The following is a 45,192-nucleotide window of genomic DNA, read 5'->3' on the forward strand; positions in this document are numbered from 1 at the left end:
GCGTCGGCGACGACAACGCCCCGGCACCGGTCCTGCCCAGTGCGGCACAAGCCTTGGACGAAGGCGCGATCTCCCTCGACCACGTCCGGGTGATCCGGGCCGTGATGAACCGCCTGCCCGACAACGCCAGCGCCGCAGACCGCGACTACGCCGAAGCACAAATGGCCCACCACGCCCGCACCCTGGACCCGACCCACCTGCCCCGCATCGGGGAGATCGTCCTGAACACCTTGGATCCCGATGGCACCCTCACCGAACACGCCGACCGCCAACGCCAGCGCTCCGCCTCCGTCGGCCCGCAACGCTACGACCTGATGTCCACCCTCACCGTCGAGCTGACCCCCGACGCGCGGTCGGCGTTCGACGCGGTCATGGCGAAACTCGCCCGCCCGGGCATGTGCAACCCTGCTGACAAGGAAAGCCCGTGGGCCGACGACGGACAGCTGCCCCCGGACCTGCTCAAGGCCTGCGCCGCCCGCGACGAGCGCACCAAGGTACAACGCCAGCACGACGCGTTGCTGGCGGTGCTGCACCCGGACTTCAACCCCGCCAAACTCGGTTCGCATCGTGGGTTGCCGGTCGCGACGATCCTGACGATGAGCATCGAGGACGTCGAACGCGCCGCAGGAGTAGCCACTTTGGCGACCGGGGGCAGTGTCCCGGTCCAGGACGCAGTCAAGTTGGCGGCCCGCCGGTCCAAGACGTTCGTCCTGGTGAAGAACAAGAACGGCATGCCCCTGCACATCGGGGAAGCCCGGTTGGCGAACCCGGCACAACGATTGGCATTGACCGCCACCGAACGCGGGTGCACCCGCCCCGGCTGCACGGCCCCGGCGAGCATGTGCGCGGTGCATCACGTGACCGAGTTCAGCAAGGGCGGCCGCACCGACATCGAGAACCTCACCCTGGCGTGCGATCACTGCCATGCCCTGGTCAAGGACGGCCCACGCGGCTGGACAACGATCAAACTGGGTCCGGAGTCAGACTTCCCGGGCCGTACCGCGTGGATCGCTCCTGCCCATGTCGACCCGTCCGGGACTGCGCAGGTCAATCACCTGCATCACCCCGGTGAGATGCTGACCGCTGTCCCGCCGTCGGTGCGCGCCCGCACATTCTGTAATCCGGCTCGCCCGCAACCGGTTCGCCCGCAACCGGTTCGGGACCGGGCCGCCAACCGCACCACCACACCCCCGGCGCGACAATAGATTTCCCGCCTTCGTGTCACCGGGGACTGCCCCGAGATCGGTTGACTCGCTGAGTCAACCGAACCGAGGGCAGTCCCGGGTACCCGATTCATCCTCCACAGCTAGGAGTGAACCTGCGGTTCCAGCGGGGGCGACCGGCTGTGGTTCCGTTCTAGAGAACAGACAATGAATTCTGCTGCTGTGCGAGGGCGGGTACCGGGCGTCGAGGTGGGCGGCTACTGGAGCCCGGTGACCTTATGATTTGGGCGTTCTACGCGCCTGAACTGGCGTTTCGTGGTTGGTGCGGAGTCTGTCGGTGTTGCGTGTCAGTATTTGCCCTCAGACGCGGGACGGAGGGTTCCGAGCACTGAAAGAGGGGTGGGGACATGGCAATTCGCTGTTTGCTCAAGAATGCGCATCGTACGGCGCTCATCGGCGCGGTTCAGTTGGCGATCGTGGTCGGGGCGTCTGCGGTCACGGCGCATGCGGACACGAGCCCGCTGACCACGTGGTGCAACCTGAATTTGGGGCAGGGCAAGGCGGAGGTCCTGGCCGCGATGGGAACTCCCAACGGCAGCCAGGCGGATTCCGTCGCGCAGCTGTGGACGGAGATGTCTCCGAGCTCGACCAGCGCCGAGTGGGACACTTCCGGAGCTATCTTGCTGGCGGGATTCGACAACGGCAACACCGTGCACTTGATGGCCTACGACGCGAAGTACGGCGGAGCCAGCCCGATCGGCGCACCAGGTATCACCTGTGAACCGTTCCGCAATCAGAACTCCTAGGGTGTGACTCCCCATCGTTCAGCGATTCAGTCGTGATAGCAATTGGGGTCCAACGGAATTGGCTCAGACGGGCAGTCGGCGCACTACTCCCGACTGACCGCCTTCCGAATCTCCGCTGCTACCGAGGCGGCGTCGCCGAGCGCCGACTACGGCGGTCAATGTCCTTGGCGGTCAATGTTGTTGGGGCGGCCTTGGGCGTTTCGGCGGCGCCACTCGGCGGCTAGCCATACGGCTCCGGATAGGTAGAGGACGGCTGCGATTATGGCGGCTGCGATTGCACGGCCGTCGAAACCGTTGGCCGCGGCGATCAGGGACAGGGCAGTCGCTATGAGGCCGAGGCCCAGCAAGGCGAGTCCGGGGAGGTTGTAGTTGTCTTCGACGCCCTCGTCGGCGTGGGTTCGCGGCATACGGAATCGGCGAGAGAGGTGCCGACCCAGCGCCCGTCGGCGTTGATCTCGGGTTCTGTGCTGCTCGATGCTCATAACAAGGCCTCCGTTCGTGACGACTACTGCGGCATACCTTCGGAGAGCTACCTCGTCTGCAGGTGTCGAAGCAGCACGCCATCACGGAAGCGAGGAAATCAGGGCGAGGCATCGCAATTCGACAGCGCGGCCGCCGAGCGCAACACGCCGGGCGGCGGGCAGCGGTGATTCGCCGATAACCGTGTCGGCAACGACATGGGTTGTATAACTTTACTGGCGGTAGGTTCTCGCGGGTAGGCTTACCGGTCGGCAGAACAGTCGGCTCGCGCAGCGCCAAGGTGTCGGAGGTGGCGAAGTGACGATTCGCGTGGACGGATCGATCGGGCAGCGGGAGAACAGTCGGTGAGCAGCGAGAACCGCGAATTGAGCGTGCGGACCACCTCGATCGATTCGGCAGTGGTGCTATCGGTGTCGGGCGAGGTCGATATGGTCTCGGCGCCCAAGCTTTCCGCCGCGGTGGCCGAATCGCTGGCCACCGTTTCGCAATTGCTGATCCTGGACCTGTCCGAGGTGGGATTCTTCGGCTCGGCAGGACTGAGCGTGCTGGTCGAAGCCCTGGAATCGGTGGGAGGCCGGGAGCTACGCGTGGTCGGATCGGTGCCGGTGCGGCGTCCTATCGAACTCACGGGGCTCGACGAACTGCTCGAGGTGTACGACACCCTCGATGCGGCCCTGGCCGGCAAGTCGTAGCTCGGGTAAACACCCGCCCCGCAAGCACTCACAGCGCGAAATGCATCTGCAGCGTGTTGCCCAGCGGTGTCGTGTGCAGGCGAACCAGATCGCTCAACTGGTTGATCAGCAGTAGTCCGCGCCCGCCGATTCGGTTCGGCGGCACGGGGATACGGCCCGCGAGCGGGTCGGCAATGCACCCGTTGTCCTGCACTCGGCACACAACCTGGGTCTCCTCGACCCACAGCGTGAGAGCGCCGGAGCCGCCGCCGTGCACCACGGAGTTGGTAGTCGCCTCCGCCACAACAAGTTCGAGATCGATCGCGCGGTCGGCTGTGATACCGGCGCTCCGCGCGAACCCGGCGGCTGTATGCCGCGTATTCGCGAGCGAGGCTTCGTCGAACGCGATCACGGTGCTGTCCGGCGGCGCGGCAGGCAGGATTTCATTGTAGGAAGCCAGGATACGACCGGGGTCGTACGAAGCGCTGGCACCCTCACCATGGCTGTCGACAACGACGGGGTGGGTACGAAGCGCGTCGTCGAGCACAACCTTGTCGAGCGCCGCCGTGTTGTACGGGCACAGAATCGTCGCCTCCCGCCCGGTGAACGCGGCATTGATGAGCGCCTCGTGCTGCCCACATGCCGGATATTCCAGCTCCGATCGTCCCGCCCAGATCGGCTCACCGACGATCCGCACACTGCGCTGCGGATGCGCATCGGCGAAGGCCCGCTTCACCGAGGGGATGATCCGGCCCGGATTGCGGCCCGCCACAGCCATATCCAGCAGCAGTACCGCTCCGGCATCGGCGCCGAGCGCGTCGCGCACCAGTGCCAAATTCGCTCCGGGTACCGCGACCGCTACCGGCTCGCCGTTCGCGAGTCCGGTGCGAATGAATTCCATTGTGCCCGCGAGATATTCATCACTGCCGCGATAGAAGAACGCGAGATGCAGGAACGGGTCCGAAGGTAGTTCGCCGATGTCAGTTGTCATCAAATCCTTACCTCGATAATGCGCTGCCGCGCAAGCTCAGCCCTGGCCGCCCTCGCTCGCACGGTTCAGCCACCGGAACTCGACCACGGTGGGATACCCGACGACCAATGCGGAATACGAGCCCTGGGTGGCGCTGAGTCCATCGGTGAGTGTGCGCACGATATGCCAGCTCAGGCTGCCGTCCTCCAGAACTGCCTCCGAGGAGGCGACAGCGGCGAGACGGACGCCCAATCCGTTGTGATCGTAAGTCAGGTCACAGTCGAGCACGGAGCCCGGAATCGCATCCTGGATCAAGATGGTGGCCACTTCGTCGAGAGCGAGACGAATGTCATTGACCTCACCGATTCCGAAGTCGGCCATATGCAGGACGGTTTCAGCGAGCGCGCGCAGCATCATCAGCTGTTCCGGCAACGCGGGCACCTGCAGCCCGATCGTTGTCGGGCCCGAATATGGCTGTGCGGCGCCACCATCCATGTCACCCTCCGTTGTTGCATATTACGCGATCCTCCGGCGCGGGCAGATTACCCTGCCCCCGATTCACCCTGCCCTCGATCGTGCGTTGGGGCCGGTGAATCCGGCCATAGAGATCAGGTCACGTTTGAATAACGGATGATGGGGTATGAAGTACGAGTACGGATTCGATTGGGAGTGAGGAAACTTCATGAGCACGGCGACGTTTCAGCCCGGAGAACCCCGCCAGACCCGCAACAACGGAGACACCTACGACAATATCGAGCCCCGGTTCGAGAAGCTGGCCGCACTTCCCGCGGCCGACCCGAATCGGGACTCCGTGCGGGACCACATCATCGAGCTGTGCCTGCCGCTGGCCGCACATATCGCACGCCGCTACGACGGGCGCGGCGAAGCGTACGACGATCTCCACCAAATCGCCTGTGTGGGGTTGGTGCAGGCCGTGGACCGCTTCGACGCCTCGCGGGGCAGCACGTTCCTGTCGTTCGCGATCCCCACGATCATGGGTGAGGTCCGCAGGCACTTCCGCGACCGCACCTGGGCGCTGCGGGTACCACGCCGCGCCAAGGAGCTGCAGCAGCAGCTCGGGCCGGTGACAGAGGTGCTGGCACACCGGCTGGGCCGCTTCCCCACCGCCCGCGAGATCGCGGCCGAACTCGGCGTCGATGTGATGGACGTCACCCAGGCCATGGTGGCGCGCAATGCCTACCAGGCCGGCTCCCTCGATGCCGCACGCACCGGCGGCGACGATTCCGCACTGCGTCCCATTGCCGAAACCCTCGGGACCGACGAGCCGTGCTACCAGCTGCTCGAGGAGTCGATGTCGGTGCGGCCGCTACTCGCCGCGCTGCCCCCGGCCGACCGTCAGCTGCTGGTGTGGCGATTCTTCGAGAATCAGACCCAATCGCAGATCGCCGAGCGGCTGGGGGTCTCGCAAATGCAAGTGTCGCGCAAGCTCACGCGGGTGCTGTCGCTATTGCGTGAGCAAGCACTCGACCAGGGAACCTCTGCGGCGGAACGGATTCGGGTCGCCTGAGCCTGGCCTGCACCTCGCCGGAACTAGCTGGGCAGGCGGACGATCTGCACGAAGAAATCGTCGATATGCTTTATCGCAGAGACGAATTGGTCAAGATCGACCGGTTTGGTGACATACGCGTTGGCGTGCAGTTTGTAGCTCCGCAGAATGTCTTCCTCGGCCGCCGACGTGGTGAGTACGACCACCGGGATGAGCGACAGTTCCGGATCGGTCTTGATTCTGCTCAGCACCTCGTGGCCGTCGTACTTCGGCAAATTGAGGTCGAGCAGGATCAGATCCGGGCGCGGGGCCTGCACGTGATCGCCACGGCGGTACAGGAAGTCGAGCGCTTCCTCCCCGTCGCGGGCGACATGCACCGTATTGCCGATCTTATTGTGCTCGAACGCTTCCAGGGTCATGAGCTCGTCTCCCGGATCATCCTCGACCAGCAGGATATCGATGGGTCGTCCGAGTTGCGTCACGCGGGGAGCTCCTTGTCGAGTGCTTCGGACCGCTGCTCGGCATCGAAGAGAGTGAAGACGATGCGGGTGCCGCCGGTGTACTCCTGATCGATCCAGATCTGGCCGCCGTGGAACTCCACAATCTTCTTACACAGGGCCAATCCTATGCCGGTCCCGCTGTATTCGTCGCGACTGTGCAGCCGCTGGAAGATCACGAACACCTTGTCCGAGAACTCGGAGGCGATGCCGATACCGTTGTCGGCGATCGAGAACCGCCATCCGGGCACCTCGCCGGGCTCTGGTTCACATTCGATCTGCACGACCGGCGGGCGATCGGGATCCCGGAACTTGACCGCATTCGCGACGAGGTTCTGCCACAGCATGATCAATAGTGTGGGATCACCGACGATTTCGGGCAGCCGATCGGGCCGCCGGACCTCTACGTCCGTGTCCTCCAGCGCCGAAGCCAGGTTGGCGATCGCCTTGTCCACCGTCTGATCGATCTCGACCCGGGTGATGTGGTCGCTGACCCGGCCGACCCGCGAGAAGGTGAGCAGATCGTTGATCAGCACCTGCATCCGTTTCGCGCCGTCCACCGCGAACTCGATGTATTGCGTTGCGCGCTCGTCGAGTTGATCGCCGTAGCGCTTCTCGAGCAGCTGACAGAACGAGGCCACCTTGCGCAGCGGCTCCTGCAGATCGTGCGAGGCGACGTAGGCGAACTGCTCCAGCTCGGCATTGGATCGGCGCAACTCCATGGCCTGGGCATCCAGATCGGCGGCCTGCCCGGCCAGCAGGGTCTCCTTGATCCGCGAGGCGTCGAGCTCGGCGACAATCCGGCGGCGCATACCCTCCACCGCCTCCCCCACTGCCATCAGGTCGGCGGGTCCGCCGGCGGTGATGCGACGGCCGAAGTCACCGTTGGCGACGTCCAGGGATGCGTTCTCCAGCGCACTGAGCGGGCGAACGATCAAGCGCCGCACCAGAACTGTGAGCGCCACGGCCGTCAGCAGGAAGGCCGCGACCATGCCGGTCAGCGCGACATCGCGCGCGGTGCGCTTTCGATCGAGGTCGGCCTTGTCCCGTACCACGGCACCGGCCAGATTCGTGTTCTGGGTGGCGAAATGCGTACGGAGATCATCGAACAACGCTTTGCCACGGGCCGTGGCGACAGGGTCGACCGGGTGGATCGCGCCCGGAGTGACGGTGGCCAGCAGTGGATCGGCGAAGTCGTGACGCCAGGCCTGCGCGGACTGCTCCACCGCATCGACATCTGCCAGCAGCTCCGGGTGATCGCGCAGCAGCTCCCGTAGCCGAGCCGCGGCGCGCGCCTCATCCTGGTTGCCCTGCGTGTACGGGTCGAGAAACTGCGGATCGGCGGTGAGCGTGTAACCGCGAACGCCGGTCTCCTCGTTGGCAAGCGCACCCTGCAGCCGATACGCCTCGGTGGCCGCGGGCTGGATCTGCCGGGAGAGCCGGTCCGAGACGGTGGCGGCATGCGCGGTGGCGACTGTCAAAAAGCCGGTGCCGACGAGCTCGACCAGAACCATGAGCGCGAGAACGAGGTGGAACCAGGCCTGCACCGTCATACGCCCGGCCCGGCTGATCTTGCGGTCGGGAAGGCTCATGGTCCGTCCTGAGCTCGAGTTTCGTCGGTCCACTTCAGATAGAGCGCCGCGATATCGTCTGCCAGACCGCCCTGCCGCTCGGCCAATTCCTCCGCCCGTCCGATGAGCTGGTCCAGGAAATCGTCGGGCCGCTGGGCGGTGACCGCGCGTGCCAAGGCCAGCAGCCCCTCTTCGCCCAGACGCTCGTTCCCGGGACCGGTATGCCCCTCGAACAGACCGTCGGTGAACAGCACCAGACCGGCGCCCGGCGGCAGGGCTAGTTCGCTGATCGGCCAATCCGCTTGTCCTGGCATGAATCCCAGAGCCGGACCGCCCGGAACCTCGAGCCATTCGACGCCGCGATCGGTGTGCATCAGCATGCCTGGATGCCCGGCGCGCATCACCTGCACCACATGCCGGCGAGGGCGCAGGACCAGCGTGGTCACGGTGGCGAAGGTATGCCGTCCGGTGCGTTCGGCGAGCAGCATCTGCTCCAGCAACTGCAGCTGCCTGGCCCCGGTGATCTCGCTCAGAACCAAAGTGCGCCAAGCCAATCGCAGCGCAACGCCGGTTGCGGCCTCATCGGGTCCGTGGCCGGACACATCGCCGATCAGCACGTGGACCGTACCGTCGGCGTCCTGCACCACATCGTAGAAATCACCGCCCAGCAGCGAGTGTGCCCGGCCGGGACGATAGCGCGACACCACGTCGACGACCTGGTCACTCTGCAGCAGTGGGGTCGGCAGCAGACCGCGTTCGAGCCGGGCATTCTCCTGGGCGCGCATCTGCCCGGCGCGCAGCGCGACCGCGGCCCGCTCGGCCTCCTTGCGCTGAATCGCGTATCGCACTGCGCGACCGAACAATTCCGGCTCGACACGACCCTTGACGAGATAGTCCTGGGCACCCGCGGACATCGCGGCCAAACCCGTTCGCTCCTGGTCGAGTCCGGTCAGGACGACAACGGCCACCTCATCGGTCACCGCGCGGATCCGCTCCAGGGCCTCGAGGCCGCGCGCATCGGGAAGATGCAGGTCCAGCAGTATGCAGTCGGGTGGGTCGGCGGCGAGACTCGCGCAGGCCTCCGCCAGCGTCCGCGCCCACTTCAGATGCAGGCCGGGCGCGGCGTCCGCGACCAGTTCCTCCACCAGTAGCGCGTCGGCACGGTCGTCCTCGACCAGGAGCACGGTCGGACGCCGATCCGCTCGCTTCGCCTCCGGCGGGCGGCCGGCGGGTGCGGTCGAATTACCCACTGTGACAGCCGGGGTTGCGTGTTCGCCGATATTGCCGGGTCGGCCGTATTGCCAGCTGGACATCGATCGCGGCCTCCTTCCGGACGCCCACCTTCTCATATCCGCGGCCGGGCGGGAACCGGACCTGTCCCGAACAGAATGCGAGGCTGGGTCATACGTGCCGCAGGGTACCCCGGACCCCGTGACATGCGGCGTGCCGGGCAGTTCGCCCGGCACGCCGATCCACTGATTCCGCTGCAGCAGCGGGGAGTTACTGCCCCTGCTGGAATGCGCGCTGACGCTGCTCCTCGAGAGCGGCCACGGCACGCTCCTTCTCGGCGGCGGCTTCGTTCTGCGCCACCCCGCGCTGCGCCTCGGCCTTGTCCTGCTGGGCCTTCCCCTCGCCCCGCAGATCATCGCTTCCGAAAATAGCGCCGGCGGCTTCCTTCAGTTTGCCCTTGACGCTTTCGACGACGCCTTCGATGCCTTCGCTGGGACCGCTCTTGTGCTCGGACACGAGTTCTCCTCCAACCTGGTGTGTCGCTATGGACATAGACCGTGATACCCGGGCTGCACTGTCTCAATCGAAAATCCGTGAATATGTCGCGAATTCCCTTGTACCAGAGGTTATTTCGCAGGAATGCGACCAATATGCTGGAAGTCGGCGGGAACACTCATCGGATCACTCCCGGTGCTCTGCGGCCCGATCGCGAATCGCGGTGGCGAGCTGCGCACCTCGATCCTGTGTGGTCGAAACCAGTTGCGAGCCATGGTCACGGACGAGCTCGGCCAACTCGGCGGCCCGTTGCTTCGCGACCTCGCCCAGCTCTCCCCCGCGCTCCTTGACCACGTCGGCGACGTCCGCACCGCGCTCCTTGACGACCTCGCCGAGCTCCGCGCCACGCACCTTTACCACGCCACCGAGCTCCGCGCCGCGCTCCTTGACCACGTCGGCGACGTCCGCGCCGTGGTCCTTGGCGAATTCCGTCAGTTGCGCGCCATGCAGCCGGGAGGCTGCCACCAACCCGGTGCTCTGCGCCGCGATGCCTTCCGCCAGCGTGTGCAACGGCCGCCGCGAGTGACCGCCGGTGTCGCCCGCGGCGATCATCAGACCGCCGAGCAGGCTCACATCCTTGAGGAAGGCCGTGCGTTTGGCCGCACGCCGATCGGGGTCGTCCTCGACCCAGAAGTCCTGCTCGGTGACGGTGGCCGGGATGACCGTCGCCGCCAGCAGTGCCGCGGCGAGGCGGGGGAACCGCCCGGTGGCGAGCATCAGCGCGCTGCCGACCTGAACTGCGGCATTGACCTGCACCAGACGCTCGGGATTCGACAGTTTCGCCGCGTACTGGTCGGGCAGCACGCGCTGCACCTGCTGTACGCGGGCGGCGGCGGCCTTGCTCCGAACCTGCGGATGTGTGAGGGCATCGACCCCCTCGACAAGGAATGCGGTCGCCAGCAAGGGCCGGGCGAGTCTTCTCATCAACATTACGGATACTTCCTTCCGCTCTGGTGTATCGCGACGACCGGTGATCAGACCTTCCGAACGAGGCGCTGCAGTCAACGCAATAGCCGCAATTCCAGTGTTCAAACACGCTTGTTTCGCCGCCTCCTGGACACCTCGGCCCACAACACCGCGCGGAGGGGGTAATCTGCGAACTGGTTGAGACGACAGCCGAAACAGGCCCTTCGGAGGTTTTGCCATGTCTCCGGCCGTTCTGCTGCCCGGTCGTGCCGACCGCCGATTCCTCAGCATCCGCAATGCATTGATCCTGACCCGGGCGGTGTTTCCCCCCGACCGCACCGGGTACGTCCACCGGCAGGAGGAAGACGACATCGAGCGAGAACGACTGCCTACCAGTACCCAGGGGCGATTCATAGTGACCGAGCTACCACCAGCACAGCACACCGGGAACGGGAAGATTTCGGCCCGTTCGGCTACGGCCGGGCTGCGGCTCGTCCATTCGGACAACCAGCGCAGCAGTCCCGTACTGCCGGAATTCACGTCCCCGGCCACCTCGATCGGAATTCGGGTGCCGGCCGGACTGACACAGCTGACCATGCTGCGGGCGCTCGCCGAAACCGTCTGCCTCATCGCGGATTTCACCATCGATGCGGCTACCGATATCCGGGTCGCACTCGATGAAGTCGCCACCACGCTGATGCTGGCCGCGGTGCCGCGGGCTGAGATCGAGTGCGAGTTCACCTACGACGAACGTGCCATGACAGTGCGCGTCGCCTCGGTCTCACACACTGCCACCCCCTTCGACGAACGCGAATTCGGCTGGAACATGCTGCACGCGCTGACCGATTCGATCCGGACCATCCCCCAGCCCTTCGACACCGGCGCCTCCGGTTTCCCGATAGAGGTGACCTTTCACCGCAGCCAGGACGGCCTCCATGGATGACAATGGCTACGACAATATCGAGCCGGCTCTGGAAGAGCTGACGCGCGCGATCGAAGATCTCGACCCGCAGCGAGACATGCTGCGCAACAGGGTGATCGAGCGCTGCCTGCCGCTGGCTGATCATATCGCCCGCCGATTCTCCGGGCGCGGCGAATCGTTCGAGGACCTGCAGCAGACCGCGCGCATCGGGCTGCTGCACGCCATCGACCGCTTCGACGTCTCCTACGGTGCGCCGTTCCTGTCCTTCGCCATCCCGACGATCATGGGCGAGGTGCGCCGGCACTTCCGCGATTACACCTGGGCGGTGCGAGTTCCACGGCGCACCAAGGAAATCCAGCTGCGCATCGGCGGCACCATCGAAATCCTGGCCCAGCGTTTGGGCCGCCTGCCCAAGGCCCGGGAAATCGCGGACGAGCTGGGCGTCGACCTGCTGGAGATCACCCAGGCCCTCATCGCGGCCAATGCCTACCAGGCGTCCTCACTCGACGCGGTCATCGCCGACGACGGCGACAGCTCGCCGCTGCCCTTACGCGAGACACTCGGTACGCCCGAGCCGGACTACGAGTTGATCGAGCAAGCGATGACTCTCCGTCCGCAACTCGACCAACTGCCCGAACGCGAACGGCGCGTGCTCATCATGCGTTTCTTCGAATGCCGGACCCAGAAGCAGATCGCGGACCAGCTCGGCGTCTCCCAGATGCAGGTCTCCCGAATCCTGTCCAAGACTCTGGCACAACTACGCGAGGGCGCTCTAGAGGACTGATCCGGCAGAGCTCCGGTAGGCCACCACCCGGCCCGCCACCGAGAAGCGCAATTCTGTTGCCTCACCGAGGACTTCGCCGTCGGCCGCCACTGCAACCGGGTCACTCAGGTGGACGGTCAGCTCGGGAACCTGCCGCTCGCCGTACACCCTGCTGTGCGCGATGGCGGCCAGCGACAGCGCCACGACCGCACGGGTCCGGGAGAAGCGCAGATCGGCTCGAAGCCACCGCACGTCCAAAAGCCCCGTGTCCATATGGGATCGGAATGCGGGGACCGCACCGTGCGGGAGGTACGGGCCGTTGCCCACGAACAGGAACCACACCTCATGCCAGCGATCGCCCAGCCGCACCCGGATCGGCTGGGCACGGCGCAGCATCACTATGAGCGCGGCCGCGAAGGCCGGCCATTTGCCCCACCGGCCTTGCCACTTCTCCCGCAGCCGCACCAGATCCGGATAGCCACCGATGCTGGCGGTATTGATGAAACAGGTGGTGCGCGAACCGTTCTCGGTCTTCATCTCCAGGCCACCGACGGAAACCTCCACCGCCGCACCCGAATTCACTGCCTCGACGGCCCCACCCAGGTCATTGACACCGAGATCACGAGCGAAATGGTTCAGGGTGCCGCCGGGGACAACAACCAGCGGAAGCCCGTGCCGCAGCGCAACACCGGCGGCCGCGGTGACCGTCCCGTCCCCACCCACAGCTCCCACCGCCAGCACCTGTTCGGTACCCGTGACGAACAACCCTTCGGCTCCCGCGGCACGCCTCTGCACGGCGCCCGCCACGAGCGCTTCCTCCAATTGCTCGGCAGCATCGCGCCCACGCTCGGCACGCAGCACGGTGGCAGCGGGCAGCGCGGACACCACGTCGCCGGTGGGATCGTAGTTGGCAGCACCCGACCCCGAATTCACCAGAATCACCAGTCCCGCACCGTCCTTCAGTGCGGGTGCATCGAGTACCCCGCGCGCGGCGGCTTCGTCGATGGGCCGCACCGGCCACCATCGGCGAGTCGCCCATGCCACAGCGGAACCCACTGCGGCGCCGGCCACCACATCCGATGCCCAGTGCACCCCGGTGTGCACTCGCGAGTAGGCGACCGTCGCGGCCAGCGGGGCGACAACCAGCGCGGCGCGCGGACTCTCCATGGCGACAGCCGTTGCGAAGGCCACCGCGGTGGCGCTGTGGCCGGAGGGAAAAGAGGAGGACGACGGAGCATTGATCAAGCGCCGGAACGGCGGCAGCAGATCTGCCGCCGGACGCCGGCGAGCGAACAATGTCTTCAGCACCAGATTGGCTGTCAGACTCGCCCCGGCGACCGAAACCACACCACGGAGGGCAGCCCGCCGCGTAGCGCCCTGCTGGGCGGCCAGTACCACTGCGACCCCCGCCCACAGCAGACCGTGATCCGCACTGCTGGTCAGCCGGAGCATCCCATTATCGACGGGCGATGCCGGAATCCGGGCTACAGCGCCACTGATCGCCCTATCGACAGTGCCGACCCGATAGAACTTGCGGCTCAACCATCCAGTCACCCAATTGAAACTACCGCCCCGGCGCACAAACAAACGGTCCGGGCAATAAGGGAAACGCACTCAACTGCGAGAAGTTCTGAGCCATCGGAATTCGACGACGGTCGGATAACCGACGGCCGGGATCGCGGCAAGCTCCTTGACCGTGCGCACCGAATCGGCCAGTGTGCGCACGATATGCCAGCTCAGGCTGCTGTCGTCCAAGGCCGTCGCCGTGGACGCGACTGCGGCGACCCGCACGGTCACACCGTCGGAGTCGTAGGTCAGATCGCAGTCGAGCGCCGTGCCGGGGATGGCATCACGGACCAACAGCGTTGCCACCTCGTCGAGGACGAGCCGAATGTCGTTCACCTCACCGATATCGAAGTCGGCCAGCAGGGTCACCGTTTCGGCGAGTGCGCGCAGCAGGGTCAGCTGCTGCGGCGCCGCCGGCACCTGCAGACCCACTGTCGTCGGGATCGAATGGTCATGTGGGAAGCCATCATTCATGCCGTCCTCCGTTCTCGCATACTTGGCTCATTCCGGTGGGTCGCGCGGTGGCAGAATCGGTTCCTGATCGGGCGAACCGCCCTGTTCCAGGCGCCGGCCACGGGCCAGCTCCGCATCGAACTGCGCGCCGAGCAGTACCGCGACATTGGTGAGCCACAGCCAGATCAGGAACACCATCGCACCGGCGAGCGACCCGTAGACCTTGTTGTAATTGCCGAAATTCGTGACGTAGCCGGCGAATCCAGCCGAAGCGGCGATCCAGAGCAGCACCGCGAGCACGCTGCCGGGCGTCAGCCAGCGCCAGCCCAGCTGGCGGGCATTGGGCGCCAGCCAGTACAGCATCGCCAGCACCACACTGACCAGCACCGTCAGCACCGGCCATTTCGCGATATTCCAGACCGTCACGCCCGCCGAGCCGACCCCGAGCCAGTGCCCGATCCGGTCGGCGACGGTGCCGCTGGCCACAACACCTATGCCGCACAAGGACACCAGCAGCATCATCGCCGTGGTCAGTCCCAGCCGAAGCGGGAGAGTTTTCCATATCGGGCGACCCTCCGCGGTCCCGTAGATCGAATTGACCGCACGGATGAAGGCTCCGATGTAGGTGGAGGCCGTCCAGAAGGCCGTGACCAGACCTGCGATGGCCAAGGGACCGGCCAGCGATCGCGCACCGTCGAGTTCCTTGATCGCGCCCACCAGCAGCGCCGTTCCGCTGCCCGGGCCGATATCGCGAATGGTGTCGACCAACGATCCGGTGGCCCCGGGCCCGAGCAACCCGAGCACCGAGGTGATGACGAGCAGGCCGGGGAAGATCGACAAGACACTGTAATAGGTAAGCGCCGCAGCCCAATCCGTCAGTTCGTCGTCCCACAGCCGCCGCCCCGTGCGCAGCAGCACCCACCGCCACGACTGCCTGCCCATATCCGTCGGCGCTACCGGCGGATCCTCGGCAGCCGATAACGCTTCGGACATATACGACCTCCAGACGAGGTCCGACTACCCCGCCCGAGTGGCCGCAAACGCCGCGCACTCCGGGAAGGTCAGCGTTTGTCCAGGGAGGGCCGCAGCGTTTCGCGCACGATCAACAGTATGTGGTTGCGCGACAACATCACTGTGCCCGTGCTCCGCGGATCGGACTGCCGCCGCATCCTCGTGCGGCTCCGCTGCGCCGGATGGTCGCCTCGAATGTGCGGAAATGACTCAACCCACTCTCTCCGATTCGCTCGCCGCCCTGCCGAGCTCCGGCTGAGCGCGGATACCCCGGGACTCGCGCCGCAAACAACCTCCGGCACATCGCTGTGCGCTCGGAATTCGCCGATCCGTATCGCGCGTATCGGTCCGCCGATGTGGCGGCGCGTACCATATGCGGCAGCTTCCTATGCTGGTGTCCGGCAGAAAGAGTGACAGACGGTGATAACACAGCCTGGGCGAGTTCCCGGGAATTCCGTAGCACTATCCCCTGGCCAAGGCTCTTTGCGCGTATATTCGACCGGCCGCCCACCCGGCCTGCGCTGTGTCGGCGAAGTCGATTTCACCAACCATGGCGACTGGCAGGCGGCTCTGGGCACACTGCCCACCGCCGACGAAGTTCACCTGGATCCGTCCGAGCTGCGGTTCATCGATACCCACGGAACGCTGATCCTGGTAGAGGCCTCGCAGGGCACAGCATCGGATCGGCGGCTCGTCCTGCACCACCCGCCGGTAGCGATGCTGCGCGTGCTGCGGCAATTCTGGCCTGCCGAGGCGGCTATCGAAGTAGCTCGCTCATGAGCGCGGCCACCACCGATCTCTTCGTTCATCCCGCACTCTTCTACCGCGACAGCGACGAGTATCTTTCCGGCACACTCGGTTTCATCCGGGAGGGATTGGCGCAGGGCGAACCCGTCGCGGTGTCGGTGCCGACCGATAATCTGGCGCTGCTGCGTGCCGAGCTGGGATCGGATGCCGATTCGGTGCGGTTGATGGATATGACGGTCGAGGGCCGCAATCCCGGGCGGATCATTCCCGGCGTGCTGGCGGCCTTCGCGGATGCGCACCCCGCAGTCCGGGTTCGCATTATCGGAGAACCGATCTGGGCGAATCGCTCCGCGACGGAATACCCCGCCTGCGTTCAGCACGAAGCACTGATCAATGCGGCGTTCGCCGGACGCGAGGTCACCATTCTCTGCCCGTACAACACCACGGCGCTACCTCCCGAGGTCTTGGCCGACGCACGCGCAACACACCCCACACTGATCGACAGCAGCGGCGAAAGCGCCAGTAGCGCATACGATCCCGACTACATTGTGGCGTCGTACAACCAGCCGCTGACCGAACCGCCCGCCACCGCCGTGCTGCTCGCATTCGACGGCGCCGCACTCACCGGCATTCGACACCTGGCGGCGGACTACGCCCGGAACGCGGGAATGACCCCGGAGCGAATCGTCGACTTGGAATTGGTCATTGCTGAGACCACCACCAACTCGGTGGTACACGGCGGCGGGAGCGGCACGCTCGCGCTCTGGCTGTCGGAGGGACAGCTGTGCTGCCAGATTCGCGACTCGGGGCATATCACCAACCCGCTCGCCGGGCGGCTGCCCGCGCCCAGGCGAGTTCCCGGTGGCCGCGGCCTGCTGATCGTCAACCAGCTCGCCGACTTGGTGCGCATGTACACCGGCGCGCAGGGGACCACGCTGTACATCCGCCTGCCGCTCGTCTAGTCACGCACTGTGCCAGCCACACACCGTTCTAATCACACACTGTTCTAATCACACACCGTTCTAATCAAACGAAAAGGGTTGGGACAGCGGCACCGAAGTCTCACAAGTAGGGTGACTTGCCAAGCAAGAGCAGTTGGTTCGCGCGGGTGCCCGGTGTCCGGAGGTAGCAAGAAGTGAGCAATGAAGTGAGAGAGCTGGTCCTTCGGACGCGATCGGCCGAAGCCGCGGTGGTGCTGTCCGCGGTCGGCGAGGTCGACATGGTCTCGGCGCCGAAGCTGTCGTCGGCGGTGGCCGAAGCCTTGAGCACCGGCGCGCCAGTGCTCGTCATCGACCTGTCCGAGGTGGGATTCTTCGGTTCGGCCGGGTTGAGTGTGCTGGTGGAAGCGTTGGAGGCGAGCGCCGGACGCGAACTGCGGGTGGTCGCCACGGCACCGGTGCGTCGTCCCGTCGAATTGACCGGGCTCGATGAGTTGCTCGATATCTACGGCACGCTGGAAGAGGCGCTGGCCGTCGACGAGTAGTCGTCCGGCGCTGCGGCAGGGCTATTCTGATCGCAGTTTGAATAGCAGATGCACGGGTAGACCTCCGAGAGTCGGATTCGATCTGGAGTGAGGAACCGTCATGTCCGAGGCGATACTTCCGTCCGAAGCACCCCGGCAGTCGCGTGGAACCGGCGACAGCTACGAGAATATCGGGCCCTGGTTCGAGAAACTGGCTGGTCTGACGGCCTCTGATCCCCAGCATGCGCTGATGCGGGAGCGGATCATCGAGGCCTGTCTGCCACTGGCCGAGCACATCGCGCGGCGCTTCACCGGACGCGGCGAACAGTTCGACGACCTCCACCAGATCGCCCGGCTGGGATTGGTACAGGCCGTGGATCGCTTCGATGTTTCGCGCGGCAGCACCTTCCTGTCCTTCGCAATACCCACGATCATGGGTGAGGTGCGCCGGCATTTCCGGGATCACACCTGGGCGGTGCGGGTGCCGCGCCGCGCCAAGGAGCTGCAGCAGCAACTGGGCCCCGTGACCGAAACGCTGTCGCAGCGGCTGGGCCGCATGCCCACCGCCCGCGAGATCGCCGCCGAACTCGACGTCGAGCTGGGCGAGGTCACCCAGGCGATGGTCGCTCGTAATGCCTATCAGGCCAGCTCGCTGGACACGCCCCGGGCCGACGACGATTCGGGCCCGGCGGCGATCGCGGACACGCTCGGCGCCGAGGAGCCCAGCTATCGGCTGCTCGAGGATGCGATGGCGGTACGCCCGCTGCTGGCGGCGCTGCCCGCGCGGGAACGCCAGATTCTGGTCTGGCGCTTCTTCGAGAATCGAACCCAGGCGCAGATCGCCGAGCGACTGGGCGTCTCACAGATGCAGGTATCACGCATATTGACCAAGACCCTGTCCACGTTGCGCGAGCAAGTTCTCGGCCCCGTCGAAATCGCCCGGATCGCATGAGCATTCAGGAGTGAGCATATGACCACGGTTGCCGAAATGATCGTCACCGCCCTCGCGAACGAAGGCGTGACCCAGATCTGGGGAGTCGTGGGCGATGCCCTCAATCCCATTACCGACGCCATCCGGCGGGAGGATCGGATCGAGTGGATCGGCGTCCGGCACGAAGAGGTCGCCGCGTATGCCGCTGGGGCACAAGCACAATTGAATGGGACCCTCGGTGTTTGCATGGGCACCGTCGGCCCGGGTTCGATTCATCTGCTGGGTGGTCTCTACGACGCCAAGAAGTCACATGCTCCGGTGCTGGCGATCTGCGGTCAGGTACCGACCGCGGATATCGGCAGCGAGTACTTCCAGGAAGTGGACAATGACGCGGTCTTTCGCGACGTCGCCGAGTTCACCGCCACGGTGACCAGTGTGGCCCAGCTGCCGCGCATGTTCGAGCAGGCCGTGAATGCCGCGATGTCGCGGCCGGGCGTAGCGGTCTTGAACGTGCCCGGCGACATAGCGGCCGCGAAGGTCGAGAGTGGTTCGCCCGCACCACGATTCGTCTCGCGCAGCCGCACGATAGTGCCCGGCGGCGCTGAGCTCGCCGAGGCCGCCGACGTCTTGAACGGCGCCGAGAAGGTGACACTGCTGGTCGGCGTGGGCGCACGGGAGGCGCGGGCGGAGGTATTGCAGGTCGCCGAACGCCTGGGCGCACCGATGGTGCTCACGCTCAAGGCCAAAGAGGCTCTCGAACAAGACAATCCGTTCGCAGTCGGCCAGACCGGGCTGATCGGCAACCCGGCCGCCCATGCCGCGCTGGCCGATTGCGATGTCCTGTTCATGGTGGGCACCGACTTTCCCTATACCGACTGGTATCCGACCGGGAAGACGGTCATCCAGCTCGATATGCGGCTCGAGCACATCGGTCGCCGCACGGCGGTCGATGTGTCGCTGGTCGGGCATTGCCGGCCGGCGTTGAGCGAACTGCTGCCCTTACTCGATGACACCACCTCCGATGGGCATCTGAAGACAGCGCAGCACGGCTACCAGACCTGGGTGGAACGCCAGCACCGCTTGGCGGACGCCGGTCACGATCGAAAACTATTGGGCCGGTTGCGTCGTCACCTGGACAACCCGGACGAGTTGATCCGGCCGGAAGCCTTGGCCGCGGCATTGGATACGCACGCCGCCGACGATGCCATCTTCACCTCGGATACGGGTATGTCCACCGTCTGGCTGTCCAGATTCCTCACGCTGCGCGGGAACCGGCGACTGCTGGGTTCCTACAACTTCGGCTCCATGGCCAATGCTCTGCCGCAAGCCCTCGGCGCGCAGGCCCTGGACCGCAACCGGCAGGTGATCGCCTGCTGCGGCGACGGCGGGCTGATGATGCTGCTGGGCGATCTGCGCACCGCCGTCAGCTACAACCTGCCGGTCACGTTCATCGTGTTCGACAATGGCCGGCTCGGCATGGTGAAGCTCGAGCAGGAACAGGGCGGACTGCCGGAATTCGGCACGATCCTGGACAACCCGGATCTGGCGGCCGTGGCAGCCGCGATGGGACTCGAATCGCGGCGGGTGACCGATCCCGAGGCGCTGGACGGCGTTCTCGCCGAAGCACTTTCGCTACGGCGCCCGATACTGCTCGATGTGCTGACCAACCCCGACGAAATCGCCATACCCCCGAAGCCCACGGTGGACCAGGCCTGGGGCTTCGCGATCGCCAAGGTCAAGGAAACGCTCGACAGCCGCGAATAATCTCCTGCCCCTCGGCGGCGCGGTGATCCTGCTGTTCCTGGTCAATCTCGCGACCGGACGACGAGCGGTCCGCTGACGCTCGGCAGTTGCATCGACGGAGTGCGGTCACCCGGTGGTGGCCGCACTCCGCCGGGTCGAGGCCAATGGCAGTGCGACATCCTCGAGTGATTGCCCCTCTGCGTCAACGGCGAGCAGGCGGGCGATCACGCCACCGGAGATCATGATCACCGCGGCGAACAGGTATCCGATGAACAGCCGGACCGGGCGCGAACCGTCGCCGATCAGCGCGCCGTAGAGTACGGGGCCGAGCGCGCCGAAACACTGTGCGATGGCGAAGAATACGGCGATCGCCTTCGCCCGCACCTCCAGCGGGAAGATCTCGCTCACCGTGAGATACGCGGAACTCGCACCCGCCGAGGCGAAGAAGAAGATGACGCACCAGCAGATGGTCTGGGTGATCGCATTGAGCAGACCGGCGTAGAACAGACCCGCCGAAATCGCCAGCAGCACACCGGAGAGTATGTAGGTGCCGGAAATCATCGTGCGCCGCCCGATGGTGTCGAAGAGGTGCCCGATCGCCAGCGGCCCGATCAGATTTCCAATCGCGAAGGCGATCAGATAGATCGGTGTGGCCGACGAGGGCACGTCATAGAACTTCCCGAGCACCAGTGTGTAGGTGAAGAAAATCGCGTTGTACAGGAAGGATTGGCTGATCATGAGGCTCGCGCCGAGGATCGCCCGCGACGGGTATTCGCGGAACAGGACGCGGGTCAGCGCCAGATAGCCGATCTGCGCGGTCGGCTTGATCTCTATGGCCCGGGACTCGTCGACCGGCGGCACGGTGACCCCGGTTGCCGCCACATCACGCTCGATCTCATTGATCGATTCCTCGGCCGCCTCCGAATGCCCGTGCATGATCTGCCAGCGCGGGCTTTCCGGAAGATGGCGGCGCACGAACAGAATCCCCACGCCCAGTACCGGGCCGATCAGGAAGCCGAGCCGCCAGCCCACCGACAGGCTCATATGATTGAGCAGGATGTAGGTGCCGATCGTGCCGATAATCGCACCGGCCCAATAGGTTCCATTGACGGCGATGTCCACGCGCCCGCGAAACCGAGCTGGAATCAGTTCGTCGATAGCGGAATTGATCGCCGCGTACTCGCCACCGATGCCCATGCCGGCAATGAAGCGCGTGAGGTACAGGAAGAGCACCCAGCCGGTGCCGCTGCCCAGTGTGAGTGCGGTGAGGCCACTGCCGATCAGGTAGACGGCCAGGGTGACCAGGAACAGTTTCCGGCGCCCGAGCCGGTCGGAGAGGTTTCCGAACAGCAGCGCGCCGACCACTTCACCGGCCAGATAGACGGTCGCCACCAGGCCGACCGCGGTCGAGGACATATGCAGCGTCTCGGGTTTGGTCAGCGTATCGGCGACCGAACTGGCCACCGTGATCTCGAGTCCGTCGAGAATCCACGCCACACCGAGCGCGACCACCATCCGAGTGTGGAACCTCGACCACGGCAGCCGATCGATCCGCGCCGGAATCAACGTCCGCATCACACTGTTTCCGGCCGCACCGGACACTTCCGCCATCACGACTCCTGAGTCCGAACCGTAGGCTTCGGCTACCCGGCCGTACCGCCGTCAAACAGTCTGCCCAGACGTTCGCTCAGCAGCGTGTAGCGACACCACGCGGTGCAAAGAAATCCGCGGACTCAGTGCTGGCGGGACTCAGTGCTCGCGCAGGACATTCAGTATTGCGGTCAGACCGATCAGGAGACTGCCGCCCGCCACTGCGGAGGTGGTCCAGGACTGCGTCATGACGGCAATGCCGCCGATGAAAAACAGACAGGCCGCGAGCGCCAAAAGGGCTGTTCCCCAGTCGATTCCGACGATACGGGTAGAACTTTCTCGTGTCGTTGCCATAACCATGAGATACCCATCGGCTTGTTATCGAAACGTGACTATCGGGGAATGTTGGCCAACCTGGAGGTTTCATCGGCGCGCTGAACAGCCAATTCGACGGTCCGAACCGCCTGGTTACGAAGCTTGTTCAGCTGCACTCGTTCGGTATCGGGGTAGCGCGTGGTATCGCATTCGACCGACAGGGCTCGTACGCGCCGGCGCAGGCGAGTGGCGCTCTCGAAATCGAGCGGCCGTTCCGCGGTGGCAACTGCGGACTTCAGCCGCAATCTCAACTGTTGCATCTCACCCTCCTCGGATTGCGTGTCTTTCCAAGGGGTTTCCAATACCGACGGCTCCGAAACCGGTTTGTGTCATCGGTATCAGCGGGGCTGACGCAGTACAGTGCTACGCCGTGGGTATCCGCAGGTGAATGGTCAGCAGGATATGGTCGACCGCGGTCCGTGTGCGCGTGCCCACCGGCGGCAGTCCCCGCAACTCCCCCATAAGCTGAGCCGCCAGCGCCCGCAGCTTGGTATTGGTCTCCCGGGAACGCCATTTCAGCACCCGGAACGCCTGGTCCGCGGTCAGGCCGTAGACCACCATGAGCGCACCTTTCGCCTGTTCGATCACGGCCCGCTGCTCGAGCAGTTCGGGAAGCATCTCGTCGAGGACTTCATTGCGCTGATCGGCGAGCCTATCGGTCAGATCGACGTAGTAGCCGGCTGTGCCGACCACCTCGCCGGACTCTTCGGCGACGGCGTCGGACACCACGAGGACCTGATGTTCCCGCCCCGCGGTGTCGATGATGCGGTGCTGGCTCGAGAAGGGCGCGTGGTCGTGCAGTGAGGTGACGAGTACCTCCTCCACCCGCTCCCGATCGTCCGGGTGTTTGTGCGACAGCAGCAATTTCGTGGTGGGTGTCACCGTGCCCGGCTCATAGGCGTGCATGCGCGCCACCTCGTCGGACCATTCCCAGCTCTGATCGGCGAACCGCCGGGTGCACCGATATCCGCCCGCACGGCACCCTACGGTCTCTCGATCTTGGTCTGATTGGGACGGCGGTTCGCGGGTACTGCCTGTTGGACGCTTCCACGTCCCACTACGAAAGGATTCGGCAGTGCCGGAACCCAGAACGAGTACCCTCGATGCGAAGCAGCAGCAGATTGCCGGAAATGCGTTGCGCGCGACCGTGATCGACCTGATCGACCTGTCACTCATTACGAAACAGGCGCGCTGGAACGTCATCGAGCGCGACCTCGGCCCCATTCAGCCGGCGCTCGACGAATTGCTCTCCGTCGTGCGCCGATTCACCGACGCCGCGACCGAACGTGCCGCCGCGCTGGGATTCAGCAATGACGGGCAGGTAGTGACGGTGGTCGAGGATTCGGGGGCACTGGCACTGCCCGACGGCTGGCAGCTCGGCAATGCCGTGGTCGAGGCGATCGTCGACAATCTCGCCATCGTGATCGCGCGGCTGCGCGGACGAACAAATGCGACAGGGACGAAGGATCCGGTGACGCGGGATCTACTCGTAGGCATCGCCGCGCGGCTGGAACAGCTGCGCTGGATGTGGCAGGCGCAGCTGGCCATGGCGGCATGAGCTACCGAAACGACTGATGGTCCCGCCCGTTCGACGGGCGGGACCACTGTTCTGCTGCGCCACAGGCGAATACGGGGTGTGATCGACCATTAATCGGCGTTCGGATTGATGGTCAGGTCGATGGCGTTCGTGAAGTCCGGCAGATCCCCCGGGTTGCGCGAGGTGATGAGAATCCAACCGTCTTCGGGTGAGAGCACAACAGGCCGATCGACCCAGGCGCCCTCGGCATTGACGATATCGGTGCGCAGCAACGGATACGAGGTCAACGTCTTACCCGGGGATCTGCGGCCTACCCGGATAGTCGCGTCGCAAACGATGCCGAGGTCACCGGCGCCGGGGAATCTCGTGGAATCCGGCGGGCGTCTCGATGTGGCTCGAGCCGCCGCTGTGCCGGGTACGACCCGAGTGCGGAGCCGAGTAGATAGGCGAGGCGAACTGGATTTCAGCTTGACGACCCCCGGTGACCACGGTGACTTCGCGCTCAGGTCCACGCCATTCGCAGATCCACAGCCTGCCGATGACCACCACGCCCGGCCGGCTCTGATCGTCCAAGGTGACCTGTACATCGTTACCGGTGTACTCGCCCCACACCGCCCACCACTTCGCCTGGGGTTCCTGCGGAATCGGACCCGAGGCGCCGACGGCCATATCATTGTGGCCCAGCCAAGTTCGCCACGGCGGCGGCACCCCCACATCCGCATGGCCGGACGGGCGAATACGGAAGTGCTGATCGGTCGGCCGCCACTCCACTCGCAGCCCGGATACCGGTAACACCATCTCATCGAACTGCATCTGTAGCTCCCATCGGTCGGGTCCGAATGGTCGTCATCGGAATTGCCGAAAGATGCCTGCGCCGCAACGGTATCGGCTACCGGTGCGGCGGCAACAGCATCACGGTCTCAACCCTTGACTACCCATACGCCCTGTTATGAAACCGTGATACCGAACGAATTTTCATTGCCTCGCCCCGTTTAGGGGGAATCGTTCCGGCTATAGCAACGTCAGCGCCGGGTCGCCCGGCGCGCCGTCCATCTCAAGGAAGTGTCATGATCATTCTCGGTCTGGTCCTGCTCCTTGCCGGCATTCTGCTCGGCTTCCCGCTTTTGACGACCATCGGCGTTGTACTACTCGTCGCCGGCGCCGTGCTCATGGTGCTGGGTTCGACGGGACGCGCAGTAGGTGGTCGGAGCCACTACTACTGAGTCGATTTCCACAACAGTTCACATCGGGGCCGGGCAGCGACGCTGCCCGGCCCCGTGACTGTTTCGCGACGCTGTGACGGGATATACCCGAACCATGACATCGCTATGGCTGGACGACGCCCAAGTCCCGGCCCGGCTACGGCTCACGCCCGGCGCCCGCTTCGATACCGTCGTGATCGGCGGCGGTATCACCGGATTGGCGACGGCCCTACTGCTCGCCGAGAGCGGTGTGGAGGTGGCGGTACTGGAAGGCCGCCGGGTCGGGGCGGGCACCACCGGAGCGTCGACCGGAAAGGTCAGTCTGCTGCAGGGAACTCGCGCACAGCGGATCCGCGGGCGGCACGGTGACGGCGCGCTGCGCGACTATATCGACGCCAATCGCGCTGGGCAGCAATGGCTGATGCGGTACTGCGAGGAGCGGACGGTGCCGGTACAGCGAGAGGCGGCACTGACCTACGCGCAGAGCAGGGCCGAAACTGCCGCTGTGCGTGCGGAATTCGATGCGACACGAGCGGCAGGACTGCCGGTCACCCACCTCGACGACGTGGACGTGCCGTTTCCGGCCTACAGTGCGGTACGGCTCGAGGATCAGGCACAGCTGGACCCGATGGCGCTACTGGCCGCGCTCGCGGTCGATATCGAGGGGCATGCCGCCTCCATCTTCGAATCCACCCTCGCCCGAAATGTGCGAGCGGGCAAGAACAATGACCTGATCATCGAGACCGAGCACGGCGATCTGATCGCCCGGACAGTCGTAATCGCCACAGGCACACCGATACTCGATCGCGGCGGCTTCTTCACCCGGCTCACCGCACAGCGTTCGTATCTGACCGCCTTCGCGGTGAGCGAACCGGTTCCGCACGAGATGTACCTCAGTGCAGGCACTCCCACCCGGTCACTGCGCTACGCACCGTCACCGGAAGGGGACGTGCTGCTCGTCGGCGGCAACGACCACACTGTCGGACGGGAATCGTCGCCGCGGCTGCGGGCCCAGGAGCTGATCGAATGGACCCGGACATGGTGTCCCACAGCCGAACCGCTGCACTCCTGGTCCGCCCAGGACTACCTACCCGTCGACGAACTGCCCTATGTCGGAACTCTGCTGCCGGGCCGCGATCGCATTCTGGTGGCCACCGGCTACGCCAAATGGGGACTGACCAACGGGGTAGCGGCGGCACTGGCCATCGCGGGCCGCGTCACCGGCAAACCACCCGCCTGGGCACACACCTTCGCCAGCTGGCGCCCCTCCCAGCTGCGGTCACTTCCCGCCGGCGCCACCTCCAATATGACTGTCGCACACAGGATGCTGTCCGGTTGGCGGCGAGCCATCGGCTCCGCCCCGGGCGCATTGCCCGCAGAGGGCTGCGGCCGAGTCGAACGCCACGGCCTCATTCCCACCGCGGTCTGCACAGTGGACGGGCAAACCACCGAGGTATCGGCGATCTGCCCACATCTGGGCGGCATCCTGGCATGGAACGATGCCGAACGCTCCTGGGACTGCCCGCTACACGGCTCCCGTTTCACTCCGGTCGGCACCCCGATCGAAGGACCCGCAACCAGTGGTCTCCAACAGTTCCTGCAGCCGTACCCCAGCTCCCAGTTCACGCGGCTGTGAGCGGCCCGCCGACAAAAGATGATCTAGGACCGGTTCAGCCCGGGATCCGCGGGTATCCGAATCTCATGACCGATACAGAGACCGTCCCACCGATCCCGCCTCCGGATCCGATCCCCACAACCCCGGTCCCCTCCCCTGTTCCGCCCCAGCCGAATCCGGTGCCGGCCCCGCCGACCCCGCCCGCCCCTGCGCCGTACGACCCGCCGCACCCGGTCCCGGACCCCGGCGACCCGAAGCCGCTGCCGGAAATCGGATAGCCACTGGCCGCGGGTGCCCAGCAGGCGGTCCAGGAACTCGGCGACCGCGCTTTCCCCGGCACCGAGCGCAGTGCCGGGGTCACCGGCGCGGGCGATCATCAAGGCCACCTCATTGGTAGCGGCCAGCACGATGTGCGCGAACGTGTCCACGTGACGCCGGTCGATGGCGCCCGACTCGGCCGCGTAGGTGAGGGCAATTCTGATCTCCCCCAGACTGTTCTGCTCGTCGATTTCTCGCCACCGCACTACGTCACCACTGGGCCACCCACCCGTGACATCCGCCCGATCCGGAACGCGGCGCTCCGCTCAGCATGACGTCGGGCCCAGGGGTCTCGTATCGAAACTTTGTTCGACTCGAGGTAGTCTGCCCGACCGTGCCAGAACTCGACCCGACCGTCTTCGCTCACCTGCAGATCAGCGAGGTGCGTCGGCGGCTGCTCAAGGCCGCGGTGTTCGGCAAGCACCTCACACCCGACCAGCTGGAACACATGGCCGAACAGCTGGCCGAGGGACTGCGCCTCTACGCCCTCGCCGACACGCATTGCATCCGGCGGCACAGCAATTCTCCGCTACGCGATGATTCGAGAACGCAGCGATAAACCTCCGGTAGACGGCCGCTATTGCGGGTTCGCGGATGCCCGCGCGGCGGCAACCAGTGTGTCGACCAGGTCCCGGGGTATGGATGGGGGCCACACGACGGCGAGGGGCGTCGGGGCGATATCGACGACGGGGATCAGGGTGACGCCCGGGCACAGGGCCCATTCGGCCATCTGGCGGGGTGCGAACCAGACGCCGCGGCCTCGGCGTAGTTGGGCTTGGCAGTCCTCCAGGGTCGGCACCACCGGACCTCGGACTGCGGGACGGCCGTCGGGGCGCGGGTCGACAATGCGGTGGCTCAGTGCCTCCGGTGAGGCGAACGCGTCGACTATGACCACCGGATCGTCCGCGAGATCGGCGAGAGTGAGCGAGGTGCGGTCCGCCAGTCGATGGTCTTCCGCGAGCAGGACGACGCGGGGGTCGTCTCGGATCGGCTCGTTCAGCAATCCGGGGTCGCCGGTCGGCAGCCAGAGGATCGCCGCGTCCGAGGTGCCCGCGTGCAGGCGTTGCATGGCCTCGATCGGGCGTAGTGCCGTGGCGACCTCGATTTCGATGCCGGGATCGGCGGCTTCCATTGTCTTGGCGACCTCCACCGCGAACAGCGTGATCGTGTAGGCGGCCGACACCACTCGCAGCCGCCGCACCGAACTCGCGACGGTGGCGCGGACCCGTCGCGCCAGCGCGCCGAGATCCACCAGCAGATCGGGTGCACCGGAAGCCAATTCCGCACCGGCCGCCGTCAGGGTGATGCCCCGCGAGGTCCGTACGAGCAGCGTCACCCCGAGCGCACGTTCCAGCTGCTGGATGTGAGCCGACAAACTTTGCTGCGTAATATGCTGAGTGGCAGCAGCTTTGGTGATGCTGGAGGCGCTGGCCACGGCTAGGAACGAACGCAGGTGCCGCAGGTCGATATTGTCGATCACCTGTCGACAATATCGATCCGCGAGCCGTGATTCGAGTCAGAACATGGCGCCGTTCGCGCGCACCGTCTGCCCGGACACCCAGCCGGCCGAATCGCTGATCAACCAACCGACCACCGGCGCAACGTCTTCGGGAAGGCCGAGCCGCCCCCGCGGGCTGTGCTCAGAAGCGGCGGCCATCGATTCGGGTGTTTCGGCGCCGCGGTAGAACGAGTCGTCGATCGGGCCGGGAGCAACAGCATTGACGGTGACGCCACGGCTGCCGATCTCTTTGGCGAGCGCGAGCACCATGCGCTCGACGGCGGCCTTGGACCCGGAGTAGAGGCCGTACGGGCCGGTCATCACCGAGGTCAGCGTCGTGGACAGCACGACGTAGCGGCCACCGTCCGCAATGTGGCGCGCGGTGGCGCGCAGGGTATTGAACGCACTGCGGGTATTGAGATCGATGAGGTGATCGAAGTCCGCGTCGGTGAAATCCGCGAGCGGCTTCTTGATCACGGCGCCGGGGGTGTGCACCACGATATCGAGGTGGCCGTGGCGCGCGACCACCCCTTCGAACAGGGCATTGACATCGTCGGAGCGGCGCGCATCGGAGCGCACGGCCTCCACGACCACGCCGTGCTTCTCCAGTGCCGTGAGCGTCTCCTTCGCGGCGGCATCGTCGTTCGTATAGCTGATCACGGTGGTGGCGCCGCGGGCGGCGATGTTATCGGCGAAAGCCGCGCCCTGGTTGCGGGTACCGCCGATCACCAGGGCCACTTTGCCTTCGAGGTCACGAGTCGCGAGAGCAGTAATCGTCTTGTCCTTCCACTGGTTTCGGGCCGGAATCAGGCCCCTCACCATCGTGGCCAGCACAGCGACAACGCGGAAACAGAAAGAATCGATGACCGCCACAGGCGATGCCTGTGCCCGGCGCGAACGTGACCCTTGCCACTTCTGGTACGTGAATGTACCGTCATTTTGGTACATCGGAGTACCAACGCAGGGAGTTGGCGTATGACCACCGTCAGAATGCCCGAGGGACCGACCACGCCGGGCTTCGTACAGGGCTTGAAAATCTTGACCGGGCGAACCCGCGCATGGCGGGGCATGCACGAGCGCTACGGCTCGGCGTTCACCGTGCACTTGCCGAGATTCGGTCGGACAGTGGTGCTTTCGGAGCCGGCGGAGGTGAAGGCGCTGTTCACCGCGAGCACGGATCTGGTCGACAATATCGACGTCAACCTCGGGCAGTTCCTCGGCCCCGGATCGCTGTTCTCCCTCGTCGGCGAGGAGCACCGCAAACAGCGCAAGTTGCTCGCACCACCGTTCCACGGCCGCCGCCTGGCGGTGTACGAGACGCTCATCGAAGAGGAAGCCGTCCGCGAGATGGCTTCCTGGCAGTCGGACCGTGAGTTCGCGACCATGGACCCGATGATGCGGATCACGCTCAATGTGATCCTGCGCGCGGTGTTCGGCGCCGAGGGCGCGGAATTCGACCAATTACGTGAACTGCTACCGAAATTGGTGCTCGTCGGATCGGCGCTGGCGGCGCTGCCGGTACCGCGCAAGTTCCTCGGGCAATACGGTCCGTGGGCTCGATTCGCGGCCCACCGCCGCAGGTACGACGAGATTGTCGGACGGCTCATCGAGCGCGCGGCGGCAGCCGATGACCTCGCCGAGCGCGACGACGTACTCGCGATGCTGCTGCAGGCCCGCTACGACGACGGCTCCGCGATGAGTCACAGCGATATCGCCGACGAACTGCTGACGCTGCTCACCGCGGGTCACGAGACCACGGCGACTACGCTGGCCTGGACGGTCGAGCGCCTGCGCAGGCACCCGGAGTTATTGCGCCGCTTGGTATCCGAAATCGACGAGGGCGGCTCGGCGCTGCTCGAAGCCACACTGCTGGAAGTTCAGCGGGTCCGCCCGGTTATCGACTCAACCGGACGCAAAGTGCGTGCGGACACGCTGCAACTGGGCCGGTGGACGCTGCCGAAGGGTCAGAACATCGTGGTCAGCATTCGGCTGATGCACGATAACGAGGAGCTCTTCCCGAATGCCCGCGCCTTCGATCCGGATCGCTTCGTCGGGTTGCGGCCCGGGACGTTCAGCTGGATTCCGTTCGGTGGTGGCGCCCGCCGGTGCATCGGCGCGGCGTTCGCCACCATGGAGATGAATATCGTCTTGCGTACGCTGCTGCGGGATTTCACCCTCGAGCCGACCGATGCGCCCGACGAACGTACGCACTTCCGCGGTGTCGCGCTGGTACCGGCGAAGAAGGGCCGCGCCGTGGTGCGCCGCCGCACTCCTGCCGCCACCGCACCCTCGACAGCACAGGCGACTCAGGTGACGGTGTGACCGAACTCCGCCACGCCCACATCCGCACACACGAATTCAGGAGCATCGATGCCCCGAGCAGCTAGACCACTGTCCGGCCACCCCGTCATGATCACCGGCGCCGCCTCCGGAATAGGCCGCGGCCTCGCCCAATTGCTCTCCCGCCGTGGATCACCCGTGGCAATCGCCGATATCGATGAGACGGGTCTGAAGCAGACCGCCGACGGACTACAGGGTCCGTTCCTGCTGCGGGTGCTCGATGTGCGCGATGCCAACGACCAGCGCGCCTTCGCCGATGAGGTCCGCGACTGGCTGACCACCCCACTGGCGGCGGTGTTCAACAATGCCGGTGTGGCGGTGTCGTCTTCGGTGCTCGACTCGGTCCCCGAGGACGACGAATGGCTGCGCCGCATCAACTTCGACGGCGTGGTGAACGGCACCCGCGCATTCCTGCCATTACTGGTCGAACAGGATCGCGGCGTCATCGTCAATACCTCCAGCGTGTTCGGACTGGTCGGCATGCCCTACCAAAGCGCCTACTGTGCCGCTAAATTCGCGGTCCGTGGCTTCACGGACGCTCTGCGCCAGGAACTTCGGGGCACCGGCGTCTCCGCGGTGAACGTGCATCCGGGCGGCATCACCACGAATATCGCCCGCAATGCGCGGGTCCGCAAGGATCCGGAAGGCCGCGGCCGCAGCCGCGAGCAGATGGCCGCGGAATTCGAGGCTATCACCCTCACCTCACCGGAGAAAGCCGCCGAAATCATCTGCCGTGGAGTCGAACACGGCAAGGCGCGCATTCTTGTCGGCCCCGACGCCTACGTCTTCGACGCGCTCGCGCGGGTGTCCCCCACCCACTACTACGACATTATCTCGGTGCTCGAGCGGCGGCTGCGCACCCGTGGCAAGGCGGAGGTGAACGCATGACCGACCACGTCGATGTGCTGATCGTCGGCGCCGGGCTGTCCGGAATCGGCGCGGCCCACCATGTGCAGTCGGCGTTTCCCGAACGGACCTATGCGATTCTCGAGGCCCGCGAGGAGATCGGCGGCACCTGGGATCTGTTCCGCTATCCCGGCGTGCGATCGGATTCCGATATGGCCACTCTCGGTTACCGTTTCCGGCCGTGGACCGCGGCCGAGGCGATCGCCGACGGGCCATCGATCCTGCGCTACATTCGCGATACCGCGGCCGATGCCGGCATCGATCGCCGAATCCGGTTCGGGCATCGTGTGATTCGCGCATCCTGGTCCTCGTCCGAGGCACGCTGGACGGTACAGGTCGAGCATGACGGCACAACCTCCACGCTGACCTGTCAGTTCCTGTATGTGTGCAGCGGCTACTACCGCTACGACCAGGGCTACACCCCTGATTTCGCTGGCGCACAAGAGTTCCGGGGCACGATCGTGCATCCGCAGCAGTGGCCGGCGGACTTGGACTACGCGGGTAAACGCGTCGTCGTCATCGGCAGCGGGGCCACCGCGGTCACCATGGTTCCCGCCATGGCCGAGACGGCAGTCCATGTGACGATGCTGCAGCGGTCACCGACCTACATCCTGTCCGCTCCCACCGAGGACGTCGTAGCGACCAGGCTCCGGGCGCTGCTCGGGCCGCGACGCGCCTACGCGATCACCCGGTGGAAGAACGTCGCGATCAGCACGCTGATCTATCAGCTCAGTCAGCGGCGGCCGGAGATGATGCGGAAGTTCATTCGCACCCAGACCGTCAAACAGCTGCCCGAGGGCTACGACGTCGACACCCATTTCAACCCGGTCTACGGTCCGTGGGATCAGCGGCTGTGCCTGGTTCCCGATGCGGACCTGTTCCGATCGCTGCGCGCAGGTGACGCTTCGGTGGTGACCGACCATATCGACCGATTCACCCCGAACGGAATTCGCCTGAAGTCCGGCGCCGAGCTACCGGCGGACATCGTGGTGACCGCGACGGGTCTGCGACTGCTCGCTCTCGGCGCGATAGAGCTCGTGGTCGACGGGCGCGCGATCACGCCGCCGGAAACCATGGCGTACAAGGGAATGATGCTCGGCGGCGTGCCCAATTTCGCCTTCACCCTCGGCTATACCAATGCGTCGTGGACATTGAAGGCCGATCTGGTCGGGGAATTCGTCTGCCGTCTGCTGCGGCATATGGACACCAATGGCTACGACCAGTGCACACCGTGGCCCGACCCGTCCATTGCCGAAACTCCGCTGCTGGACTTCCAGGCCGGATATGTCTTGCGGGCCCTCGACCAATTCCCCAAGGCCGGTTCCCGGGCGCCATGGCGACTCGGCATGAATTACGCCCAGGACGTCCTCACCCTCCGGCACGGCCGGATCGAGGACGGCGTCGTCCGATTCACGACCCGGTCTGCCGCTGCCGCACTACCGCGCGCGGTCACCGACTTCGCACCCGATGATCGCGATCCGGAACAGGTGACGGCCTGAGGAGGTAGCTAATCTGACTCTCGTGACACGCGCCGAGCTCGCCCCCACCGCCGCCGAGGCCACGCCGGAATCCGGATTCCGCCGGCGTCTCCTGGACGCGATGGCCGAGGCCGTCCGCGCACGCGGCTACCGGGATGCGACGGTGGCCGACGTGGTCCGCAATGCCCGCACTTCCCGCCGCACCTTCTATGAGCATTTCACCAGCAAGCAGGACTGCTTCATCGCCCTGCTGACCGAGCGGAACAACGACACGATCCAGCAGATCTACGAGGCGGTCGATACGAATGCGTCTTGGCGTACCCAGGTACGCCAAGCCATCGAAGCCTGGATCCACGCCTCGCAGGCCGATACCACCATCACTCTCGCCTGGATTCGCGATACCCCGTCCCTCGGCGAGAGCGCGCGCGAGCTGCACCACGCCGCCGCGGAAGCCTTCATAGAACTCATCCAGAACCTCACCACCACACCGGAATTCGAGCAGCCCAACCTCCACCCGCCTTCCCGCCAAATGGCGACCATCCTCTACGGCGGCTTCCGCGAACTCATCGCCTCCACCGTCGAGGAAGGGCGCGATATCACCGAGATCATCGATATCGCGGTGGACACCGCCCTGGCCCTCGTCGGCCCCCGCTACACACCCGGTAGTTGAGACCCTTTCTCGCATTGGACAATCCGACGATCGTCAGTCCCGGGCACAAGATCGGCTGGCAATGCGCTCTCCACCCCGTGGAAAGCACGGTGATTCAAATTCCAGCCGCGCCGGATTGGGTTCGCGGTGATCGCAATCCTGTTCGGCCGCAGTTCGATACGATTGGATGCCTCGTATGACGACGCAGCGGTGGGCCGAAATCGTAGCGGGCGAGCAGATCTCGTGACGGTACAGATCAGCAATCTGTCGTTCCTGACCCCGGGCAATTATCTCGACGACGATCCTTACAGCGGGCTGGAGGACACGCTCCAGCTGTTCGAATACGGCGAGCGGCTCGGGTTCGGCGGCGCCTGGATCCGGCAGCGGCATCTCGAACACGGTGTCGGGTCGGCGGCGGTTTTCCTGGCCGCGGCCGCGCAGCGCACCAGCCGAATCGAGTTGGGGACGGCCGTGATTCCCATCGGCTACGAGAGCCCGTTCCGGCTGGCCGAGGATCTGTCGCTGGCCGATGTGCTGTCCCAGGGCCGGCTGCAACCGGGCTTCAGCGCGGGCACGCCGCCGCATGCGGACCTGATCGGGAGCCTGGTCTTCGATGGTGACTGGCACACCTACGACCTGTCCCACGGCCGGATCGAGCGACTGATCGACAACCTCCGCGGCGACTACCTGGGCGAGGCGGATGCGGTGATCCACTCCCCCGGCAATACGCAGCGTCCCCGATTGCAACCGCACAGTCCCGGCCTGGTCGACCGGCTCTGGTACGGCGGCGGCAGCGGCCGCTCGGTGCGCTGGGCCGGGAAGAACGGGCTCAACCTGCTCAGCGGCAATATCGTGTCCGGCGAGCACACCGACGACTTCGGTACCGCGCAGCTGACCTTGATCGAGGAGTACCGCCGGCTTGTCGATCCGGCCCGCCCGGCCCGGGTCGCGGTGGGGCGGGTGATCGTTCCGCTCGACAGCGCCGACCGGGCCACCCGCGAGCGCTATCGGCAGTACGCGGCTTCCCGGCACGAGCGGACCCTCGCCCCGCAGGGCGAGCGGCGCATCCTGTTCGCCCCGGATCTGGTCGGCGCCTCGGAGCAGATCGTCGAGCAGTTGCGGGCCGATCCGGTGCTGGCCCACACCTCTGAGCTGCGCCTCGAACTGCCCTACGAGTTCCATCGCGACGATTACGAGCAGATCCTGCACGATGCCCGCGAGCTGATAGCTCCGGCCCTGGGCTTGCCTGATTGATCGTCATCGGGTTGGGTATGAGCTAAGTCGCAGCAAGTTTTGAGCAGATCATTTCCCGAACCACGGTGTTCATGCACCGCATTTCTACCGGTGCCATGACCACTATCGACACCGAGGAGAGATCGTGGCGAAAACAACGCTGGATTCATTGATCGGTTGCATGATGTACGACAATGCCGGTGAGCAGGTCGGCCGCATCGAGAATTTCTATATGGACGATGACTCGGGTGCGCCGACCTGGGCGGTGGTTGCCACCGGAATGTTCGGCGAACACGCGCTGGTGCCACTCGCCGACGCCGAATATCGGGCCGCCGACAACACGCTGCGGGTGCGGGCCGCGAAGGCTCAGGTCGATTCCGCACCCCAACTCGAGCACGACGGCCGTATCGACCCACGCGCCGAACAGGAGTTGCTCGCGCATTACGGCGCCGATCGGCGGCGGGCAGCCGCGGACAATGCGGGCCGCAGCCGGATTCAGCCCGGATCCGATGCACCGATGACCCATGGACCAGGCGATCCGAACGCCGTGCTGCGCGAGCAGGAGCGGCTGATGATGGGCAATGAGCACACAGTCGCGGACACCGTTCGCACCGAACGTCGCGGCCCCGGAAGGCTTGGGACAGGCCAGGATTCATAGCACGGTAGGCGACTCCCCCTCATCCACCAGGATTCACCCACCAGGAGGAAAAATGGAATGGCTACTGGGTCTGCTCGGCGGCGTGATCGGAGGTGGGATCGGCGGTGCGAAGAGCCCCTTCGGTCCCGCTGTGAGCGGTGGCGCCGGAGCGATCGGCGGCGGCATCACCGGAGCGATCATCCAGGCCGCCACCGGTAGTGGATTGGACTTCGGTCAGATCCTCGCGCAGGTCGGCGGCGGCGGTGTCGTGGGCGCTGTTGTCGCCGCGGTCATCGGGTTCGCGACAAAACCGAAGGCCAGCAATATCCGCTGATGTCGATTCTCGGACGACTCTCGTGAGGAGCTCTTCGATGAAACGCTGGAAAGGATCCATCGCTAGGACGGCTGCGGCGCTCGGCTTGTTCGCCGCAGCGGGCGCCGGTGTTCTGCTCGCCCCGACCGCGTCGGCGCAGCCGGCCGGTGCGGACGCCGCGATCAGCGCGCACTACACCGACAAGGGCGGCGCTTCCTCGCCGCTCGGTGAAAAGGTCGGCGCGGTATACGCATTCGGGCCGGACGGTGCGGCGCAGGACTACGCCGGCGGAAAGATCGTCTACTCACCGGAGACCGGCGCGAAGGTGATGTACGGCGCGATCCTGGACAAGTATCTCGCCCTCGGCGGAGCCGATGCGGGCATCGGCTATCCGACCAATGACGAATCCGACGCACCGGTGGCGGGCACCGCCCGCTTCAGCGAATTCTCCGCGCCGGAGGGAGCGACCATCGAGTGGAGTCCACAGAACGGCGCCTGGATGGTCCGGGGACCCATTCGGACCGCGTGGTCACATCTGCACGCGACCGATGGAACGCTCGGCGCTCCGGCGAGTGACACCACGCTCGCGAACGGTGTCTACAGCCAGACCTTCCACGGGCAGAACGGCACTCCGGTCGATATTCGCTGGAGTCAGGCGGACGGCTTCGTCACCGTCCCGCCCGAGATCGCCACTCAGCTCAGCGGCCTCGATGTCTCGGCGCCGGGTGCTCCTCCGGGGGCATCGGTGAACGCTCCGGAGCAGTCCTCCGGGACCACCGCGGACACCAGCTCGAGCAGCAGCTCCAATACGAAATGGTGGGCGTTGCCCATCGGTCTCGTAATCGCCGCTGCGGCAGGCGGTCTCGCCACCATGGTCACCCGCGGCGGACGCGGCGGCGGCAGTGCGACTCCGCCGCTCGCCTCGACCGGGGATCCCCGAACGAGGGCTCCGGCCATGGCGGGCGCGGGCGCGATGGCGGGCACCGCGCACGGATCTCATCTCGCAACACCGCGCGAACGTGAGCGCGGTTTCGGCATAGCCTGACAACCTGCGGAGGCGGAGTGCCCGGTAACGGGCGCTCCGCCTCCGCCATGTCCGGGGTACGTGGGCCGCTTCGCCGCGAATACGTGCCCGTCGGTCGGTACGGGCGCGTAATCTTGATTTCTGATCATCCATGCCGGTCTGTCGCTGAGGAGGACAAGGCATGTCGAATCGTATTCTCTTGTCGAAATCCCTTGTGGTCTGCGCTCTTACCGGGGCGGTACTCGCCGGGTGCAGCGTCTCGGCCAAGGAACCGGAGACCGCCCACCCGACGGTTACCGTGCCCGGTACCGATGCCACGCTGACACAGGCTGTTACGGACGCCTATCAACGATTCTTCGACGGGTCGACGCCCGCCGATCAGAAGATCGCCGTACTGGAGAACGGGCAGAGTTTCGCGGATACCATTCGGGCGCAGGTGGATTCGCCGATCGCCAAGGGGACCAAGGCGACCGTGTCGAGTGTGACCGCCGCCGGGGCCGATAAGGCGAATGTGGTGTACACCGTTTCGTTGAACGGCACGCCCGCCCTGCCGGATCAGCCAGGCAATGCGGTGCGGACGGACGGGACATGGAAGGTGTCGGCCGCGACGTTCTGTGCGCTGCTGACGCTCGAAATGCAGGGTAAACCACCTGCACCCTGCACCGCGTCGACCACACCGACCAGCTGATATGCGCGCCACCGGGACAATGGCGGCCGGTGCGGCGCGACGGCCGGGTATCGCACTGGCGACCGTCACCGCGGTGCTGTTCGTGACCTTTCTCGACACCACCGTTGTCAGCGTCACGCTCGGCGATATCCAATCGGATCTGCATGCGGGCGTGGTGTCGCTGCAGTGGGTGGTGAACGCCTACACGCTGGTATTCGCGAGCCTCATGCTGACGGCCGGATCGCTGGGCGACCGCTGGGGACGCAAGCGGGTGATGATCGCGGGCTTGGCGGTTTTCGCCGCGGGGTCGGTGATTTCGGCGGTCGCGACCGGGGTGACGGTGCTCATCGTGGGCCGCGCGGTCATGGGATTGGGTGCGGCGGCCTCCGAGCCCGGCACGCTGTCGGTCATCCGGCACATATTTCCCGAGCGCGGCGAACGCGCTCGCGCGCTGGGTGCGTGGGCTGCGGTCTCCGGACTTGCGCTGGCGCTGGGACCGGTGATCGGTGGCGTACTGGTCGGGGCCTACGGTTGGCGGTCGGTGTTCTGGTTCAACCTCGCCGTCGGCGTGATGGTGCTGGTGGCCGCGCTGCGCTACGTTCCGGAATCGGCCGATCCGCAACCCGGTCCGGTCGATCTGGCCGGATTCGTCTCGGGCACAGCCTTTCTCGGCTGCGTGATCTACGCTGGCATCTCGGGTGAGGAGGTCGGGTACGGCGCCGCGTCGGTGGTGGCGCTGTTCGTGATCGGCGGTATCGGACTGCTGGTATTCGTGTTCGCCGAGACGCGGGCGCGCAATCCCATGTTCGATTTCCACTATCTGAAACGGCCGATGGTGCGCAGCGCTCTGATCGTGGCGTTCGCCGTTTACTTCGGGATCTTCTCGATCTTCTTCTTCACCGCGCTGTATCTCCAAGAGGTGTCGGGGTATTCGGGCTGGCGCACGGCGGCCGTATTCGCGCCCATGGCCGTCGCCATTATCGTGGGCGCCCTGTTCGCGGGCTTCTGGGTGGCGCTGCGCGGGTCGCGCACACCGATGATCACCGGCTGCGTACTCGGTGCGGCCGGAATCCTGCTGACCCGCCAAATATTAGGTGTGACACCGCAATTCGTGCCGCTCATGCTATCGCTCACGCTCGCCGGGCTGGGCTTCGGAATTGCGGTGGTGCCTTTGACCGCTGCGGTGCTGTCGGGGGTGCCAGCAGAGCATTCGGGAATGGCGGCAGCCGCCACCAACACCATGCGTCAGGTCGGCGCGGTAGTGGGTGTGGCCGCGCTGGGCTCGTTGGTGAATTCGTTCCTCAATGCCGACTTGGTGGACCGTCTGAACCAGCTGGGCATTCCCGCGAACTTCCAGTCGATCGTGATCGATGCCATCAAGACCGGTCAGGTGCCGTCCGGTGGCGATTCCTCCGCCTCGGCGGCCTACGGGCCGATTGTGGATCAGGTCATCACCGCGACGTACGCCGCGTTCCACCGGGGTCTCGAAGTGGCCCTGCTGGTTTCGGCGATCATGATCCTGGTCGCCGCGGTCGTCACCGCGGTCTCCTCGCGCGGCGACCGCTCCGGATACGAGTACGAGACGTAGCGAACTAGCCCGGGATACACGGAACCCGAAGTCGCTCAACGGTTGTAGGACTGTTCCTTGACCCAGCTGAAACCGCGGTCCACCAGCGGGAAGGACTTCGGGTCGAGCTGGGTGAACCGGGCGTGGATGCGGTGGCCGGCATAGTCGTCGGCGTCGATGATCAGTTGGCCGGGGCCGGGCCACCAGTAGGTGAGGTGGACCCGGACCGGGGTTTCCACGTAGGTGCCCAGGGCGATGCGATTGTGCAGGTCGATGAAGTGACGCTTCGGGTCGATGGTGCCGCCGTACTCCTCGAAAGAGTCGTCCATGTGCTGGATGGTGAGTACCACCGGATCGGAAACGTGGAAGGGGCGGTCGACAACAACTCGGCGCCAGCGCAATTGGTCGGTGAGCAGTGGGTCACGGGCATAACCCTCCGAGGAGAAGCCGTCCACCTGGTAGATGCCGTACAGCTCGGGCGTGGGGTGCGGCCCGGTCGGAGAACAGTACCGCCAGTACCCGGCGGGCACGGGGTGCGAGCAGGAAGAGACTCAACAGCAGGAACTGTGACGACACCGTCTTCAGACGGATGTCGTACGTCATGTTCAGCAGGAACACCTGCGTCATATCCACCGCGCACAGCAGCGCACCCGCCGCCGTGGCACGCGGCACCAGCAGCAGTACTCCGGCCAGCAATTCCGCTCCGCCGAGCAGGATTTCATACGGCTGCGACACGCTGACCTGCGACCACAGCACGCCCTCCGGACTGAAATCGCCGAAGGGCTCCACCAATCGGTTCAGCACGAACGGCATCTGCGTCGGAATCGCCTTGGCCATACCGAAATAGAACATCGCGATCGCGAGCACGAGCCGCAGATACAGCTGAGCCCACGCGAACACGCGGGTGTACCGCGGCCGCCGCCGATCCAGCACCGACCACACCGCCGTGGCCACCGCGGCGACCACCATCAGGAGAAACAGTGCGGTCCACTGGAATGCGCTGTCGCTGCCCACCTGGACGCTGACCACGTGCAAGCCCAGCACATGGGTAGCGGTCCACTCGATCGGCGGGCGCGCGAGGTGCAAGACATTCAGCACCGAGGTCCATCCCGACCGGATACCCAAGCCCGCCAACAGGATCGGGAGAAGCCCGAGCACACCCGCCAAACCGAACATGCCGAAATAGCAGACACCGAACCGAAACCCTATGCGGGTCAACAGATGCCAGGGTTCTTCGTCGGATCCACCGTCGCCCTGCGGTACCGGATCTCCCCTCGAAGCGTCCGGTTTCGCCGCAGCAGTTTCGACCTCGACCTCGGCCACATCTTCCGGCGTTCGCGGACTCTGCACCGCGACAGACGCGCCGAACCCATCGGTATCCGCCACCGGCGCCTCCACCCTCGAGCAACACTGCGCCACGACGGTAGCGGCGGAAGCTTAAGAAGGACCCAGTGGTTCGCTTAAGAAGTTGCAGCCGGAGCCGGTTACCTTCCCCAGTCCCCTTTCAGGATGTGAGCGGATGCGTGAGGTCGTAGACCGCTGTGCCGCCGATGGTTTCGGCGGTGTAGTGGGCTTTGACCCACGCCGTGATTGCACTGGCGCTGCCCGATCCACCGCCGGGACCACCCATGCCGGTACCGGCAATGAAGTAGCTGACTTCACCGTCGGTGACGTACTGCTGGAACTGAGACAGCGTCGGTGAGTTGTCGCTGCCGGTGAAGCCACCGACCGCCATGATCGAGGTGCCGGTGGCCAATTCGAGACTGCCTGCCGATTGCGAGCCCACTGTCGCGGCGGCCCAGCGTGTGCCGGTGTTCTTCACCAACTGCTGCAGTTCGGTGTTCGTCGCGGTGGAACCGCCGGGTCCACCGCCGCCACGGCCGGTTGCCGGATCGCTGATGGAACTCTCAGCAGGCGCGGTGCCGGGGGGTGTTGTGCTGGACACTGATTCACCGGCTCGAGCACCATCGGGCGCCCCGCTACCAGGTCCGCCGCCCATGCCGTTGCCGGGGACAACCGGGCCGGAGGTCGGTATGGATCCGGTGTGTGCGGTCGCTGCGGTTTCGATGGCGTATGCGGTCGTCCCGGCCAGCCCGAACAGGAGTCCGGCGATGGCGACAACAGCGGTGAATTTGCCGAGCTGATGTGCACCGACGGCGACGATCGCCGCGATCACTATCGAGCCGATCAGCACGATCCAGCGCAGCGGCGGGTACCAGTCCGGTGTGCGGTCGAGCAGGATGAAGTTCCAGATGCCGGTGGTGGCGGCCATCGCGGCGAGTGCGATACGCGCGGTGCGGACTTGGCGCCCACGCCACAGCTCGACCACCGAGAGTCCGATCAGCGCGGCGATCGCGGGTGCGAGGGCGACCGTGTAGTACGGGTGAATGGTGCCCTGCATATAGCTGAATACGACTCCGGTCACGAGAAGCCAACCGCCCCAGAGCAATAGAGCGGCACGGGAGCGTCCGGTGCGAGGCGTGCGCCGGGTGAACCACAGGCCCCCGACGAGACCGATCAGGGCGGCGGGCAGCAGCCAGGAGATTTCGGTGCCCATCGAATCGCCGAACAAGCGGGTGATTCCGGTGCTGCCACCGAAACCGGTGTTGCCACCGCCTCCGCCTCCGCCTCCGCCTCCACCGTTGCCGTCCCCGCCCAGGACACGGCCGAGACCGTTGTAGCCCAAGGCCAATTCGAGCAAGCTGTTATCGGTCGATCCGCCGATATAGGGGCGGGAAGCGCTGGGCCACAGGCTCACCAGAGCGACGAACCAACCACCCGAGACCACCATGGCCGCGAACGCGCCCAGCAGTTTCACGATTCGATGCCGGAAGCCGATCGGCGCGGCCACCAGGAAAACCAGTCCCAGCGCGGGCAGTACCAGGAACGCCTGCATCATTTTGGTGAGGAATCCGAAACCTACTGCCACACCGGCCAATGCGAGCCACCGTCCGCTACCGTTCTCGGTGGCGCGAACCGTGCAGTATGCCGCCACAACCAGCAGCAGCACCAGCAGTGCGTCGGGGTTGTTGAACCGGAACATCAGTGCGGCAACAGGAGTCACCGCCAGCGCCACACCCGCCAGCAGCCCGGCCGCCGGACCGCTCCAACGCCGCACCGCGCTGTACACCAATCCGACCGACGCCACACCCATCAGCGCTTGCGGCAGCAGCATCGAGAACGAGCTGAACCCGAACAACCTGCCCGACAAGCCCATGACCCACAGCGATGCCGGTGGTTTGTCAACGGTGATGGCATTACCCGCGTCCAGCGAACCGAACAGCAGCGCCTTCCAGCTCTGTGTGCCCGCCTGGACCGCGGCCGCGTAGAAGTCGTTGGCCCATCCTGATTTGCTCAACCCCCACAGATAGAGGACCGCGGTGGCGACCGGCAGTGTCCACAAGCTCGGACGCACCCCCCGGCCCTGGTCGGGCGGGCCGAACAGCAAACGGGTGAATCGGCCCGTCGGCCCGCGACCAGCTGCGGTGTCCGGCCGACCCGGTTCTCGATCAGCGTCGGCAGATTCCCTACCGGAGGTTGTATGGGCGGAAGCGCCCAGCAAAGGTGTGGTCATACCTCGATACTCACGGCCCGATGTGGTTGTCACCTATGCCGTAACTGTGAGCCGGCTATGTGGTCGGCCGCCGCGCACTCACGTCGGGACGGCACTCCCGACGCCGGGGAGCCGGACGGTGAATTCGGTCCGCCCGGGAGCACTGTCCACGGAGATCACTCCGCCGTGCGCTTTGATCACCGCGGCAACGATCGCCAGCCCGAGGCCGCTGCTGCCCGCGCGCCGCGAACGCGATGAGTCGCCGCGTGCGAAACGCTCGAAAACCTCCGGCTGCAAGGCTTCCGGGATGCCCGGCCCGTCGTCGGTCACCCGCCACACCGCTCCCCCGTCGCCGTCGAAGTCCAGCGCGGTGGTCACCGTGGTGCCCGGGCCGGTGTGAGTGCGGGCGTTGGCCAGTAGATTGGCCAGCACCTGATGCAGGCGGGCCGCGTCACCGGTGATCACCACCGGCTCATCGGGCAGATCCAGATCCCACCGGTGATCGCGACCGGCGATATGCGCGTCACTGACCGCGTCCACCGTGAGCTGGGTCAGATCCACCGGCTCATGCTCGAGCCCACGGCCGGAATCCAGTCGCGCCAGCAACAGCATGTCCTCCACGAGCGCGGTCATCCGCCGGGATTCGGACTCCACCCGGCTCATCGCATTGGCCACATCGCCGGGGACCTCGGCCCGTTTGCGTTGCGCCAGTTCGGCATAGCCGCGAATGGCAGCGAGGGGGGTGCGCAGTTCATGGCTGGCATCGGCGAGGAACTGGCGGACTCGGGTCTCGCTGTCATGGCGGGCCGAGAGCGCACCGGTGATGTGATCGAGCATCCGGTTGACCGCCGAGCCGAGCTGGCCGACCTCGGTGCGCGGGTCGGCATCCGCGACCGGAACCCGCACGGGCAGAGCGACTTCCCCGCGATCCAATTGCAGATCGGCCACCCGGGAGGCGGTCGCCGCGACCCGATCCAGGGGCGCGAGCGCGTGCCGGATGAGCCAGATACCCACCGTGATCGCGATGATCAGCACGATCACCGTGACGATCAGCAGGATCAGCAGCACCCGCATGAGGATCGCGTCGATGGAGGCCGACGGCAGGCCGGTGATGACCGTCTCGCCGTCCCACGTCTTGTCCGCGATCAGCCGATAGCGGCCCTGACCGGCGAGATCCACGGTGACCGGTCCGCCAGCGGTCGGCACCGAGGCCAGCTGTTGTTGCGCGGTCTCCGACAGGGCTGTCTGCGTGCCGTCGGCGCCGATCTTGCCCGCGGCCGTGATTTTCTCCCCATCGAGGATCGCGCCGACCGCGCCGGGTTGAATACCGCCCCGGTCCAGGAAGCTCGGTCCCGGGCCTGCGGTCCCCGACTGTGGGTGCGGTGGCGGCGTCGGCCGCCCGTCCGGCCGGGGTCCGAGGCTGGGGCCGCCACCCGCGTCACCGAGTGAGCGCTTCTGCACGCCGATCAACTCGGTATCGAGCTGGTGCACCAGAAACTGTTGCAGCGCAAGCTCGGTCGCGGCGCCGATCCCGACGACCACGATCACCAGCAACAGCACCTGGCCGACCAGAAGCCGGGCGCGCAGCGACCAACGGCGCGGCGGTCGCGCGCCGCGCGGCACCTCAGCCTGCCGGTTTGAGGACATATCCGGAACCGCGCAACGTGTGGATCATCGGCTCGTGTCCGCTGTCGATCTTCTTGCGCAGGTAGTAAATATACAGCTCGACGATGTTGGATCGGCCGCCGAAGTCGTAGCTCCACACCCGATCCAGGATCTGCGCCTTGCTCAATACCCGCCTGGGGTTGCGCATGAAGAAGCGCAGCAGCTCGAACTCGGTGGAGGTCAACGTGATCGACTCGCCGGCCCGGGTGACCTCGTGGCTGTCCTCGTCCAGGACCAGGTCGCCGACCACGATCTGAGCGCCGCTGTCGGCGGTGGTGACGCCGGTGCGGCGCAGCAGTGCGCGCAGCCGCAACACCACCTCTTCGATGCTGAAGGGTTTGGTGACATAGTCGTCGCCGCCTGCGGTCAGCCCCGCGATGCGATCCTCGACCGAATCTTTCGCGGTCAAGAGCAGCACCGGCAGCTGCGGGAACTGGGCGCGCAATTTGCCGAGCACCTCGAGTCCGGTCATATCGGGCAGCATCACATCCAGCACGACCACATCCGGGCGGGTCTCTCGCGCCTTGGCGACCGCCGTGCGCCCATCACCCGCGGTCGCGACGTCCCAGCCCTCGTACCGCAGCGCCATCGACACCATCTCGGCGAGCACCGGCTCGTCGTCTACCACGAGCACGGTGATAGCACTGCCGTCGGCACGGCGCATGACGACTCGTTCGGCCGGACTGTTTCCAGTGGTCATCGCGGACATTGTCCCACCTTGAACCCGAACGCTTGGGTGTTGCTGTGCCGTGTCTATGTGCCAGCTGTGAACTGATCGATTCACAGCTGGCGCATAGCCGCGACCCACGACGGACAAATATTCGGCAACAACGATTGCCGTATCAGCTCGCACACCGGGCCGACGATCTCGAATCGAGATCCGACAACAGGAGGAATCTGCATGAGGATCAAGTCGAAACTGGCCAAGGCCGCGGTCGCGGGCACGCTGGCGCTCGGCGTGCTCGGCGCGGGCGCGGGTATCGCGAACGCCGCGCCGGGACCCGACCAACAGCAGCAGGCTCCGCAGCAGCAACAGGATCCGCAGCGCAACGATCAGCAGCGTAACGATCA

Annotated in this window: 48 protein-coding genes and 1 pseudogene; 25 read left to right on the top strand and 24 right to left on the bottom strand. The window is 65.7% G+C overall.

Annotated features, from left to right (window positions below):
* Together JWN03_RS13245 and JWN03_RS13250 are read left to right on the top strand one after the other, a co-directional pair.
* Positions 1-1,205: HNH endonuclease signature motif containing protein (locus JWN03_RS13245; protein WP_297614191.1), on the top strand; the 1,205-nt coding region annotated here is incomplete at its 5' end.
* A gap of 365 nt (positions 1,206-1,570) precedes the next feature.
* A complete protein-coding gene (locus tag JWN03_RS13250) occupies positions 1,571-1,969 on the top strand; it encodes a hypothetical protein (RefSeq protein ID WP_297614193.1) in 399 nt (132 codons plus the stop codon).
* A 155-nt stretch (positions 1,970-2,124) separates the two neighbouring features.
* Here the strand turns inward: JWN03_RS13250 and JWN03_RS13255 are convergent, their stop codons facing one another.
* Entirely contained in the window at positions 2,125-2,376 is a 252-nt protein-coding gene (locus JWN03_RS13255) for a hypothetical protein (RefSeq protein WP_297614195.1), read from the bottom strand.
* Positions 2,377-2,793: 417 nt separating this feature from the next.
* Between JWN03_RS13255 and JWN03_RS13260 the strand changes: the two genes are divergently transcribed.
* Entirely contained in the window at positions 2,794-3,141 is a 348-nt protein-coding gene (locus JWN03_RS13260; protein WP_297614197.1) for an STAS domain-containing protein, read from the top strand.
* Positions 3,142-3,169: 28 nt separating this feature from the next.
* On the opposite strand, the gene JWN03_RS13265 is transcribed toward JWN03_RS13260, so the two are convergent.
* Both JWN03_RS13265 and JWN03_RS13270 read right to left on the bottom strand, forming a co-directional pair.
* Entirely contained in the window at positions 3,170-4,111 is a 942-nt protein-coding gene (locus JWN03_RS13265) for a sensor histidine kinase (RefSeq protein ID WP_297614199.1), read from the bottom strand.
* Positions 4,112-4,147: 36 nt separating this feature from the next.
* On the bottom strand, positions 4,148-4,585 hold the full coding sequence (locus tag JWN03_RS13270) for an anti-sigma factor (protein WP_297614201.1): 438 nt from the start codon (positions 4,583-4,585) through the stop codon (positions 4,148-4,150).
* 187 nt (positions 4,586-4,772) lie between these two features.
* On the opposite strand from JWN03_RS13270, the gene JWN03_RS13275 reads away from it, so the two are divergent.
* Complete coding sequence (locus JWN03_RS13275; RefSeq protein WP_297614203.1) at positions 4,773-5,618, top strand: RNA polymerase sigma factor SigF; 846 nt, start codon at positions 4,773-4,775, stop codon at positions 5,616-5,618.
* A 23-nt stretch (positions 5,619-5,641) separates the two neighbouring features.
* Here the strand turns inward: JWN03_RS13275 and JWN03_RS13280 are convergent, their stop codons facing one another.
* From JWN03_RS13280 to JWN03_RS13300, 5 genes are all read right to left on the bottom strand, one after another.
* On the bottom strand, positions 5,642-6,079 hold the full coding sequence (locus JWN03_RS13280; protein ID WP_297614205.1) for a response regulator: 438 nt from the start codon (positions 6,077-6,079) through the stop codon (positions 5,642-5,644).
* Positions 6,076-7,686 (bottom strand): sensor histidine kinase, encoded by a 1,611-nt coding sequence (locus JWN03_RS13285; RefSeq protein WP_297614207.1) that lies wholly within the window; start codon positions 7,684-7,686, stop codon positions 6,076-6,078. Before JWN03_RS13285 ends, JWN03_RS13280 begins: the two co-directional genes overlap by 4 nt.
* Positions 7,683-8,978 (bottom strand): PP2C family protein-serine/threonine phosphatase, encoded by a 1,296-nt coding sequence (locus JWN03_RS13290; RefSeq protein ID WP_297614209.1) that lies wholly within the window; start codon positions 8,976-8,978, stop codon positions 7,683-7,685. Before JWN03_RS13290 ends, JWN03_RS13285 begins: the two co-directional genes overlap by 4 nt.
* A 187-nt stretch (positions 8,979-9,165) precedes the next feature.
* Positions 9,166-9,411, bottom strand: coding sequence for a microaggregate-binding protein 1 (mbp1, locus tag JWN03_RS13295; RefSeq protein ID WP_297614211.1), 246 nt, complete (start codon positions 9,409-9,411; stop codon positions 9,166-9,168).
* 165 nt (positions 9,412-9,576) lie between these two features.
* Positions 9,577-10,380: a DoxX family membrane protein gene (locus JWN03_RS13300; protein WP_297614213.1), complete on the bottom strand. Its 804-nt coding sequence runs from the start codon at positions 10,378-10,380 to the stop codon at positions 9,577-9,579.
* A 214-nt stretch (positions 10,381-10,594) separates the two neighbouring features.
* Here JWN03_RS13300 and JWN03_RS13305 point away from each other — a divergent pair, with 214 nt between their 5' ends.
* Both JWN03_RS13305 and JWN03_RS13310 read left to right on the top strand, forming a co-directional pair.
* On the top strand, positions 10,595-11,299 hold the full coding sequence (locus tag JWN03_RS13305) for an ATP-binding protein (protein ID WP_297614215.1): 705 nt from the start codon (positions 10,595-10,597) through the stop codon (positions 11,297-11,299).
* A complete protein-coding gene (locus JWN03_RS13310; RefSeq protein WP_297614217.1) occupies positions 11,292-12,062 on the top strand; it encodes an RNA polymerase sigma factor SigF in 771 nt (256 codons plus the stop codon). Before JWN03_RS13305 ends, JWN03_RS13310 begins: the two co-directional genes overlap by 8 nt.
* On the opposite strand, the gene JWN03_RS13315 is transcribed toward JWN03_RS13310, so the two are convergent.
* From JWN03_RS13315 to JWN03_RS13325, 3 genes are read right to left on the bottom strand one after another with little or no spacing between them, the layout of a single operon-like run.
* Positions 12,051-13,595 carry a diacylglycerol/lipid kinase family protein gene (locus JWN03_RS13315; protein WP_297614219.1) on the bottom strand — a complete coding sequence of 515 codons (1,545 nt, stop codon included), beginning with the start codon at positions 13,593-13,595 and terminating at the stop codon, positions 12,051-12,053. The two genes, JWN03_RS13310 and JWN03_RS13315, sit on opposite strands and share 12 nt — an antisense overlap.
* A gap of 60 nt (positions 13,596-13,655) precedes the next feature.
* Positions 13,656-14,081: an anti-sigma factor gene (locus JWN03_RS13320; RefSeq protein WP_297614221.1), complete on the bottom strand. Its 426-nt coding sequence runs from the start codon at positions 14,079-14,081 to the stop codon at positions 13,656-13,658.
* Positions 14,082-14,108: 27 nt separating this feature from the next.
* A complete protein-coding gene (locus JWN03_RS13325; RefSeq protein WP_297614223.1) occupies positions 14,109-15,053 on the bottom strand; it encodes a YihY/virulence factor BrkB family protein in 945 nt (314 codons plus the stop codon).
* 501 nt (positions 15,054-15,554) lie between these two features.
* Here JWN03_RS13325 and JWN03_RS13330 point away from each other — a divergent pair.
* The 5 genes from JWN03_RS13330 (at position 15,555) to JWN03_RS13350 (ending at position 19,975) form a co-directional block, all read left to right on the top strand.
* Positions 15,555-15,851: an STAS domain-containing protein gene (locus JWN03_RS13330; protein ID WP_297614225.1), complete on the top strand. Its 297-nt coding sequence runs from the start codon at positions 15,555-15,557 to the stop codon at positions 15,849-15,851.
* Entirely contained in the window at positions 15,848-16,780 is a 933-nt protein-coding gene (locus tag JWN03_RS13335) for a sensor histidine kinase (RefSeq protein ID WP_297614227.1), read from the top strand. Before JWN03_RS13330 ends, JWN03_RS13335 begins: the two co-directional genes overlap by 4 nt.
* A 173-nt stretch (positions 16,781-16,953) precedes the next feature.
* Positions 16,954-17,301 (top strand): STAS domain-containing protein, encoded by a 348-nt coding sequence (locus JWN03_RS13340; protein ID WP_297614229.1) that lies wholly within the window; start codon positions 16,954-16,956, stop codon positions 17,299-17,301.
* A gap of 100 nt (positions 17,302-17,401) precedes the next feature.
* Positions 17,402-18,232 (top strand): RNA polymerase sigma factor SigF, encoded by an 831-nt coding sequence (locus JWN03_RS13345; RefSeq protein WP_297614231.1) that lies wholly within the window; start codon positions 17,402-17,404, stop codon positions 18,230-18,232.
* Between the two features lie 18 nt (positions 18,233-18,250).
* Positions 18,251-19,975: a thiamine pyrophosphate-dependent enzyme gene (locus tag JWN03_RS13350; RefSeq protein ID WP_297614233.1), complete on the top strand. Its 1,725-nt coding sequence runs from the start codon at positions 18,251-18,253 to the stop codon at positions 19,973-19,975.
* 105 nt (positions 19,976-20,080) lie between these two features.
* On the opposite strand, the gene JWN03_RS13355 is transcribed toward JWN03_RS13350, so the two are convergent.
* From JWN03_RS13355 to JWN03_RS13370, 4 genes are all read right to left on the bottom strand, one after another.
* A complete protein-coding gene (locus JWN03_RS13355) occupies positions 20,081-21,565 on the bottom strand; it encodes an MFS transporter (protein ID WP_297614235.1) in 1,485 nt (494 codons plus the stop codon).
* Between the two features lie 138 nt (positions 21,566-21,703).
* Positions 21,704-21,898, bottom strand: a complete 195-nt coding sequence (locus tag JWN03_RS13360; protein WP_297614237.1) for a hypothetical protein — start codon at positions 21,896-21,898, stop codon at positions 21,704-21,706.
* Positions 21,899-21,936: 38 nt separating this feature from the next.
* Positions 21,937-22,179, bottom strand: a complete 243-nt coding sequence (locus JWN03_RS13365) for a hypothetical protein (RefSeq protein WP_297614239.1) — start codon at positions 22,177-22,179, stop codon at positions 21,937-21,939.
* A 103-nt stretch (positions 22,180-22,282) separates the two neighbouring features.
* Positions 22,283-23,008 carry a PAS and ANTAR domain-containing protein gene (locus tag JWN03_RS13370; protein ID WP_441342982.1) on the bottom strand — a complete coding sequence of 242 codons (726 nt, stop codon included), beginning with the start codon at positions 23,006-23,008 and terminating at the stop codon, positions 22,283-22,285.
* On the opposite strand from JWN03_RS13370, the gene JWN03_RS13375 reads away from it, so the two are divergent.
* Complete coding sequence (locus JWN03_RS13375) at positions 22,995-23,477, top strand: Dps family protein (RefSeq protein ID WP_297614241.1); 483 nt, start codon at positions 22,995-22,997, stop codon at positions 23,475-23,477. The two genes, JWN03_RS13370 and JWN03_RS13375, sit on opposite strands and share 14 nt — an antisense overlap.
* Positions 23,478-23,566: 89 nt before the next feature.
* On the opposite strand, the gene JWN03_RS13380 is transcribed toward JWN03_RS13375, so the two are convergent.
* Both JWN03_RS13380 and JWN03_RS13385 read right to left on the bottom strand, forming a co-directional pair.
* Positions 23,567-23,743 carry a DJ-1/PfpI family protein gene (locus JWN03_RS13380; protein WP_366914394.1) on the bottom strand — a complete coding sequence of 59 codons (177 nt, stop codon included), beginning with the start codon at positions 23,741-23,743 and terminating at the stop codon, positions 23,567-23,569.
* Between the two features lie 58 nt (positions 23,744-23,801).
* The gene (locus JWN03_RS13385; RefSeq protein ID WP_297614281.1) at positions 23,802-24,269 is read right to left on the bottom strand and encodes a hypothetical protein; all 468 of its coding nucleotides are present in this window, start codon (positions 24,267-24,269) and stop codon (positions 23,802-23,804) included.
* A gap of 254 nt (positions 24,270-24,523) precedes the next feature.
* Here JWN03_RS13385 and JWN03_RS13390 point away from each other — a divergent pair, with 254 nt between their 5' ends.
* Both JWN03_RS13390 and JWN03_RS13395 read left to right on the top strand, forming a co-directional pair.
* The gene (locus JWN03_RS13390; protein WP_297614243.1) at positions 24,524-24,679 is read left to right on the top strand and encodes a DUF6131 family protein; all 156 of its coding nucleotides are present in this window, start codon (positions 24,524-24,526) and stop codon (positions 24,677-24,679) included.
* Between the two features lie 94 nt (positions 24,680-24,773).
* On the top strand, positions 24,774-26,294 hold the full coding sequence (locus JWN03_RS13395) for an FAD-dependent oxidoreductase (RefSeq protein WP_297614245.1): 1,521 nt from the start codon (positions 24,774-24,776) through the stop codon (positions 26,292-26,294).
* A gap of 23 nt (positions 26,295-26,317) precedes the next feature.
* On the opposite strand, the gene JWN03_RS13400 is transcribed toward JWN03_RS13395, so the two are convergent.
* Positions 26,318-26,797 (bottom strand): hypothetical protein, encoded by a 480-nt coding sequence (locus JWN03_RS13400; RefSeq protein ID WP_297614247.1) that lies wholly within the window; start codon positions 26,795-26,797, stop codon positions 26,318-26,320.
* A 128-nt stretch (positions 26,798-26,925) separates the two neighbouring features.
* On the opposite strand from JWN03_RS13400, the gene JWN03_RS13405 reads away from it, so the two are divergent.
* Complete coding sequence (locus JWN03_RS13405) at positions 26,926-27,150, top strand: DUF6374 family protein (protein WP_297614249.1); 225 nt, start codon at positions 26,926-26,928, stop codon at positions 27,148-27,150.
* An 18-nt stretch (positions 27,151-27,168) separates the two neighbouring features.
* Here the strand turns inward: JWN03_RS13405 and JWN03_RS13410 are convergent, their stop codons facing one another.
* Complete coding sequence (locus JWN03_RS13410) at positions 27,169-28,071, bottom strand: LysR family transcriptional regulator (protein ID WP_297614251.1); 903 nt, start codon at positions 28,069-28,071, stop codon at positions 27,169-27,171.
* A gap of 36 nt (positions 28,072-28,107) precedes the next feature.
* Positions 28,108-28,911 (bottom strand): SDR family oxidoreductase, encoded by an 804-nt coding sequence (locus JWN03_RS13415; RefSeq protein WP_297614253.1) that lies wholly within the window; start codon positions 28,909-28,911, stop codon positions 28,108-28,110.
* A gap of 153 nt (positions 28,912-29,064) precedes the next feature.
* On the opposite strand from JWN03_RS13415, the gene JWN03_RS13420 reads away from it, so the two are divergent.
* The 10 genes from JWN03_RS13420 to JWN03_RS13465 all read left to right on the top strand — a co-directional run bounded on the left by JWN03_RS13420 (position 29,065) and on the right by JWN03_RS13465 (position 38,924).
* Positions 29,065-30,411 (top strand): cytochrome P450, encoded by a 1,347-nt coding sequence (locus tag JWN03_RS13420; RefSeq protein ID WP_297614255.1) that lies wholly within the window; start codon positions 29,065-29,067, stop codon positions 30,409-30,411.
* Positions 30,412-30,459: 48 nt separating this feature from the next.
* Positions 30,460-31,317, top strand: coding sequence for an SDR family NAD(P)-dependent oxidoreductase (locus tag JWN03_RS13425; protein WP_297614257.1), 858 nt, complete (start codon positions 30,460-30,462; stop codon positions 31,315-31,317).
* The gene (locus tag JWN03_RS13430; protein ID WP_297614259.1) at positions 31,314-32,834 is read left to right on the top strand and encodes a flavin-containing monooxygenase; all 1,521 of its coding nucleotides are present in this window, start codon (positions 31,314-31,316) and stop codon (positions 32,832-32,834) included. Before JWN03_RS13425 ends, JWN03_RS13430 begins: the two co-directional genes overlap by 4 nt.
* A 22-nt stretch (positions 32,835-32,856) precedes the next feature.
* Positions 32,857-33,483 (top strand): TetR/AcrR family transcriptional regulator, encoded by a 627-nt coding sequence (locus tag JWN03_RS13435; protein WP_297614261.1) that lies wholly within the window; start codon positions 32,857-32,859, stop codon positions 33,481-33,483.
* Between the two features lie 222 nt (positions 33,484-33,705).
* On the top strand, positions 33,706-34,716 hold the full coding sequence (locus JWN03_RS13440; RefSeq protein ID WP_297614263.1) for an LLM class flavin-dependent oxidoreductase: 1,011 nt from the start codon (positions 33,706-33,708) through the stop codon (positions 34,714-34,716).
* A 124-nt stretch (positions 34,717-34,840) separates the two neighbouring features.
* Entirely contained in the window at positions 34,841-35,353 is a 513-nt protein-coding gene (locus JWN03_RS13445) for a PRC-barrel domain-containing protein (protein WP_297614265.1), read from the top strand.
* 52 nt (positions 35,354-35,405) lie between these two features.
* Positions 35,406-35,666 carry a hypothetical protein gene (locus JWN03_RS13450; protein ID WP_297614267.1) on the top strand — a complete coding sequence of 87 codons (261 nt, stop codon included), beginning with the start codon at positions 35,406-35,408 and terminating at the stop codon, positions 35,664-35,666.
* A 37-nt stretch (positions 35,667-35,703) separates the two neighbouring features.
* Positions 35,704-36,690, top strand: coding sequence for an LGFP repeat-containing protein (locus JWN03_RS13455; RefSeq protein ID WP_297614269.1), 987 nt, complete (start codon positions 35,704-35,706; stop codon positions 36,688-36,690).
* Between the two features lie 160 nt (positions 36,691-36,850).
* The gene (locus JWN03_RS13460; protein WP_297614271.1) at positions 36,851-37,357 is read left to right on the top strand and encodes a hypothetical protein; all 507 of its coding nucleotides are present in this window, start codon (positions 36,851-36,853) and stop codon (positions 37,355-37,357) included.
* A 1-nt stretch (position 37,358) separates the two neighbouring features.
* Positions 37,359-38,924: an MFS transporter gene (locus JWN03_RS13465; RefSeq protein WP_297614273.1), complete on the top strand. Its 1,566-nt coding sequence runs from the start codon at positions 37,359-37,361 to the stop codon at positions 38,922-38,924.
* Between the two features lie 35 nt (positions 38,925-38,959).
* Here JWN03_RS13465 and JWN03_RS13470 read toward each other — a convergent pair.
* The 4 genes and pseudogenes from JWN03_RS13470 to JWN03_RS13485 form a co-directional block, all read right to left on the bottom strand.
* Positions 38,960-40,124, bottom strand: a pseudogene (locus tag JWN03_RS13470) (DoxX family protein).
* A gap of 283 nt (positions 40,125-40,407) precedes the next feature.
* Complete coding sequence (locus JWN03_RS13475; protein WP_297614275.1) at positions 40,408-42,477, bottom strand: ArnT family glycosyltransferase; 2,070 nt, start codon at positions 42,475-42,477, stop codon at positions 40,408-40,410.
* A 78-nt stretch (positions 42,478-42,555) separates the two neighbouring features.
* Positions 42,556-44,103 carry a sensor histidine kinase gene (locus JWN03_RS13480; RefSeq protein ID WP_297614277.1) on the bottom strand — a complete coding sequence of 516 codons (1,548 nt, stop codon included), beginning with the start codon at positions 44,101-44,103 and terminating at the stop codon, positions 42,556-42,558.
* Positions 44,081-44,785 carry a response regulator transcription factor gene (locus JWN03_RS13485; RefSeq protein WP_297614279.1) on the bottom strand — a complete coding sequence of 235 codons (705 nt, stop codon included), beginning with the start codon at positions 44,783-44,785 and terminating at the stop codon, positions 44,081-44,083. Before JWN03_RS13485 ends, JWN03_RS13480 begins: the two co-directional genes overlap by 23 nt.
* Between the last annotated feature and the right edge of the window lie 407 nt (positions 44,786-45,192).

The organism is Nocardia sp. (genome assembly GCF_025465275.1).
Taxonomy (GTDB): Bacteria; Actinomycetota; Actinomycetes; order Mycobacteriales; family Mycobacteriaceae; genus Nocardia.

Excerpts from the sequence above, each read along its gene's own strand:
- JWN03_RS13390 (WP_297614243.1), top strand. The coding sequence starts at position 24,524 with ATGATCATTCTCGGTCTGGTCCTGCTCCTTGCCGGCATTCTGCTCGGC.
- JWN03_RS13275 (WP_297614203.1), top strand. The coding sequence starts at position 4,773 with ATGAGCACGGCGACGTTTCAGCCCGGAGAACCCCGCCAGACCCGCAAC.
- JWN03_RS13455 (WP_297614269.1), top strand. The coding sequence starts at position 35,704 with ATGAAACGCTGGAAAGGATCCATCGCTAGGACGGCTGCGGCGCTCGGC.
- JWN03_RS13475 (WP_297614275.1), bottom strand. The coding sequence starts at position 42,477 with ATGACCACACCTTTGCTGGGCGCTTCCGCCCATACAACCTCCGGTAGG.
- JWN03_RS13450 (WP_297614267.1), top strand. The coding sequence starts at position 35,406 with ATGGAATGGCTACTGGGTCTGCTCGGCGGCGTGATCGGAGGTGGGATC.
- JWN03_RS13395 (WP_297614245.1), top strand. The coding sequence starts at position 24,774 with ATGACATCGCTATGGCTGGACGACGCCCAAGTCCCGGCCCGGCTACGG.
- JWN03_RS13320 (WP_297614221.1), bottom strand. The coding sequence starts at position 14,081 with ATGAATGATGGCTTCCCACATGACCATTCGATCCCGACGACAGTGGGT.
- JWN03_RS13355 (WP_297614235.1), bottom strand. The coding sequence starts at position 21,565 with ATGGCGGAAGTGTCCGGTGCGGCCGGAAACAGTGTGATGCGGACGTTG.
- JWN03_RS13420 (WP_297614255.1), top strand. The coding sequence starts at position 29,065 with ATGACCACCGTCAGAATGCCCGAGGGACCGACCACGCCGGGCTTCGTA.
- JWN03_RS13270 (WP_297614201.1), bottom strand. The coding sequence starts at position 4,585 with ATGGATGGTGGCGCCGCACAGCCATATTCGGGCCCGACAACGATCGGG.
- JWN03_RS13325 (WP_297614223.1), bottom strand. The coding sequence starts at position 15,053 with ATGTCCGAAGCGTTATCGGCTGCCGAGGATCCGCCGGTAGCGCCGACG.
- JWN03_RS13425 (WP_297614257.1), top strand. The coding sequence starts at position 30,460 with ATGCCCCGAGCAGCTAGACCACTGTCCGGCCACCCCGTCATGATCACC.
- JWN03_RS13335 (WP_297614227.1), top strand. The coding sequence starts at position 15,848 with ATGAGCGCGGCCACCACCGATCTCTTCGTTCATCCCGCACTCTTCTAC.
- JWN03_RS13365 (WP_297614239.1), bottom strand. The coding sequence starts at position 22,179 with ATGCAACAGTTGAGATTGCGGCTGAAGTCCGCAGTTGCCACCGCGGAA.
- JWN03_RS13460 (WP_297614271.1), top strand. The coding sequence starts at position 36,851 with ATGTCGAATCGTATTCTCTTGTCGAAATCCCTTGTGGTCTGCGCTCTT.
- JWN03_RS13285 (WP_297614207.1), bottom strand. The coding sequence starts at position 7,686 with ATGAGCCTTCCCGACCGCAAGATCAGCCGGGCCGGGCGTATGACGGTG.
- JWN03_RS13290 (WP_297614209.1), bottom strand. The coding sequence starts at position 8,978 with ATGTCCAGCTGGCAATACGGCCGACCCGGCAATATCGGCGAACACGCA.
- JWN03_RS13430 (WP_297614259.1), top strand. The coding sequence starts at position 31,314 with ATGACCGACCACGTCGATGTGCTGATCGTCGGCGCCGGGCTGTCCGGA.
- JWN03_RS13345 (WP_297614231.1), top strand. The coding sequence starts at position 17,402 with ATGTCCGAGGCGATACTTCCGTCCGAAGCACCCCGGCAGTCGCGTGGA.
- JWN03_RS13415 (WP_297614253.1), bottom strand. The coding sequence starts at position 28,911 with ATGGTGAGGGGCCTGATTCCGGCCCGAAACCAGTGGAAGGACAAGACG.
- JWN03_RS13480 (WP_297614277.1), bottom strand. The coding sequence starts at position 44,103 with ATGTCCTCAAACCGGCAGGCTGAGGTGCCGCGCGGCGCGCGACCGCCG.
- JWN03_RS13465 (WP_297614273.1), top strand. The coding sequence starts at position 37,359 with ATGCGCGCCACCGGGACAATGGCGGCCGGTGCGGCGCGACGGCCGGGT.
- JWN03_RS13310 (WP_297614217.1), top strand. The coding sequence starts at position 11,292 with ATGGATGACAATGGCTACGACAATATCGAGCCGGCTCTGGAAGAGCTG.
- JWN03_RS13255 (WP_297614195.1), bottom strand. The coding sequence starts at position 2,376 with ATGCCGCGAACCCACGCCGACGAGGGCGTCGAAGACAACTACAACCTC.
- JWN03_RS13385 (WP_297614281.1), bottom strand. The coding sequence starts at position 24,269 with ATGCAGTTCGATGAGATGGTGTTACCGGTATCCGGGCTGCGAGTGGAG.
- JWN03_RS13265 (WP_297614199.1), bottom strand. The coding sequence starts at position 4,111 with ATGACAACTGACATCGGCGAACTACCTTCGGACCCGTTCCTGCATCTC.
- JWN03_RS13350 (WP_297614233.1), top strand. The coding sequence starts at position 18,251 with ATGACCACGGTTGCCGAAATGATCGTCACCGCCCTCGCGAACGAAGGC.
- JWN03_RS13485 (WP_297614279.1), bottom strand. The coding sequence starts at position 44,785 with ATGCGCCGTGCCGACGGCAGTGCTATCACCGTGCTCGTGGTAGACGAC.
- JWN03_RS13360 (WP_297614237.1), bottom strand. The coding sequence starts at position 21,898 with ATGGCAACGACACGAGAAAGTTCTACCCGTATCGTCGGAATCGACTGG.
- JWN03_RS13305 (WP_297614215.1), top strand. The coding sequence starts at position 10,595 with ATGTCTCCGGCCGTTCTGCTGCCCGGTCGTGCCGACCGCCGATTCCTC.
- JWN03_RS13300 (WP_297614213.1), bottom strand. The coding sequence starts at position 10,380 with ATGTTGATGAGAAGACTCGCCCGGCCCTTGCTGGCGACCGCATTCCTT.
- JWN03_RS13250 (WP_297614193.1), top strand. The coding sequence starts at position 1,571 with ATGGCAATTCGCTGTTTGCTCAAGAATGCGCATCGTACGGCGCTCATC.